The organism is Streptomyces sp. KM273126 (genome assembly GCF_004337435.2).
Lineage (GTDB): Bacteria > Actinomycetota > Actinomycetes > Streptomycetales > Streptomycetaceae > Streptomyces > Streptomyces acidicola.
In genome coordinates this window covers 1,721,220-1,778,150 of the sequence record NZ_SJXB02000002.1, presented here as the reverse complement: position 1 = coordinate 1,778,150, position 56,931 = coordinate 1,721,220, and the positions used below count along the sequence as shown (strand labels likewise).

Here is a 56,931-nt window from a genome sequence, read left to right as displayed (position 1 = left end):
TCGCCCACCGGACCTACACCGTCGGGGCGTTCGTCCGCGACGCGGCAACGCCTTTCTACGGCAACCTTCTCACCGCGATGCAGGAGCGCGCGGCGTTCCACGGCTATCGGGTGGTCACCGCGACGGGCTCCGGCGGGTTCGAAGTGAGTGACGAGTACCGGGCGTTGGAGACCCTCGCGATGCTGCGGGTCGAGGCGTTGCTCGTGTGCAGCGGGCTGCTGCCGAGCGAGCAGATCCTGCCGTTCGCCGCGCGGTTGCCCACCGTGGTGGCGGGGCGACCGGAAACGCATCCGAGCATCACCAGCGTCTACTGCGACGAGGACGAGGGAGGCACCGCGCTGGCGGGCCACCTCCTCGATCTGGGGCATCGTGAGGTCGCGGTGGTCACCGTGCCGTTCAGCGGCTCCGTGACGCTGGGGCCACGGACGGCGGCCATGACCCGCTGCCTGCGGGAGCGTGGAGCGCGCGTGCTCGAAATTCCGGGGCCGCATCGGGAGACGGCCGGCGCGTGGGCGACCGAAGTGCTGCGACATCCCGGGATCACCGCCGTGATGGCCCCCAGCGACCGTCACGCGGTCGCCCTGCTGGAACAGCTCCGCCTGCGGGATGTGGCCGTACCCGAACGGCTGTCGGTGACCGGCTACGACGGTATCGGGGACCTGACGACGTCCCTGATCGGGCTGACGCACTGGCGCCAGCCGATCGACCTGATCGGCAGCCGGGCCGTGGACGCTCTCGTGCGGTTGCTCGACGGCGAGCAGCCGCCCGACCACCACCAGGTGCTGAACGGCACGCTGGTGGTGGGCCGCACGACGGCCCCTCCGACCGGCTGACCCGTTTTTTTCTGACTGTTCACCCGATGGCTACTGCGCTTGCCGGACCCCGAGTGGGAACGTTCCACACATGATTGGGAACGTTCCACTCCACCGCGGCGCAGCACGCCGCCGGGTCTGGCTCCCGCGCGGCTTCACAGGTCCGCTCATGGTCCTGCCGTGCGTCGGCCTGCTGCTCGTCTTCGCGTACTGGCCGGTCGTCCGCGGTGTCGTCCTCAGCCTGTACGGCAACGATCTGCTGGGCGACCCGACGCGGTTCGTCGGACTCGACCAGTACACCGAGTTGTTCACCGATCCGGAGCTGCGCCGGGCGCTGCTCACCACGGTGGTGATAGCCGGGCTCAGCGTGCTGCTCTCCGTGGGCGGCGCGCTCGCCGCGGTGCTCCCGCTGCGCCGGGCCGCGCGCAGGCCGCGGGCCGTGGTGTCGGTGCTGCTGTCCATGCCGTTCGCGTACTCGGCGGCGGCGTCGGCGGCCGTGTTCGCGGGCCTGTTCGCCCCGGCGGTCGGAACCCTCAACCAGGTGCTGGCCCACCTCGGCGTCACCGGACCGGAGTGGCTGCGCTCTCCGGAATGGGCCATTCTCTCCGTGTCGATCGCCACTGCCTGGTACGAGTTCGGGTTCGCCTTCCTCGTCCTGCTGGCCGCGATGACCCAGCTCGACCAGCACGTCATCGAGGCCGCGGCACTGGACGGCGCGTCGGGGCTGCGGCTGGCCCGGTCGGTGATCATCCCCATGCTCCGGCCGAGCCTGATATTCCTCCTGGTCACCCAGACCGTCAGCGGGCTGCAGGTGTTCACTCAGGTCCAGGTCCTCACCCGGGGCGGCCCGGCCGACGCCACGTCGACGCTGGTCTTCGAGCTGTACCAGCGTGCCTTCGGCGAGGCGCTCCCCCATGTGGGATCGGCCTCGGCCCTGGCCGTGGTCCTGCTGCTCCTCGTCCTGCTGATCACCGCGATCCAGTTCCGGGTGCTGAGGAGGTGGGCATGACACGCCGTCAGGCAGCCTCGCTGCTGCGCTGGCTGTGGCTGGGCACCGTGGTCGTGGTCGTCGCGTTCCCCGTCTACGCCACCGTCGTCACCGCTCTGCTGCCCCCGGCCGACGTGGCCGCCGGCCGGCTCGTCCCCAGGCCGGACCGGCTCACCCTGGACAACGTGCGCACCGTCCTGGGCACCGCGCCCCTCGCCCAGCAGTACCTGGTCAGCGTGGCCGTCACCGCCCTGCAGGCCGCCGCCCAGCTGACCACGGCCGCCCTGGCCGCGTACGCGCTCGTCTTCCCCCGCTGGCGCGGCCGCGGCATGGCCTTCGCCCTGGTGCTGGCCACCCTGGCCTTCCCCGGGGAGAGCCTGGTCATCCCCAACTTCCAGCTCGTCAGCGGGCTCGGGCTGCGCGACACCGTGCTCGGTATCGTCATCCCGTACCTGGCCGCCGGCTACGCGGTCTTCCTGCTCCGCCAGGCGTTCCTCGCGCTGCCGCGGGAGGTCTGGGAGGCCGCCCGCATGGACGGCTGCGGTGACGTGCGCGCGCTGGTGCTCGTCGTCCTGCCCATGGCGCGGCCGCAGTTGGTCACGGCGGCGATGTGGTGCGCCCTGTCGGCGTGGAACGGTTACTTCTGGCCGCTGCTCATCACCGACTCCCCCCAGCGCCGGACCATCCAGGTCGGTCTCGCCCAACTCGTCGTGGACCAGGTCACCGCACCGGCCGTCATCTACGCCGGCACCCTCCTGGTCCTGTTGCCGACCCTGCTGCTCGTCCTGTTCGGCCAGCGCTTCCTGGTCCGGGGCCTGGCGGCACGGGTCACCACGTAGACGCCCCCCACAGCCTCACCCGTACACAACCGAGCAAGAAAGACGATTCGCCATGCCCCCGTCTCCTTCGTCCCTCCCTCCCCGAGCCAGACTGCGAGCACGCGTCGCGGCCGGCTGCCTGACGACCGCCCTCGCCCTGACGCTGACCGCCTGCGGCGGCTCCGACGGCGGCTCCGACGACGGGAAGGCCGCCGACGCGGCGCCCGGACCGTCGGCGCTGGCCGACGCGAAGAACGCGGTGACCGTGACGCTGTGGCACGGCCTCGGCGGCCCGGCCGGTCAGGCGCTGCAGAACGAGATCGACGCGTTCAACAAGGCCAACGCCGGAAAGATCGTGGTGAAGGCGTCGTTCCAGGGCAACTATGCCGACGCCATCGCCAAGTACACCTCCGCGACCCGCAGTGGCGGCACACCGAGCGTCATGATCTCCAACGACATCACCAGCGGTTATCTGCGCGACGCCGGACAGACCGTCTCCGCCCAGGACATGGCCGCCGCCAACCCGAAGGACCTCGACCTCGACAAGCTCCGCCCGGCGGCGCGCAACTACTACACGGCCGACGGCAAGCTCCTGGCCGTACCGCTGAACACGTCCATGCCCCTGCTGTACGTCAACGACAAGCTGCTGGACCGGGCGAAGGTCGACCGCTCGGCCCTCGGCACCCTCGCGGGCGTGGCGGAGGCCGCGCGGAAGGTCCACGCCGCGCTGCCCGACGTGAAGGGCATCGACCAGCCCTTGGACGGCTGGTGGTTCGAGCAGCTCACCGCCGCGGCCGGGGTCCCCTACTGCACCCCGGACAACGGCCGGAAGTCCGGCGGAGCCACGGCGCTGTCCCTCACCAGCGGGCCGCAGCGCTCCGCGTTCGGCACCATGGCCAAGCTCTACACCGACGGCGTCGGCCTCGACACCGGCGACGACGGCAACGCCGCCCTGTCGGCTTTCGCCGCGGGCAAGACCGCCATGATGTTCAACTCCAGCGGCGCGATCGGCGGCCTCACCGAGGCGGGCATGAAGGGCTACAGCGCGCTGCCCTACCCCTTGTCCGGCTCGCCGTCCACGGCGGGCGCCGCGATCGGTGGCGCCGCGATGTGGGTGGACCGGGCCGGACACGGCGCGGCCGAGCAGGTGGCCGGCTGGAAGCTGGTCAGCTACCTCGCCTCCCCCGAAGCGCAGGAACGATTCGCCAAGGCATCGGGATACGCCCCCATCAACACCGACGTCGACAACTCGTCCACGTGGAAGGCGTTCCTCGCCCAGCACGAGCCCTACGCCGTGCTCGGCAAGCAGTTCGCCGACACCCCGGCCACGACGGCCACCTCCGGCTGCCTCAGCGGCGCCATGCCGGGTGTGCGTGAAGCGGTCGTGCCGGAGATGCAGCAGGCGTTCAGCGGCAAGAAGTCGATCGACAGCGCCCTGAAGGCAGCGCAGGACGCGGCGACGGCGAAGATCAAGGACTACCGGGAACAGGCGGGGCAGTGACCGACACGACCAACACGACGACCATCACGACCACGGACTCGAACGAGCGCTTCGCACAGGCTCCCGGAGACCCGTACCGCTACGGCGTCTACCTGCGCCCCGACCCCGTCACCTGCGCCGCGGTCACCGCCGTGACCAGCCAACTGCGGGCGCAGTACGGACTCGTCTCGGCGGGCGCGTTCCCGCCGCACGCGACCCTGGTCGGCAGCCGGCACCTCCCTGGCCCCGTCGAGGAGACCATCGACGCCGTGACCCGGGCAGTGGCCGACGTCCCCGCCTTCACCGTCCACAACGCGGGCGTCCGCCGCCTCGGGGTGGGGCTGGTCTACGACGTCCACCACCTCGCCGACGGCATCACCCCGAACACGGCGTTCGTGGACCTCGCCGCCCGGATCGACGCGGCCGTCGCCCCCCTGGAGACACCGGCACCCAACCCGGCGGGAAACCCCTTCGACGCCGACACGTTCCAGGCCCACCTGTCGCTGCTCTCGCACGACATGTACGAACGCCCGGACCTGTTCGCCGAGGTCGAGGAGTACGTCTCCGGACTCCCCGTGCCCTTCTCGGACAGCTTCCCGGGTGACACCGTCACCCTCTACCGCACCCGCAGCGACGACTGGACGGGCCGCTGGTGGCAGACGCTCACCTGGGAGCACGTTTACACCTGGCGCCTGCGCCACCACTGAGCAGCTCCGGGGACGGACCGCCCTGTCTCCCTCATGAGCTGCACTCCAACCACCGGCAACCCCCCTCTCGCCGACGACGGGTGAGAGGGGCCCCGGGCGGCACCGGGCAGGAAGAGAGCGGACCCGAGCGCGCCCTCCCACGAACCACACCCCAACAGAACCACTCGTGGCGGACGCAGTCGTCCGGCTCGGATCGTCCGGCACGTTCCTGCCGGTGAAGGGGGCCTACGACCCATGGCCACTGTCTCGTTCGACAAGGCGACCCGGATCTACCCGGGCACCGAGAAGCCCGCCGTAGACGCGCTCGACATCCACATCGAGGACGGAGAGTTCCTCGTCCTGGTCGGCCCGTCCGGCTGCGGCAAGTCCACCTCGCTCCGCATGCTCGCCGGGCTCGAGGACGTCAACGGCGGCGCCATCCGCATCGGCGACCGCGACGTCACCCACCTGCCGCCCAAGGACCGGGACATCGCCATGGTGTTCCAGAACTACGCGCTCTACCCCCACATGACCGTCGCCGACAACATGGGCTTCGCCCTCAAGATCGCCGGCGTGCCGAAGGACGAGATCCGCCAGAAGGTCGAGGACGCCGCGAAGATCCTCGACCTCACCGAATACCTCGCCCGCAAGCCCAAGGCGCTCTCCGGCGGTCAGCGCCAGCGTGTCGCCATGGGCCGCGCCATCGTGCGTGAACCGCAGGTGTTCCTCATGGACGAGCCGCTGTCCAACCTCGACGCCAAGCTCCGCGTCTCCACCCGTACCCAGATCGCCTCGCTGCAGCGCCGCCTCGGCATCACCACCGTCTACGTCACCCACGACCAGGTCGAGGCCATGACGATGGGCGACCGCGTGGCCGTCCTCAAGGACGGACTGCTCCAGCAGGTCGACACCCCGCGCAACATGTACGACCGCCCGGCCAACCTCTTCGTCGCCGGCTTCATCGGCTCCCCCGCCATGAACCTGGTCGAGGTCCCGATCACCGACGGCGGCGTGAAGTTCGGCAACAGCGTCGTCCCGGTCCAGCGCGACGCGATCTCCGCCACCACCGACAAGACCGTCACCGTCGGCGTCCGCCCCGAGCACTTCGACGTCGCCGGCTCCGACTCCGACCAGGGCCTCGCCGTCACCGTCAACGTCGTCGAGGAACTGGGCGCCGACGCCTACGTCTACGGCACCGCCAAGGTCGGCGAGGACTCCAAGGACCTCGTCGTCCGCGTCAGCGGCCGCGACGTCCCCGAGAAGGGCAGCACCCTCCACATCGTCCCCCGCTCCGGCGAGACCCACGTGTTCTCGACCTCCACGGGCGAGCGCCTCTCCGACTGGCCTCGGCCGAGGAGCGCCGCCTTCGATAGCGCGGGCCGGGAAACCATGGTGATTTCCCGGCCCGCCGGGTGAGGCCGTGATGCCGGGTCAGGCGCCGGTTGCTGTCGTGTAGCGGGCGGCTACGTCCTCCCAGTTGACCAGGTCCCCAGAGCTTGGTGACGTAGTCGGGGCGGACGTTCTTGTACTGCAAGTAGTAGGCGTGATGCCCGTTGCACAGCTTTCCCAGCCGTGATCTGCGCGTCCGAACGACGCCATGTCCCACGCCCCCCACCGGCTACCGGCTGCGCAACGGCGACCTGGTGAGCATCGACTGCGGCGCCCAACTCGACGGCTGACGGAATCGGCCTCCGCATGGGCGGCAACACCGGGTCAGCGCGGACTTGACGTGATCCCCGCAGAACTCCCTGCCCCAGTGACTGGACGACCGATCCTCGGGTGGGCCGCCGAGCTCAGGCTCCCAGCCTCAATGCCTTCCTGAGAGCGGCAGTCAGAGCAAGTCGCCCGTCTCGTGGTGCTTCGCACAGTGCCGTCTCAGGCATGCGGAACCCGTCGTCCTCGAAGCGGGGGACGACATGAACGTGCACATGATGAAGCACTTGACCGGGGATGTGGTTGTTCTGCGTGACCGTGCTTCCGATGGCCCCATAGGCGTCCTTCACCGCACAGGTCACTTTGGCTGTGACCTCGAAGATCTCATGCAGGAGATCAGTTGGAACCTCATGCAGGTCGGTCACGTGGGACACCGGCAGGACAAGGGCGTGACCAGGGTTGTTCTGCCGCTGCTTGAGCGCAGGGACGACGAAGACGTTTTCTGAGCGGTAGGCGACCAAGTCCTCATCGATCTCGCCTTGCCCGATCCTGCAGAAGGCGCACTCACTCACCCTGGAGACCTCCGAAGTCACGTCATTCTGGCTCTGTCCAGCTGGATCGACGAGTCTGGCAGGTCGTCACCCAGAGGGACGGCTCATGCACCACATGGGCGTTCTCGCCGCTATACCGACATCACCCCGCAGATGGACGTCTTCATCCAGAGCGCCAGGAACGGCTGGGGGCGAACTGGAATCCGCCGTCTTCGGCCAGCCAGTCCGAACAGGGCACGCTGAGGGCCAAGGCAGTCTTCCTGTACAGCGAGAACCTGGACCAGCTCGACGCGGTGCCGTCTACGCCGTTTGCCGGGTCAGTGAAGAGCCAGTTTGGAGAGGCTACGGTCATGGATAGTGCTGCGGTAGCTGGGGCTTGGTCCCAAGTGTTGCGAAGCTGCGGAGGGTGACCATGCGTTCCTTGACCTTCGTCATCGGCACGGGGCGTAGCGGCTCGACTGCGCTGTCACGCATCCTCAATGCCCACCCGGACGTACTGAGCCTCAACGAGTTCATGGCCTCCGTGGGCGACGTCGCCTTTCCCGCAGGGAAGGTGACCGGTGAGGGGTTCTGGCAGTTGCTCTTCCGGCCCGCTCCGCACTTCGAGCGGATGATCCGTAGCGGGCTGCCGCTGCCGGAGTTCCTCTACACGCGCCGCCCTGGGAGGTACGCGGCGCAGACCACCGGTATTCCTGCACTCTCCCTGATGGTGTTGCCTCACCTCACCGACGACCCGGACGCGCTCCTCGACGAGCTCTGCGCAGCGGTGGTCCGGTGGCCCGAGCGCACCGCTGCCGAGCACCACCGAGCACTGTTCGGCCTGCTCTGTGCACGGTTCGGACGGACCGCAGCCGTGGAGCGCTCCGGTTACTCGACAGGCTGGGCACCAAAGCTACGGGCCGCGTTCCCGCACGCGAGGTTCGTGCACATGTTCCGACAGGGGCCGGACTGCGCCCTGTCCATGAGCCGTCATCCCGGGTACCGCACAATCTTGCTGCTGCGCGAGATCAAGGCACGTGCCGGCGTCGACAGCCTCGCCGACCTGACCGACGCGCACGTGCGCTCGCTGCCTGCGGACTTGTCACCGCTGCTCGACGAGCATTTCGATGCCGCCCTCGTGCGCGACCGGAACCTCCCCCTGCGGACGTTCGGCACCCTGTGGTCCGAACTCGTCACCGAAGGCACGGAGTTCCTCAGCCAACTGCCCGCGGACCAGCGCACCACGCTTGCCTACGAGGACGTCCTCGACCACCCCGCCGGGGAGCTGACCCGCCTCGCCGAGTTCATCGGCGTCGCCCCCCTCCCGCAGTGGCTGGACACCGCATCCGCACTACTCGACAGCAGTCGACGCGGCTCCGCCCGGCGACTGCCGGCCAAGGCACTCGACGAGCTGAGGGAGAGCTGCGCCCCGGGCACCTACGTTCTGGAGAGGCGACCGATGCGGTGACAACGCCGAGCGCCAGGCGCCGCGCGCCGAGCAGGTCGCCCGGCCGGCGCCGCCGGGCGCAGTACTCGGCGGTGCCGACGACGTCCCGGGCCATCACCTCCTCCAACGGCTTGTCGAGATCGGAAGGTCCATCGTGCTCCCTCCCCAAGGACGGATCAGTCGTGCGGAACCACGGCGACCGGGGCCTCGACATGGTGCAGGACGGCATGCGCGACGTGGCCGATGTGGGTGCCGAGGCGGCGGGTGCGGATGCGCCGGCCGACGACGACCAGGCAGGCCTCGCGGGAGGCCTCGACGAGAATCTGCGCGGCGCTGCCGCACCGGCTCACCTCGGTCACCTCCATGTCCGGGAACTTCCGCCGCCAGGAGCGCAGCACCTCGGTCAGGACCGTGGCCTGCTTGCGTGCGAGCATGTCGTAGAGCTCGGCGTCACCTTGGAAGCGGTAGAACGAGGTGGGCGGCTCTGGCCAGGCGTGTACGACTCTCAGGGAAGCGTCCCGGCGCGCGGCGGCATCAAAGGCGAACTCAAGAAGTGTCTCGTCGGGGCGGCCGGTGTCGAGGCCGAGGACGACGGGCTGGAAGGCGGTCGCGGCGGACGGCACGCCCGCCGGGTCCATCCTGTGCTCGTCGGCGGCCTGCTCGCCGGCCCGGACCAGTACCACGGGACGTTCGGCATGGGCGATGACGGCCAAGCTGACCGAGCCGACCATGAAGCCCACGATCCCGCTGAAGCCGCATGAGCCCAGCACCATCAGTTCGGCGGAGTCCGCCGCCCCGATCAGGGCCTCCGCCGGGTCCCCGGTGAGGTGAACGGTGATCACCTCCACGCCGGGATGGCGCAGCCGCAGCCCCTCGGCGGCCTCACGGGGAACCCGCTCGGTCCACTGCTGCTGGGTCTCGGCGCCGGGCAGCGCGGCCTGGAGCACGAGCTCCGGCACCGGCTCCCAGACGTCAACGATCTTCAGCGGCAGACCGCGCAGCCGTGCTTCGCGCGCCGCCCATTCGGCAGCAGCCCGGCTCTCGGACGATCCGTCGAAGCCCACCGTGACGGTTCGGGACATCGTCTCCACCTCCTGGGACCAGGCTCAGCTTCCAGCGTGGTGACGGCGCGCTCACGGGGACAGGGGCCGCACGTCCCCATACGGGACCGACCGGCCCCCCGCCGACCGGGCTCCTTGACATGAGCCACTCCAGGCCTGCCCGAGCGCCCACCCGGAACGGAACCACATGCGCCCCGGGGAGATCTGGGGTGCTCCTCGAATGAGTCCGCCGTGGCCCCCGCTGGCGCCGGAATGCGCGGCGTCTCCGGCCGGGCCCGCGGCGCGAGACCGCCGGCGCCGGCTGGAGAGATCCTGGTGGCCCCGCGCTCACGTGACCTGGTAGTTCCGCATCATCTCGTTGTCCTCGTGTTCGAGGATGTGGCAGTGCCAGACGTAGAGCCCGCGCTTGTCGAACAGCGCCTTGATCCGGGTGACCTGGCCGGGTGCCATCTGCACGGTGTCCTTCGGGCCCTGTTCGGTGGGGCCCGGTGGCTGGGCCTGGCCGACCTGGATGTTCGTAAGCGCACCGGTCTGCGGGTCCTGGTCCGCGGTGAAGGGCGCCCGGTCCAGCACCTGGAACCGCACCAGGTGCAGGTGGATCGGGTGGGTGTCAGGGGTGGTGTTGAAGACTTCCCAGATCTCCGCCGTGTTCAGTGCGGGGTCCTCCGTGGTCGGGTCCGACCATGCCAGCGCGCCCCGCTCCACGGTGCCCAACAACGGACGGGGCCGTCCGAAGCCGTCAGTCTCTTCGATCAGCAGCAGCCGGCGGGTGCGCGTCGACGGCTTGTCGACCAGGAACGGCGCCTTGCGCAACGTGCTCGGCAATCGCGGCTCGGGCACCTTCTGGTCAAGGGGCCGGCTGACGCGCAGCTGAAGGATCTTGTCAGCGGGCGGGGTCACCGGGGTTCCGTCGGGGAAGGGTGTCGGGGCGTCGTTGGTGAGCGTGAACTGTGATCCCCGCAGGCCCCGGAAGTCGGCTACCAGGTCCACCCGCTCTCCCGGAGCGATCACCAGAGGTGTGTGCAGGGGGAGCGGCTGGTACAGGAAACCGCCTTCGGTGGCGATCTGGGTGACGGGGAAGGGCCATGACCCGTCGATGGAGAGACGGTAGAAGCGTGAGTTCGAACCGTTGAGCAGGCGCAGGCGGTACTGGCGGGGCTCCACGTCCAGATAGGGCCATGCCTTTCCGTTGACGAGGATGACCTGGCCGAAGAACTCGGGCTGGACGGAGGGCCCGCCCGGCCAGTCGGGGGAATCGGCGGGGGCGTCCGGGTACGCCAGACGCCCGTCCGGGTGGAACATCCGGTCCTGGATCACCAGCTCGATCTCGTACGGCCCGCTGGGCAGCTTGTGGTGCTCGATGAGCGAGAGCTCATGACGATCGCGCAGGAAGTAGAAGCCGGCGAGACCCGCGTAGACGTTGAGCCGGGTGATGCCCAGTGTGTGGTCGTGGTACCACAATGTGGCGGCTTCCTGGGTGTTCCCGTAGGAGAACCGCGTTCCCGCGAAGCGTGGACCGCGGGTGCCGGTGACGGTGTACCAGGCGTCGGGGTGGCCGTCGCTCTGGGGTTCGGTGTGCCCGCCGTGCAGGTGCACCACGGACGGCACACCGTTCTCCGCGATGGTGTGGTCGGTGTGCTTGAAGGCCCAGTGGATCGTGGTGTCCACCGGCAGCAGGTGGCGGAAGGGCAGGTCGTTGACCCAGTGCACGTGGACCGGACGGTCCTTGAGAGCCACGAAGGTCGGTCCGGGGTAGCTGACGGATGCCCCGGAGTCACGTTGTCGCCCTTTCTGCCCGAAACCCCAGACGGGGGTGGTGAGCCCCAGTCCGCCGCCGAGCACGTCCTGGATGATCGGCCTCGCCCGCAGGGTCCGTGTACCGCCCGCCGTCACGTCGATGCGCGAAGGCCGCGGCAGCGCGTTCGCGAAGCGCGGGATGGCCTGGGGATCGGCGATCGGGTTGAGATACAGCGGGTCCTTGACCGGCGGGAGTGTCTGCCGCGGGGCCGCCTGAGCCGCCGTGGCCACGTCCAGGCCCCGAAGGAGCATGGCGCTCCCCAGGGCCGAACCGGCTTGGATGAAACCTCTTCTGTCCACTGCTCCCCTTTGTTCGAGGTTCCGGATCATTGGACAGATACCACAAGAAATGGCGCGAAGCGGATATTGAGCTGGAGCCATCGGGCTGCCCACGTGAACGCGTAGCGGACATCCGGCGCGGAAGCAGCCGCGGACGGTGTGGAGTTGGCGCTGTCGGCGGCGGAGGAAGCGGCGGGTCCTTCGGTGGCCGCAGCAGTTGCCCTGCCTGGTCCACGAGCGCAGTCAGGCGTCCCGGCCCCTCGCCGTCTTTCCACCCGCGGCCACGTCTCCTTGATCCACGCGGCCACCGCGTCCTCGTCGCGTTTGGCGGCCCGCCACCCTGGCATCGTCCAGCCCACTGGCGCAGGCTGCGCCAGCTCCGTGCGATCGCGCTCATGAACCGGCGGACGACTGCTCTGCGACAGGCGTCGGCGAACGCCTGGCTCTAGTACTGGGCCGCCGTGGCCGGTGCGATGACCGCCAACTTTGCAGTCCCCACGCCCCCAGCCAGGTCACTGCAGATCAGACACAGATACACCGGCACGCACGAACTCTTCTTGCCGGTTCTACCCGCGCACCGGCGATCAGGTGGAGTCAGTTCACCTTGAGAGAGGCATCAAAAGATCGGGCGGAGATCAGGAGCCCGCAAGAAACGAAAGTCGCACCTTTCGCTCCAAATTATCCCTGTTGGTGTCGACGAGGCACACCGACTGCCACGTACCCAACTCCAGCCGACCGTCGATGACCGGCAGCGTGGCGTGCGGGGCCACGATCGCGGGGAGGACGTGGTCGCGGCCGTGGCCGGGGCTGCCGTGGCGGTGTTGCCAGCGATCGTCCGCGGGGAGGAGGGAGTGCAGCGCGGCGAGGAGGTCGTCGTCGCTGCCGGCGCCGGTCTCGATCAGGGCCACTCCGGCGGTCGCGTGCGGGACGAAGACGTTGAGGAGGCCGCTGCGTCCGGCAGCCGCCTCCCGCAGGAACGCCTCGCACTCGTGGGTGAGATCGGCGACCGTCTCCCGGGAGCCGGAGGCGACGTTCAGGACTCGGGTGGTGAAGGCATCGGACATGGCTCCATCCTCGCTCACCCGCCGGGCCGGGCGCGGCAGCGACTGCCCGTTGGGCGATACCGGGGGTCCATTCCGCGAGACACCATTGACCCTGTAGGGGCCACCTCGTTACGTTCAGCGGCATGTTGCGTCCCGTCATGCTCACTTCGCGCGGTCACATCGACCTGCTGCGGGTGGCCTCCGCCGCGTGTCCTCGCGGCTGCTGACGCCTTTCTCACCACTCTCTCCTTCTCTTCGCGCTTCTCTTTGCGCCCGCGCCTCGTCCCACCGGCACGTCTGATCGTGTTCGGCTGCGGCTGATCCATGTCCGGCGCGGCGCCGCCGGAGTGCGTTCCCTCACCGGTCGTCCCTCCCCGTGGAGAATCCATGAGCATCAGTCATGCCCCGCCCGGGTCTCCCGAATCCGATATTTCGGGTACAGGTGAAGCGAATGCCGGGCCCGCCGGGGCCACGGCCGCCGACGCCGCCGGGCAAGGTCCTCTCGGCCTCGAACCCATCGTCCCCAGCTCCGCCCGACGCACCCGTGTACCCCGCTGGCTGCGTCGCACCACGGGCCCCGCCCTTCTCCTCGCCCTGTGGCAACTGCTCAGTGCCAGCGACGTGTTGACGTCGGACGTACTCGCGTCACCCGGGCGGATCACGCAGGTCGCGGGGGACCTGATCGCCGACGGTTCGCTGCCCGCGGCCATGGGCACGTCCGTGCAGCGGGTCGCGGCCGGGCTGCTGTTCGGAGCCGTCGCCGGTACCGGCCTCGCCCTCCTCTCGGGTCTGTTCCGGATCGGCGAGGACCTCGTGGACGCCCCCGTCCAGATGCTGCGGACCGTGCCCTTCGTGGGGCTCATCCCGCTGTTCATCATCTGGTTCGGCATCGGCGAGGCGCCGAAGGTCGCGATCATCACCCTCGGTGTGTCCTTCCCGCTGTATCTGAACGTGTACGCCGGGATCCGCGGCGTCGACTCCCAGTTGATCGAGGCCGGGGAGTCACTCGGACTGTCCAAGTGGGGGCTCGTACGGCATGTCGTTCTCCCGGGCGCGCTTCCGGGTGCCATGACCGGCCTGCGGTACTCGCTCGGCATCGCCTGGCTCGCGCTCGTGTTCGCCGAGCAGATCAACGCGGACGCCGGGATCGGCTTCCTCATGGTGCAGGCACGGGACTTCCTGCGGACCGACGTCATCGTGGTCTGCCTGATCGTCTACGCCTTCCTCGGCCTGCTCGCCGACTTCGTCGTCCGCTCCTTCGAAAGGCTGCTGCTGCAATGGCGACCGACGTTCACGGGCCGGTGAGCCCTCAGGCGCCCGGGGCGCCCCGCGCGACACAAGCCGTTCACGTCGAGGGCCTGACCCGGTCCTTCGACGGCCGTGCGGTCATCGACCGGCTCCAACTCGATGTACGGCCGGGCGAGTTCGTGGCCCTTCTCGGTCGAAGTGGCTGCGGCAAGTCCACGCTCCTACGCATCCTCGCCGGACTCGACCGCGACATCGAGGGCACCGTCCTCGTGCCGCGCCGCAAGGCCGTCGCCTTCCAGGCCCCGCGGCTGATGCCGTGGAAGAAGGTGTGGCGCAACGTACTGCTCGGTCTGCCGGGCAGGCCCGAACGCGCCGTCGCCGAACAGGCGCTGGAGGAGGTCGGCCTGAGCCACCGCTCGGGCGCCTGGCCGAAGACCCTCTCCGGCGGTGAGGCCCAACGCGCCTCACTGGCTCGGGCATTGGTCCGCGAGCCCGACCTTCTGCTGCTCGACGAGCCGTTCGGCGCGCTGGACGCCCTCACCCGCATCAAGGCCCAGCGCCTGGTGGGCGAGCTGTGGCAGCGGCGCGGCTGCGCGGTGCTGCTCGTTACGCACGACGTCGAGGAGGCCGTCCTGCTCGCGGACCGCGTCCTGGTGATGGACGAGGGGGTCATCGCGTACGAGACAGCGGTCGAGCTGGAGCGTCCCCGCGACGTCACCGATCCCCGTTTCGCCGAGCTGCGCGGCCGGTTGCTCGAACGCCTCGGCGTCGACAACGCGGCCGACGCCGCCTGAACTCCCCCCACACACAGATACACCACGCACCAGCTGTTCACCCCCGGCTCCCGGTCGCCGGTCGCCGGCCCCCGCCAAAACCCTCACCCTGTACCTACCGAACGGAACCCCCATGCGACGACGTCTCCTCCCCGCCGTCCTGCTCGTCCCCCTGGCCTTCCTGCTCTCCGCCTGCGGCGGCACCTCGGCAGCCGAGACCTCGGCCGGTAACGGGACCGACGGCAAGGGCTCCGTCACCCTCAACGTCGGTGACCAGAAGGGTGGTTCCGAGGCCATCCTGCGGGCCGCCGGAGAACTCAAGAACCTCGACTACAAGATCAAGTGGTCCACCTTCACCTCCGGCCCGCCGCTGCTGGAGGCAGTCAACGCCAAGGCCGTCGACATCGGCGGCGTCGGCAACACCCCGCCGGTCTTCGCGGCCGGGGCCAATTCAAGGATCAAGGTCGTGGCCGCCTGGCACGGCACCTCCAAGGGCGACGCCATCCTCGTACCCGAAGGGTCGAAGCTTACGAAGCCCGCTGAGCTCAGGGGCAGGTCCATCGCGGTGGCCCAGGGTTCGTCCGCGCACTACCAACTCGTCGCCTCCCTCAAGAAGGCCGGACTGACGTTCAGCGACGTCCAGGTCAAGTATCTCCAGCCGGCCGACGCGCTCGCCGCGTTCACCTCCGGCAAGGTCGACGCGTGGGCGGTGTGGGACCCGTACACCTCACAGGTGCTCCAGGCCGAGCAGGGGCGCATCCTGACGACCGGCGAGGGCATCACCAACGGCCTCTCTTTCCAGGTGGCGGCGCCGACAGCACTCAACGACAGGAGGAAGTCCGCCGCCATCGAGGACTACCTGGAGCGGCTGCGCCGTGCCTACGCCTGGGTCTACGACCACCCGGAGGAGTGGGCGACGGAGTGGGCCAAGGACACGGGCCTGCCGTACGAGGTGGCGCTGGCCTCGGTGAAACGCACCAACGCCTCTCGTGTCGCAGTCGCGGTCGACGAGCCGCTGATCGCCTCCGAGCAGAGAATCGCGGACGCGTTCACCCGCCTGAAGCTGATCCCGCGCAAGGTGGACTTCGGGACGTTCGTCGACACCCGCTACAACGGCGACCTGCCGCCGTCCACCGCCAAGCCCCGTGTCTTCAAGGAATCCTGATGTCCCTTCACCTCCACTGGTTTCTGCCGACGGGCGGTGACGGCCGCACTCTCGTCGACCGGCACGCGTACGCGCCGAACAACGTCGACGCCGCCCTCCGGGTTCGCGGGGTGCGTGCCCCGGACATCGAGTACCTCGCCCAGATAGCCAAGGCCGCCGAGCAGTTGGGTTTCGAGGCGGTGCTGACGCCGACGGGCACCTGGTGCGAGGACGCCTGGCTGACGACGGTCGCGCTCGCCCAGCACACCGAGCGGCTGAAGTTCCTGGTCGCGTTCAGGCCGGGAGTGATCTCACCGACGCTGGCCGCGCAGATGGCGGCGACGTATCAGCGCGTCACGCGCGGCCGGTTGCTGCTCAATGTCGTCACCGGGGGCGACTCGTCCGAGCAGCGTCGCTTCGGTGACCATCTGGACCACGACCAGCGGTACGCCCGTACGGACGAGTTCCTCTCGGTCGTACGAGGCGTGTGGCGCGGGCAGCCGTTCGACTTCGACGGCGCGCACTACCGGGTCGAGGGCGGGCTGACCGCGCTGCCGCCGGACCCGGTGCCGCAGATCTTCTTCGGTGGCTCGTCGCCGGCCGCGGGGCCGGTCGCGGCCCGGCACGCGGACGTCTATCTGACCTGGGGGGAGCCTCCGGCCCAGGTCAAGGAGAAGATCGACTGGATCCGCGCGCTCGCCGAGGAACAGGGGCGCACGGTCCGGTTCGGCATCCGGCTGCACACCATCTCTCGCGACTCGTCGGCCGAGGCGTGGGCGACGGCGAACCGCCTGCTCGACGACCTCGACGCGGACACGATCACGGCGGCGCAGTCGGCGCTCGGGCGCAGCGAGTCGGTGGGCCAGCAGCGCATGCTGGCCCTGCATGGTGGTTCGCGGGACGAATTGGAGATCTCGCCGAACCTGTGGGCGGGCGTGGGGCTGGTCCGCGGCGGCGCGGGCACCGCGCTCGTGGGCAGCCATGCAGAGGTCGCCGACCGGATCGAGGAGTACCACGCCCTGGGCATCGAGCACTTCGTGCTCTCCGGTTATCCGCACCTGGAGGAGGCGTACTGGTTCGGGGAGGGGGTGATCCCGGATCTGGCGGCTCGGGGGCTGCTCTCCGGCACGAGCACGACGGCCGGGGGTGGCGCGCCGTTGCTGGTCGCAAGCGGTCGCTGACCGGCCTCGGTCGATGACTGGCCTCGGTCGATGACGTGACCGGCCTCGGTGCCTGGCCTCGGTCGATGACCGGCCTTGGTCGCTCCGGGAGGCGCGGGATCGCGACCGGGAAGATCCATGGCCCCGGCGCGGTTGGTAGAAGCGTGAACAACACCGGGGTACGAGACGTCGACGCCGTGGTGATAGGCGCCGGACAGGCAGGACTGGCCGGCGCCTATCACCTGCGGCACACCGGTTTCGAGCCGGAGCGGGACTTCGTGGTGCTGGACCACGCGCCGCGTCCGGGCGGCGCCTGGCAGTTCCGCTGGCCGTCGCTGACGTACGGCAAGGTGCACGGGATGCACGCGCTGCCCGGCATGGAACTGACGGGCGCGGACCCGGCGCGCCCGTCGTCCGAGGTCGTCTCGGAGTACTTCGACACATACGAGCGAACCTTCGACCTGCGGGTACGCCGACCGGTCGACGTGCGCGCGGTACGGGAGGGCGAGGGAAGGCGGCTGCTCGTCGAGACCTCGGCGGAGACCTGGTCGACTCGGGCGCTGATCAACGCGACCGGCACCTGGGACCGGCCGTTCTGGCCGCGCTATCCCGGTCAGGAGACGTTCCGGGGGCGGCAGTTGCACACGGCGCAGTACCCGGGGCCGGAGGAGTTCGCCGGACAGCGGGTGGTGGTCGTCGGCGGGGGTGCGTCCGGTACGCAGCATCTGTTGGAGATCGCCCCGTACGCCGCCGCGACCACGTGGGTGACCAGGCGTCCGCCGGTCTTCCGTGAGGGCCTCTTCGACCAGGAGGCCGGGCGGGCGGCCGTCGCACTGGTCGATGAGCGGGTACGGCAGGGGCTGCCGCCGAGGAGTGTGGTGTCGGTGACCGGGCTGCCTATCACCAGGCTCTGACAACACATCACTGTGACCAGGACAGATGACTGTCCGTACATCTGGACATGAGTAGACCCCCTGGTCATCCGCTCACCAGGGGGTCTACCTGACGGGGTGTCAGCCGTCACTGTCCTCCAGGGAAGCCAGCCGCTCCCCACGACACTCGGCCACATCGGTAGCAGCCATCGACGAGTGACAGACGTACGAGAGAGCAAGTACTAGTTGGTGCTTACTCACCTTCTCCTCTCTCGTTAGCGCCATGGCACGCTCCACATCAGCCTTGGCCACTCGGAGGATCTCCTCTTCCCTGTTCTCGGCCAGAGCCTCCAGCACTCCCCCTGGCTGGCAGTAAGCCGTCTTCCCTGAACCGTCACCCGGCATCCGTCGAAGCGCTGCACGCCCCTCTGAGTGTTCCGACTGACCCTCTGGAATGATGCTCATTGGGTCCGAACCACCTTTCGGATCAAGGCCCCGGTGTCAGAGCTAGTCCCTCTGTCCGGGGCCGTCCCGTATCTCCAGTAGCTACCGAAGGAAGGTCAGCTTACTCGTATCCTCGAATACTCGTAAGGTCGCATGCTCGGATGCGGGAACCCCCGAACAGTCGCACGCTTAGCCCATGATCGATCGGACGCAGCCTGTCTACCCGCAGCTTGAGCGCATCCTGAGGGCAAGGATCACCGATGGCACCTACGCCCCAGGGTCACGCATGCCAGCTGTCCTTACAGTGGCGAGTGAGTTCGACGTAGCTGCGCCCACAGTCCAACGGGCATTCGCGGCCCTCAGGGAGGACGGACTGATCATCACTTGGTCTGGCCGCGGTTCGTTCGTGGCAGACCAGAGGATCTAGCCAGGAACGCTTACACTCTGACGTTTACCATTATCCCGACAGGCATTTGAATGCCATTACTGGGCTTCAACCTGACACCACGTCAGATATGACTGACGTCTCGTCAGATCTACTGGCTTATTGGTGTGCCTGTAGCCCCCTGGGGTAATGCTTGTATTTCATGCAAGAGAACCCGCCGGGAGCACCTCTTTCCGCTCGCGTACGGGTTATGAACTTTCCATGATCGAGAACACCCCCGTCTAGTGTCCTTGCATCTCGTCATGTACGGATTTTGAAATTCTCGCCAGAGCAGATGCCAAACACAAAAGCCGGGGACCCTGACAGCCAAAAGGCGCCAGAATCCCCGGATATGTGCCAGCTCAGTGTTCCCAGTTGTTGCCGTATCCCTCCGGCTTAGCAATGAACATCTTAGGCTTGTAAGTACGCCAGAATTCGGCATCCGCCTCGGCCTGCTCATCCCTTACCGGCTCGGGCATAACAACAAGTCCGCCCACAAGCCCAATACCCTCGAAACCAAGCTCAATTGCCGCTTCAGTAGTCAGCCGGCCATCCTCGGCAATCTGCCATGCCTCGGCCCGGTTACCCTCACTGGCACCTTCAAGGGGAAGGGTTTCCATCTGCCCGGCAGTGGCGCACCAAACGAAAAGCGCGCCGTGCCTCTCAAGGTTCTCCCGTGCAGCCAAGGCAGCCTTGTAAGCCTTCTCCCAGTCATCCCTAGCCTTCTGTGCAGCCTTACTCTCCCGGAGCCCCATGGACACCAGGTCTTCCCTGAGAGCCTGGGAGAACTCATTACGGGCCCTGGTCACCAGAGCCTCAAGGGCCGGAACCATGCGCTTGTATTCGTCCACCTTGGCCTCAATGGGGCGCAGCACGGTGTCTCGGTCCGGAAGTGGCTTACCGGCCGCAGCAGCCGCTATCTCCTTTTCTTGGAGTTCCGTCTCCGCCTCACGGATAGCCGAGACGTGGTAGACGTACTGATCCAAGGCATTGAGAGTCTTCCGCGGAGCATACTGGGCATTGTTGCGCTTGTATTCGTCAAGCTTTGCCACGGCGTCGTCATACGTCTTACGGAGGCTCTTTACCTTGCTAGAAAGGGGAAGGTCACGGGGTGGTTCAATGTAGTCAGTCATGCATACTCCAAAAGGTTCGGTAGTCGTGTCGTTCCTTTATGTTCAGCACCCCAATAGCCAGAGTGCAGATAAGGCATGTCAGGTAACCAGCAATAGACAGAAGCTCCACTACTCCTCACTCCTGAACATTCCCGCTCTCCAAGCTTCCTGGACTTCCCAGTAAGTCATGTCATTGAGTTCTTGCCGTTCCATGTCATCCATGACGTATCTCCTAGGCAGTAGTGAGAGCAGACAGATAGCGAGCACCGGTGCGCTCCGAGACCTTGAATGCAGCAGCAAGAGCCTTAGCCGTAACCTTCTGCCCAGTGGCATCAAGGTTCTGAGCGGCATCCCGGATAGCCTGAAGCGAGGGACGAGAACGGCCCCGTACGCCCTTCTTACGGGGCGCAGCAGGAGTAGGCACCCCTGCCTCTCCCTCGGCTGTCTCAGAGCGGTTTTCAGGCTCTTCCTCGTTCTCGTGTCCGGAATTCTGTCCGTTGACACAGACAGTGGACTTTGGCAGTGCAGCCAAATGCAGCATGTGAGCGGCTGCAAGAGCAGGCACAGAGGAGACAGCAGCCACAAGCCAAGGGCCAGAGGTCACGTAGCCACTGGAAATAAGGTGACCAACAACCTGAGCAGAGAGCGCCATTCCCAGAGCTACGCCAGAGCCAGCAATGGCAGACTTACGGCCCTTTGTGCCACGGGGCCGAGTAGTGGCAATGACAGCAGATGCCGCGGAGTACAGAGACAACACCAGGAGCATGAGGTATTCAAAGCCCTGCGTGAAGCCAGAGGCACGGGCTAGCTGAATCTCAGCCGGCATTGAGATGACGAGAGCAGAGATGAGAACCAGTGGCCGAGAGATGACAGCGGTAAGTCTGGCGTAGGTCGGTGTCGTGTTCAATGTCGTGTGTCCTAACGTCTAGTCGTTGTAAGCGGCTCGGATGACAGCTCGAATGACGGGGTCCTTAATGTCTGACAGGATGGACTTAAGCGGGAGCCCAAGAACCTTGGCCAGGGCTATCTGATACCGAAGCTTGGGGTTGCGCTCCCCGTTGAACCATTTCTCAACTGAGCCGTAATACACGTCTAGCTCCTGGCCTATCTGCCGATAGGTGAGTCCCTTCACCTGCCTAATCGCGCCCCATGTGCGCCTATCCCATACAGATATCTTTGCCATTCCAGATCACTCCTCATGCCGTGTGGGTAGTTGTGGGTTTAGTGGGCAAAGGAAAAGGCCCCGGTCTCTACGCCACACGACGAAACGCAGAGACCAGGGCCAAGGTGTCCAGGTAACCCACGGCCAGAACCTAGACAAGAGGGGGAGGAACATGCATGACCACAAATCAGAGAGGTGAGAACAAGAGCAAGGTTGCCCAGACTTTTTCTCTTCTGCTCTCACTAAAGACGTCGGTGTCATTCGGTGGGGTGTTGAGACACAAAGTGAGGGAACTGAGAGCTAGATCACAGGTGTCCGAGGCTCCGAGACCAGGGCCACGGTCAACACAGTGGCCAGGGAGGAACCTTGACGCTCTGTACGCCCTTCTGAGGGCCGCACAGAGGCCCAGATGACCAGAGGACCAGGAAGATACTCAGAGGCCGCTACAGAGGCTCTGAGCCGGGGGCGGGACAATCTCTAGCCTCAGTAACTGAGCCTGACTCGACTAAGTCTCGTGTTTCGCTGCCAGACCCCTAAAGGTCTGGCTAGCTCAACTCTCCCTCACTCCGTTCGGTCGTCGCCTTGGCTGTCTGAGATCCTGCAAGATCGAAGGCAGACACCTCTACTGAAGTGGTCTTGAAAGTCCCTTGGCCTCAGGAGCCAAGGAACCTTCTTACTACTAGTATTACTAGCTCCATATCCCGTAAGGGATATGGAGTAGAAGTTAGGTTTAGAAGTTAGGGTCTCGTTTCTGAGACTAGGGGGGTCTCGTTTTTGAGACCCCCTCTCAGGGCTAGTCTTCCTCGGGCATGGCCCCCAGGTCGTAGACCACTGGTCCATCGTAGGACCGGTGGCGCTCCCTGATTAGATCTGCCTCCCTGAGATCCTTGATGCCCGCGGACACTACGGCGCGGCTCTTGGATGTCTTCTCCATGAGAGTCTTATAGGTAGGGAACACGCCCTGGGTATTCCCGTTACCGCCGTAGCCGGCCAAGGCAACCGCTACGCGCAGTGCTCCATTAGAGGCATTACGACAGAGTACTATCTGAAGCCATTCGTTAGGGCGAGTGGTCATGTTGACCCATGCAGCCTTACGGCGCTCTTCCTCTCTGGCAGCCTCGGCCGCTTTCTCTGCGGCCTCCCGCTTCTCCCTGTCAATCTCCCACGGACTCTGCAAACCCCAAGGATCTGCCACAACCTCTGCGACGTCATTCATCTGTTCAGTTGTCATTCTTGTCCCCAATCCTGGTCAGTCCCTTATCCACTTCCTCTGTCATGACTTCCGCCATTGCGTCATGAACCATGTCTCGCGCTACGCGCCAATCGACCTTGAAAAGGCCACCGACAAACCAAATAGCCGCGGACACGTCCATTCCTCCATGCCAGACCATTGATCCGACACTCTGAATGGCCAGTGCCTTTTCTGCCTTTGTCACTGCCTCTGTCCTCTCCAGACATGGAAAAGGGCCCTGCCGATTGACAGGGCCCTCACGGGGTGGTGCTTATTCGGTTGTCTGCTACCCGCCGTACCGCATCCGGTCCAACATGTGGTCAACCCATATGCCAGTCAGGAACTCTGCCGACGCGTCTTCTGTGAGTTCAGCAGTCTGTGCGTAGACCTTGACCGCTGCTGCCAGGGTCAAGACTCCTGCGTTCCAGTAGTCCCCAAGAGCGTTGACCAACTCGGTCAACGTCTCCAACTGCCCTTCCTCCCAGTCGGACAGCTCTTCCCCGTTCTCGTCTACGTACAGACCCATGTAGACTGGCCCTTCTCCTGATGGAGACAGAGGGGCGTTCTTGTTTGGCGACAGGCGCCCCTCTGCCATGCTCAACAACGGTTGTGTTGCTGGTTATTCCCCGCTGGTCTGAGCCGTGTCCGGCCGCACCCAACGGTTGTCTTGGAGGACGTAGCCCAAGCCTTCCAGCCTGGCTTTCTTCTCCTGCCAAGGCTCAGGCTCCGGGGTGATCTTGAACGTCCCCTTACGGATCAGGATCCTGTAACCGGATTTGATCAGTTGCTTCCTCTGGCCCTCCAAGTCGAGAGTGGGCCAGAGTTCCCCGTAGGTCATCCCCATGTCTTTCTCGGACCAGTGACCCTCTACGACAGGTTCGGCCGCAAGTTCATCCCTGCGTGTCCGCAAGGCATGCAACCGGCTCTTGTAGCCTTCCTGGTCATCGTCGTACGCTCCCGCTTCATAATTGTCCCTGAGACGGATGATGCGCTTACGTACGTCCTCAAGCTCTCTGGTGTTGTCCGTGCCAGGGACCCAAACCCGTTCGGTCACAGGCTCAAGTCCGTACCTCTGGTAGAACTCAAGCTCCATGAACTCTTCTACTTGCTCGGCACGAACGGAACCCTTACAGCGATCCTCCTTGGGAAAGCTCCCACAGACGTAATACCGGTACGTGAGGTCACCACGGGTGAACGACTTCTGTACTGCCTTGGAACCGCACTCGGAACAAAACGTCACGCCGTATAGAGGGTTGGTCTTGTTTACCCTCCGAGTCTTGGTCATCGTCCGCCGCTCGATGGCTGCTTGCAGAGACTCCCACTCTTCATCAGTGAAGACAGGCTCTGCCAACCTGACAGGCTCCCCGTCCGGTCCGTAGAGCACTTCACCCTTGTACCTCTTGAGCCCCTGGGTGGACTCCTCTGTGAGGACGTTCTTAACCGTGGTCTCTGCCCACTTCTCTTGGATGCCCTCACCCTTACGGCTCTTGACAGGCTTCCCCTTGCGGAGCCTGGCCCTGTCCCGAGCGGTCAACACGCCCTTGGCGTTGAGGTACTTGGCTACGCCCAAGAACGACTGTCCCTCGATGACCTGTCGACGCATCTCATGCAAGACCTCAACCATCTTCGGATCTTGCTCCAAGTAGGTGGCAGTCTTGCCGTTTTCGAAACGGCTGACGGGGCGGTATCCAAAGGGAGGGAAACCACCGTGCCACCGTGCGGTGAAACGGCGCCGTTCGTGGCTCTCGGTCACCCTGGCCTTGATGCGTGCAAGTTCCTTCGCCGGCCCGAGAGCCTTGGCGTGAAGGATGAGCAACCCCTCAGGGGTGTGCATCTGCTCATTGAATTGAGGGTCATCTAGGACGGTTACCTTCTTCTGCCACTCAATGACCTTGAGCACGAAGGCAAGAAAGTGCTTGTCGTCGCGAGAGAGGCGGTCCTGAGTGGACACCCAAATCTCGTCCCACTTCTGGAGACCCTCGGGGGTGAGCCACTGTCCGAGACTTGGCCTGTCGAACATGTCAACGTCACCAGAGATAGACAAGTCAACGGCAGTGCCAACGATGTGCACGCCCTCTTGGTCTGCCCTGGCACGCAACTTCTCATCCTGCGCTTCAATGCTCTCTGAACGCTCACCCTTGGCATCAGAGATGCGCTCTGCCAGCAACACACGGCGCACGCCGTTCCCCTCCCCTACTGCGTGGCCCCCTGCCACGCTCCCTTGCTACTCCCAACTGTCGCAGGGGCCTGCATAGTTGTCAATCACTCTTGAGAGGGCTGCCGCTGAACGACGCGATCCGCGAGGGCATCGCGGACGGGGTGCTCGACCGGCTCCCGATGTTCGACCGCATCACGCCCGACGGTGTGGAGTGGGACGACGGACGGCGCGTGGATGCCGACGTCATCCTCTGGGCTACCGGGTTCCGTGCCGCCCTCGACCATCTGGCGCCGCTGCGGCTGCGCGAGCCGGGTGGCGGCATTCGTGTCGAGGGCACCCGCGTGGTCGCCGACCCGAGGATCCACCTGGTGGGGTACGGGCCGTCGGCCAGCACGATCGGTGCCAACCGGGCGGGACGCGCGGCGGTTCGGGACATCAGGCGACTGCTGGCCGAGGAGCCGCTCGCCGCGTGACGGCCCGGCGCGGGATCACTTGGTCGCCTGCGCGCTCTTCCGGTTCCGGTTGAACTCCGCGACGTTCCGCTGATGTTCCTCGAAGCTGGCCGTGAAACGGGTGTCGCCCGGCTTGACCGTGACGAAGTAGAGCCAGTCACCGGGCACCGGGTTGATCGCGGCGCGCACCGCCTCCTCTCCGGGGTTCGCGATAGGCGTGGGTGGCAGACCCATGCGCTGGTACGAGTTGTAGGGGCTGTTGAGCTTCGTCTCCTTCTCGGTGGTGTCCACCGAGAAGCGGTTCAGCGCGTAGTTGATGGTGGAGTCCATCTGCAACGGCATACCGCGCTCCAGGCGGTTGAAGATGACCCGGGCCACCTTGCCCATGTCGGCCTTGGTGGCGGCCTCGGCCTGGACGATGCTTGCAATGGTGACCGTCTGGTAGAAGTTCAGGGCGTTGCGCTGCGCACCGGCAGTGACCTGACCTCCGTTCAGTCGCTGGTTCGCAGTGTCGACCATCGACGACAGCAAGGACTCGGGGGTCGTCTTCTTGCCGAGGGAGTACGACGCCGGGAAGAGGTAGCCTTCCGGGTTGCCCTGAGCCTCCGCGGGGAGCTTGAGTCCGGCCTTGCCCAGGGACTTCTTGGTGGTGCCTGCGGGCAGGGCGAGGGCCTTGTCGACGGCTTGGTAGACCTGAGTCGCCCGCCAGCCCTCCGGGATCACCAGGGACGTGGGGCGCGACTGCCCGGCGCCGGCGCTGATGCTCAGCAGCGGCACCGCCACGGCGGTAGCCGCCACAACGGCTCCGGTCGCGATGAGGGCGACCCGGCCCCGGTGCGTCAGTCGAATCTTCCTCCGTGGCGGAGTGTTGATCTGCATGCGGGCACGGTAACCCGCAAAAGCCCACAAACCCGGCATATCTTCATTTTGTCGGCTTCAATCGGCGTCGCGATGACTCAGCGTCACGGCGGCGCGGAGTCTCGGCGTTTCAGCGTCTCGACATCTCGGGTGTCTCGGCTCCCCGGGCCTCACGATCTTGTCGGCTTCCGCGGGTCCGGAGGTATCACGATGCCGTCCACCTCAGGCGGGGCAGAGGGCATCACGATCGCGTCGGTTCCAGTTGGGCATCCCGGTGCACGAGGGCCGCGTAGCGCCCGCCCTGCTCCAACAGTTCCTCATGTGTGCCCCGTTCGACAGCGCGGCCGGAGTCCAGGACCACGATCTGGTCGGCGCCACGGATGGTGGACAGCCGATGGGCGATGGTCAGTGTGGTCCGGTTGGCCGAGAGCGCGTCGATGGCCTCCTGTACGGCACGCTCCGTACGGGTGTCCAGGGCGCTGGTCGCCTCGTCCAGGATGAGCACGGGCGGGTCGCGCAGGATGGTGCGCGCGATGGCGAGGCGCTGCTTCTCACCGCCGGAGAACCGGTGGCCGCGTTCGCCGACGACCGTGTCGTACCCGTCGGGCAGGGACGCGATGTGGTCGTGGATCTGGGCCGCCGTCGCCGCCGCGCGCAGTTCCTCGTCGGTGGCGTCCGGCTTGGCGAAGCGCAGGTTGTCGGCGACGGAGGCGTGGAAGAGGTACGTCTCCTGGGAGACGACGCCGATCGCGCGCGCCAGCGTGTCGAAGTCGAGGTCGCGCACGTCGATCCCGTCGAGCGTGACGCGGCCGCCCGTGACGTCGTACAGCCGTGGCACCAGGTGGCTGAACGTGGACTTGCCGGCGCCGGTCGGGCCGACGACGGCGAGGCTGCCGCCTGCGGGGACCGTGATGTCGATGCCGTCGAGTATGGGGCCACTCTTGTCGTCGTACTGGAACGCGACGTTCTCGAACCGGACCTCGCCCTTGACCTGGTCGAGGTGGATCGGACGCTTCGGTTCGGTGATGTCGATGGGCAGGTCGAGGTACTCGAAGATGCGCTGGAAGAGGGCGAGTGAGGTCTGGATCTGAACGCCCGTGGAGAGCAGGCTGACGGTCGGGCGGAACAGACCCTGCTGAAGAGAGACGAACGCGACCAGCGTCCCTATCGAGACGGCCGGGCCGCCGAACTGGAGAGCCAGTCCCGCCGTCCAGTAGATGAAGGCCGGCATCGCGGCCATGACGATCGAGATGACGGCCATGCGCCATCGACCGGCCATGTTCGACCGCACTTCGAGATCGACGAGGCCCTCGGACTCCTCGGCGAAGGATTTTGTCAGCGAGTCGGCGCGCCCCATCGTGCGGCCGAGCACGATACCGCTGACGGACAGCGACTCGGTCACGGTCGCGGCCATGGCGGCCATCTGCTTCTGGCGCTGGGTTGTGATCTTCTTACGCTCCTCGCCGACGCGACGGCTGATCCACACGAACAGCGGCAGCAGCAGCAGGGAGACGACGGTCAGCCGCCAGTCCAGGGCGACCATCGCGACGATCGTGGCGACGACGCTGGTGAGGTTGGAGACCAGCGAGGTGGCGGTGGAGGTGACGGTCGCCTGCATGCCGCCGATGTCGTTGGCGATGCGCGACTGGACCTCTCCGGTGCGGGTCCGGGTGAAGAACGCGAGCGACATGCGCTGCAGCCGGCCGTAGACGGCGGTGCGCAGGTCGTGCATGACGCGCTGGCCGACCGTCGTGGAGATCAGGGTCTGCAGCACGCCGAAGACGCTGGTGAGAACGGCGCTCAGGATCATGCCGAGCGCGAGCAGGGACAGAAGGCCCGTCCGGCCCTCGGGGATCGCCGTGTCGAGGATTTCCTTGAGCAGGAAAGGCGTGACGACCGAGACCAGTGACGCGGCACCGACGAGCAGGCCGACGACGGCGAGGCGGCCGCGGTACGGACGGAAGAGCTTCAGGATGCGGCGCACCTGCCGCGGCTGCCCCGGCTCGGTGCGGGGTGGTGTCCAGGGGGCGGGTTCGTCGGGACGCATGGGCTCCTACGGGATGTGTGGGCGACCCCCGCGACCAGGAAGGCCGGTCCCGCGGAAACGGGCCGGCCCCACGCACAGGGATCAGGCGGTCTGACGGAGCATAGCTCATTGTTACCTATGTTCACAATGAACATCGTCCTGATATTGTTCCCTCATGAGCACACCCGACGCCGACGGCCTGCTCGCCGAGCAATTGCTGCGGCTCACCCGCCGCGTGCACCGCATCCAGAAGCGCCATCTGGGGCAATCCGGACTGGACATCACCCCGGCACAGTCCCGACTGCTGCGCACCCTCACCCACTACGGTTCACCCCCACGCATGGCCGACCTGGCCGAACGCCTGGAGGTGGTGCCCCGGGCCGTGACGACGCTGGTCGACGGACTGGAGGCGAGCGGGCGGGTGCGCCGCGTGCCCGATCCCTCCAACCGGCGAGTGATACGGATCGAGCTGACGGATGAGGGGCGCACGGCCCTGCGGGAGCTGCGGGGCGCCCGCAGGGCGGCGGCGGAGGAGATCCTCGCCCCACTGACGGACGAGCAACGCGACGTACTGGGCGGCCTGTTGAACACCCTCGTCGACGGGGTGGACACGACCACCGGAGCCGGGCGCGGCTGACCGGCGAAGCCGCACACACTTTGGGCCGCCGCAGAGCCGGATCGACCGTCCCGTGCCGGATCAACCCCTCACGCCGAACGACAAACGGAGACCCCTGGGCCGGTTTCACCACACTGATCGAGTGGGTCTGCACCACGATGGCGGCCGACCGATGCTTCAGCGATCTTCTCAGCATCCGGCTCACCCACTCGGACACGGCCGCACGATGCCGCGAGGCCGGTGAGCAGGCCATGGCCGACCTCGTCCGCCGGGCCCAGGAAGCCGGTGAGCTACGCTCCGACTTCGTGACGGAGGACCATCTCCTGTTCCTGATCGCCAACGCGGCGGTGACGCACCTGACCAAGGAGCCGGCGCCGCACGCCTGGCGCCGCCTGCTCGCCTTTCTCCTGGCGGGTTGCGGCGCGACCGGACCGGCCCCTGCCGGCCGCGTCGGCACCACTCCAGGTGGAACGCGCCCTGCTCTGCAACGCGTACATGAAGGGCATCGGGTCTGCACCGGCAAGGGGCTGACGGCGTGTGCGAGGCCCGGCGCCAAGTGCCGGCGGCGGGCCCCTCGACCGCTCTCGGGTCAGGTGTTCGCGGGAGTCTTCGAAGCGTGATCGGGAGAGTCGGCCGCGCTGCCCGATGACTCGGACGTGCCCTCGGCAGCGTCCCCCTCAGTGGCGTCCTCTTCCTCCACGAACGCGATCTCCCCGTCGAGCATCTTCTTGGCCCGCACCGTGTCGAGCGCCCCCTCCCACTTCGACACCACGAACACGGCGACACAGTTGCCCAGCAGGTTCGTGGCGACGCGCATCGCGTCCATGATGCGGTCGACGCCGAGGAGGAGCGCGACGGCGCCGGCGGGGATGGCACCGAGCGCGGAAGCGGTGGCCGAGAGGGCGAGGAAGGCCGAACCAGGGATGCCCGCCATGCCCTTGCTGGTCAGCATGAGGACCAGGATCACGGTGATCTGCTGGCTCAGGCTGAGGTCCACGCCCACGGACTGCGCGATGAACAGCGTGCCGATGGAGAGGTAGATCGAGGCGCCGTCGAGGTTGAAGGAGTAGCCGGTGGGCAGCACCAGGCCCACGGCGTCGTCGCGGGCGCCCGCCTGGCGCAGCTTCTGCATCATGCGCGGCATGACGGTCTCACTTGAGGCCGTGCCCAGCGCGAGCAGCATCTCCTCACGCGTATAGCGCACGAACTTCCACAGGTTGAGCCCGGTGACCAGCTTCAGCGCGACGGCGAGCAGGGCGAGGAAGACCGCGGCGACCGCGTAGCAGAGGATGATGAGCTTGCCGTATGTCTCCATCACCCCGAGGCCGTACTCGCCGACCAGGTGGACCATCGCGCCGAACACGGCGAGCGGCGCCAGCTTCATCACGAAGCCGACGATCGCGAAGATGATCTCCTGAGCCTGCTCGATGGCCGGCAGGATCGCGGGGACCTTGGTGTGACCGAGGTGGAGCAGGGCGGCACCGACGAGGCAGGCCAGTACGAGCACTTGGAGCAGCGAGTTCTCGGCGAACGCACCGATCGCGCTCTGCGGCAACGCGTTCAGGACGAACTCGGTGGTCGACGGCAGCGCACCCCCGGCGGTCTTGTCGTCGACCGCCGAGGCGTCGAGCTTCGACGGATCGACGTTCATGCCGGAGCCGGGGGCGAAGACGTTGGCGGCGATCAGGCCGATGAGCAGCGCGGCCGTGGAGGCGACCTCGAACCAGATCAGGGCCTTGAGGCCGATCCGCCCGAAGGCCTTCAGATTTCCGGCCTTGGCGATACCGACGACGACCACGCAGAACACGAGTGGCGAGATCACTGTCTTGATGAGGCGCACAAAACCGTCGCCGAGCGGCTGGAAGGTCGTGGCCGTGTCCGGCCACAACCTCCCGACGACGATGCCGAGCACCAGGGCGACGGCGACCTGGGCGAACAGAGAGGTACGCAGTATGCGTGCGACGCGTCGCGGCAGGGACGGTAGGGACTGCGGCACGAGTACTCCTCCGGTGTGACTTTCTGGCATGCGGAAAAGTGCTTCCGCGGCGATCACTATCGAGGAGGTGCCACTCGCGGAGAAGACCCCCGCGTTTCCGCCGTGTAAATCATCGAACAGGCGTCACATCACTCGCATTTCATCTCAGCAGCCGTAACTTTCCTCCGTCAGAACGCCCTGCACGGTGGCCAGAGAACGGTCGTAGCAGCCACCGGACCCCGACAGCCGGTAGCGCTCGCTGGTCGTGCCGACCGCATGACGCTGGTCGCGCGGCACGTTCGCCGTATACGTGGCGTCGCCCGTGTAGGTGTCGTCGAGCCGGGACCAGGTGGTGCGCCGCCCGCCCCCCGTCTCGGTCGTCGCCGCCCGGTCGCCGAGGGTCAGGACGGTCCGCAGCCGGTCGCCCGCACCAAGGGTCGTCGTGCCGTCCATCGTGTATGTCCGGTGCGTCCGCGTCGTTCGTGCCGGTCCGTGCCCCTCCACCGTGACCGTCTCGTTGTCGGTCCAGGTCGCTTTCAGCGCGTCGGGGTTCTCCCCGTCCGCCCAGGTGTGCACGGAGGTGTTCGTCAACTCGCGACTCACGGTGGTCGCCACCCGCCCGCGCGAGGTGTTCACGTACCCGGCGACCGTCAGCCGGTGGCCGCCCTCGGTGTCGAGGCGGTGCTCGGAACCGGGTGTATAGGTCGAGGAGTTGGCGAGGTCACCCGCCCTGACCTTGGTGAGCGCACCACTGACGTACTTGCTCTTGGCGTCCTGCCAGACGAGGACGTTGACCGGGGTGCTCCACCCCGTCTGTCCCTCGGGGACACCGACGACCGAGACCTCCACCCGGTGCGGGCGGCCGTCGTTGAGGAGCCCCGCGAACGGGGTGAGGTCGTACTCGACGGGTTTGATGTCGAAGGCGCGGGGACCCGGAACCACGTACCAGAGGAACGGGTTGGACCAGCCGCCGGTCCACACGGTGGGAAACGGCGAGGCGATGCCCGCCAGTTGACCGTCCACCGTGATCTGCACTTCGCGGTACGGCCCGTCGTCCGCCTTGCAGGAGTACGGCGCCGGATCGGGCACCGTCAGGTACCAGTACTCCTCGCAGCCTCCGCCGGAGCCGGTGGCGTACACCTCGGCGACGACGCGTTCGCTGTTGCGGGGCGTGGCGAGGGTGCCGTCCTGGAGAGTGAGGACCCGGTCGGGGGTCTTCGTCGCGTCCGGCCCGCCCGCGTAGAAGGTCAGGGTGACCTTGACGTCGATGATGCCGGTGTACGTGTCGTCGACAACGTTGCCGATGAGCATTTCCACGGGCTGCGCGGTGCGCAGGGTGTCGCTGTAGCGCGTGATGTCCTTCTCGACGGACCACTCGATGCCGTCGGGCGAGGGCTGCGGCGTCGACGTACGGAAGACCTCGACGCCGCCTATGTGCAGGTAGCCGAGGCGGTCGTACTGGCGGCCCTTGACCTTGCCGTCGAGGCGGAGGACGACTTTGCTCCAGCGGTCGCCGCAGGCGCGCGGGGGCGCGTACTCCCCCTTGTACGGCGTGAAGTCCTTGAACTGCGCCTCGGCGACGGTGACTTCGCAGGACGTGCCGCCGGGCTTCGTGACCGGCGGTGCGGCGGTGACCGGGTCGTGCCAGTCGGTGCCGAACTCGGCGGGGATGTCGGCGGAGGAGGCCGACTGCGCGGGGCTCGCTCCGAGGAGGGTGCTCGCCAGGAGGGTCGCTCCGGCGAGCATGGACATGATGATCCGGCTTCTCATGGCCGTGTTCTACGGGGAGTTGGCGCGGACCGCAATGAGACCTCAGGTCACATGAGCACCCGATGCCCCTTCGGGTCTCTCATGCCTTCAGCTCCGCCTTGTCCCCCATCACGATCACGGGGTGCTGGGCCGGGTCGAGGGTCCGCAGCAGGTACTCCATGCCCGGCTTGGACAGGCTCACGCAGGCGGACGTTCCGCTGCCGTGATCCATGTGCAGCCAGATACTGCCGCCCTTCGACTGGCCCTGAGGGCGGGTGGGGTCGTTCGGCGAGGTGCCCTTGACGCGGTTGTAGTCGATGGCGATGACGTAGTCGAAGTCATGCCAGTACGACTTGGCCCAGTAGCGCGGTGCCTGAAAGGACGCGGACCGGGTGTACGGGAGCTTGGAGCCGGGGTCGGCGAGGACTCCGCCCGCGTCGCTGAGCGAGAACACGCCGACGGGGCTGCGTTTGTCACCCTCCCGGTGGTTCGCGGTCCAGCCCTTCTTACCGTTGTGACCCTGCCAGCTGCGGGTCTTGTCCCAGGTGGAGCCGCTCTTCGTGTAGAGCACGATCGTGGCGTCGGCGTCGTCCTTGCCTTCGCCGTAGACGGCCACCACCTGGCGGGAGTTGGCCGGTATCTGCTTCTGCAGGCGGTCGCTGACGTCCGGGATGCTCTTGAGGTCGGTGGTGCGCGCCTTGGTCTGCGCGGCCTTGCCTCTCGGGCCCGTGTCCGCCTTGGCTCCGCCGTCCCCGCCCGAACCGCCGCATGCCGCCAGGGACATCACCATCACGCCGCAGACCACTGCCGCGACCTGCGTGCGCACCGCGCCGCTCGCACCGCCTGTTCCCATGCCGTCCATGGTCGCACCACCCAGCGGACGTCTGCCCGTACCCCCCCGGCCCTCCCACCCATGTGCGGGCGGGCCGGGCCGGAACTTTGCCTCGCGGAGGAAAATCGTTTGCCTCCGACCACGCAATGACGCGAGCCTTTCACGGTTTGTTGTCGGCCCGCGCTGCCGGCGGCCACCGCTCGTCATGGTCGGTGGCCCGGGTCCGCGCGGGCGCCTCCCCCTCACTCCCACCCCCACCTGACTAGAGCCACTGGACGTCATGCAGATTCAAGACCTTCCGTATCCCGACCCGGGTGTGCCCGACGCGCGCTCGGGACCCCGATTCCTGCGGTGGCTCTTCCGGAACCAGCTCGATGGGCAGTTCAAGGCCCTCGCCTGGGGGCTCCTGCACTTCCTGGCCGTGAGCGGGCTGCCGTTCTGCGTCGGCCTCGCCGTGCAGGCCGTGGTCGACGGCTCCGGTACCCGGCTGGCGCAGACCGGCGGGCTGATGGTTCTCTGCGCTGCGGGAATCGCCCTGGGTGACACGTTCCTGCACCGGTCCGCCGTCACCAACTGGATCACCGCCGCCGCTCGCGTACAGCAGCTGCTGGCCCGCAAGACGGCCCTGCTGGGCTCGGCACTGACACGACGGGTGGCCGCGGGTGAGGTCGTCGCGGTCTCCACGGGGGACGTCGAGAAGATCGGCTGGTTCGTGGAGGCCGTGTCACGGTTCACCGCGGCCGCGCTCACCGTGGTGCTGGTCTGCGTCGGCCTGATCGTCTACCAGCCGGCGCTCGGCATCGTCGTCGCCGTGGGCGTCCCGGCCCTCGCGCTCACCGTGCTGCCGCTGCTGCCCAGGGCGACCCGGCGCGCCGACCACCAGCGCGAGAAGGCGGGCCGCGCCACCGAACTGGCCTCGGACACGGTCGCGGGTCTACGGGTACTGCGCGGCATCGGCGGCGAAGAGCTGTTCCTGGAACGCTACCGCCGGGCCTCCCAGGAGGTCCGCCACGCGGCCGTGCGCAGCGCCCGCATGTGGGCCCTCATCGCCGCGATTCAGGTGCTGATGCCCGGTCTGCTGATGATCGCGGTCGTCTGGTACGGCGTGCACCTGGCTCGCGAGGGCCGGATCACCGTAGGTGAACTCGTCACCGTGTACAGCTCGGTCATGCTGCTGACGTATCCGCTGCGGCATTTCGAGGAGATCGCGATGGCGTACTCCTTCTCACGGCCGTCCGCCAAACGGGCCGCCCGGGTGCTGTCGCTCAAGCGCGCCACGGACACCGACGGGTCGCGGGAGGCCCTCGTACCGTCCGGCGACCTGTACGACCCCGAGACCGGGCTCCTCGCCCCAGCCGGCCGGCTCACCGCGGTGGTGTGCGGTGACCCGGACGCGGCAGGGCTGCTGGCGGAGCGGCTGGGCGGGCATCCGGCCGAGGAGAGCACGCCAGTCCTGCTGGGCGGCGTACCGCTCGACGAACTGCCGCTCTCGGACGCCCGTACGGCCGTCCTGGTCCAGGACAAGGACCCCGTGCTGCTGTCCGGTTCGCTGCGCGAGCTGCTCGACGTGCCCGCCTCGGGCGAGGTGAGCGCCGACAAGGCGCTGGCCGCAGCGCAGTGCGGAGACGTCCTGGACGCGCTCGCCCAGGGGTCGGTGGATGCCGAGGACCCCCTGGACACGCGGATCACCGAGCGTGGCCGGTCCCTGTCCGGCGGCCAGCGGCAGCGGCTCGCGCTGGCACGGTCGCTGATCACGGACCCGGAGGTGCTCGTCCTGGACGAGCCGACGTCCGCCGTCGACTCGCACACCGAGGCCCGGATCGCCGAGGGCGTCCGGTCGCTGCGCGCGGGCCGTACGACGGTCGTGCTCACGTCCTCTCCGCTGCTTCTGGACCGTGCCGACCGGGTTGTGCTGGTGCACGACGGAGAGGTCGTGGCCGTCGGCGTGCACCGCGAGCTGGTGCGCAGCGACTCCCGGTACCGGGCTGTCGTGACCCGCGAGACCGATGACGAGGCCGCGCTGCGCGAGGCAGTGGACAAGGAGCGGGCGGCGGAAGCCGTCCCGCACGGCGAGGAAACCGCCGCCGTACACGGCCCTGCTGCACACGGCGTACTGGAAGAGATCGAGGAGTCAGCATGATCGGCGTGGCGCCACCGGCGTACGACCCGGCCGCCCCGACCACGGCGAGCACCCTGCCCGTGGGCGCGCCCGCGACCGTACGCGCCTATGTGACCGAGCTGTTCCGTCGGCACCGGCGTGCCTTCGTCCTGCTCGTCACCGTGAACACGGTCGCCGTGGTGGCCTCGATGGCGGGGCCGTGGCTGCTCGGCGGGCTCGTCGAGCGGGTCTCCGCCGACGCCCGTGAGCTGCACCTGGAACTCACGGCCGGGCTGTTCCTCGCCGCCCTCGTCGTCCAGGCCGTGTTCGTGCAGCAGGTGCGGCTGCGCGGCGCCATGCTCGGCGAGCGGATGCTGGCCGATCTGCGTGAGGACTTCCTCGTACGGTCGGTGGGGCTGCCGCCGGGCGTGCTGGAGCGGGCAGGGACGGGTGATCTGCTGTCCCGCATCACCACGGACATCGACCGGCTCGCCAACGCGATGCGCGAGGCCGTGCCCCAGCTCGCGATCGGTGTGGTGTGGGCGGGACTGCTGCTCGGTGGGCTCGCCGTGACCGCGCCGCCGCTCGCGCCCGCCGTGCTGGTGGCCCTGCCGCTGCTGGTGGTGGGCTGTCGCTGGTACTTCAAGCGGGCGCCCTCCGCCTACCGGTCGGAGGCCGCCGGGTACGCCGCCGTCGCCGCCGTCCTCGCGGAGACCGTGGACGCCGGCCGCACCGTCGAGGCGCACCGGCTCGGCGAGCGCCGCATCGCGCTGTCGGAGCGCCGCATCCAGGAGTGGACGGCGTGGGAGCGCTACACGCTCTGGTTGCGTTCGGTGCTCTTCCCCGTCATCAACATCACGCATGTCACGGTCCTCGGCTCGGTCCTGATGATCGGCGGTGTGTTCGTACTGCAGGGTTGGATCGGGATCGGCCAGCTCACGACGGGCGCGCTCATCGCACAGATGCTTGTCGACCCGGTGGGCCTGATCCTTCGCTGGTACGACGAGCTGCAGGTCGCGCAGGTGTCGCTGGCCCGGCTGGTGGGCGTGCGCGACATCGAGCCGGACGCCGGTGACGCTTCCGTCACCCCCGACGGGCGCCACGTGCACGCCGACAAGGTCCACTTCGGTTACCGCGCGGACGTCGACGTCCTGCGCAAGGTCTCCCTGGAGGTCGCCCCGGGCACCCGGCTCGCCCTGGTCGGCCCGTCCGGCGCGGGCAAGTCCACCCTGGGCAGGCTGCTCGCCGGGATCTACGCGCCCCGGAACGGCCGCATCACCCTCGGCGGCGCCGAACTGTCCCGCATGCCGGCCGAGGACGTCCGCTCCCATGTGGCCCTCGTCAACCAGGAGCACCACGTCTTCGTGGGCTCCCTGCGCGACAACCTCCTGCTGGCCCGCACGGGCGCGCAGGACGCCGAGCTGTGGTCAGCCCTCGGCGCGGTCGACGCGGACGGCTGGGCGCGTGCCCTGGACGAGGGCCTCGACACCGAGGTCGGCTCGGGCGCGCTCGCGCTGACCCCGGCGCAGGCCCAGCAGATCGCGCTGGCCCGCCTGGTCCTGGCCGACCCGCACACGCTGGTCCTGGACGAGGCCACCTCGCTCCTCGACCCGCGCGCGGCCCGCCACCTCGAACGCTCCCTCGCCCGCGTCCTCGACGGCCGCACTGTCGTCGCCATCGCCCACCGCCTGCACACCGCGCACGACGCCGACGTCATCGCCGTCGTCGAGAACGGCCGCATCACCGAGCTGGGCAGCCATGACCAGCTGGTCGCGGCGAGCGGCGCGTACGCGGCGCTGTGGAGGTCCTGGCACGGGTGACGGGACCGGGGCACGGCATCGGAGTCGGTGCCGTGCCCGGCGGGCGGGCAGGCGAGCCGGAGCGGGACGCACGCGGTCCGTGCGGGTCGGCGGGCGGGCGCGTGCCGGGCAGGTGGGCGGGCCGCCGGTCCTGCCGGGCCGGTGGCGCCCGTCCACCTGCCCGGCACCACCGAAAAGCCGTGGTCGCTGCCGTTGCACGGTGCCGAAGCCGAGTGGAACGCTGGAGAGGTGGCACCGGGCTCCGCCCCACCGACTGGAGGAAGCCGTGGACAACACCGAGGGATGGGGGGACGACGTCTACCAGCCCGACGCATCCGACATTCAGGAAGACTCCGGACTGCTGGACTCCGAGGACACCCTGGAGTCGGACGGGGTCGCGGATCCGCTCGATCGGGGCTGGTCACCGCCGGAGCGGCCGTGGGCGGTGGAACGTATCGGTGTGACCGCCGCCGAACGTCAGCAAGGCGAGACCCTGGAGCAGCGGCTCTCGGAAGAACAGCCGGACATCCGAACCCCCGACGGGGACGACATCGGCGACTGTCAGGGCACCGACGGCGAACCCCTGGACAACGAGGTGGGTGACGCCCGCTCCGGCCGTCTCGTCGCCCCCGACGAGGGCGCGCACGAGGACGAGGAGAGCGGGCTGGTCGCCACAGACGTGGGCATCGACGGTGCGGCGGCGTCGGCCGAGGAGGCCGCGATGCACATCGTCGACGAGGAAAACCCGTCCGGCTGACGCCGCCCTCCCACGAAGGAGCACCATGCAGCAGGACAAGCACCCCGACTACCGCCCCGTGGTCTTCCGCGACCGCGCCGCCGGATACGCCTTCCTCACCCGGTCGACCGCCACCAGCGATCAGACCATCGAGTGGGACGACGGCGAGACGTACCCGGTCGTGGACGTCGAGATCTCCTCGGAGAGCCACCCCTTCTACACGGGCAAGGCACGGACCGTGGACTCGGAGGGCCGGGTCGCCCGGTTCGAGCGGCGTTACGGGGGTGGCACGGCCTGAGACGGCCCGGGGCCCGGGCTGGGGCCCAGGCCTTCGGGTGCCCGGTGGTCACGCTGGAGCCGGCGGGCCCGAGAGTGAGTCCGGGGCGCCCCGGCCGTGACGCGTCCCGCCGGTCCGTACCGCCCGGTCGTGCCCCTCACTCAGATGATTTTCAGCGCTCAGATGAAGTTCAGCGCCGCCGCGCAGCCCACTCCCCCGAGAAGCATGAACACCGGCATCAGCACCTTCAGCTCGACCCAGCTTCCGGCACGGAACCGCATGGCCTTCGGCGGGCCCACGGGGTACCAGCGCTTGCGGCCCACGGGTATGGGCCACAGGATCGGGCAGCCGGAGATCGTCAGCGCGTCCCCGAGATCGTGCACCAGGGCGCCGAGGAGGATGGGCAGCCCGAGCCACAGATACTCCTGACCCGGCTCGGTGAACAGCCAGTCCGCCCCGCTGCCCGGCTGGTCGAGTATGTCCGCGAGGATCCAGGCGCTGGTGGCGGCCAGCAGCCACACCAGGACGTCGCTGCTGGGCCGGGCCGCACGCCACAGCAGCCCTTCGATGGCGAGCACCATGTGCACGAAGAGGATGGCCAGCACCGCCCACCGGCCTCCGGCCATCGCGGCGACGGCGAAGCCCGCACCGATCAGCACCGCCCACAGCCAGGTGTGCGTCAGCGTCCGGTGCCCGCCGGTGCGACGCGGGTCGCCCGGCTTCCTCGTCGCCTTGTAGACGGCGTACGAGAGCTTGTCGACGACCTCGCACAGCCAGCGCGAGAGCGGACCGAAGGACCGCGAGATGGTGGCCGCCTTGTGATCCAGGTCCGGGGCGAGCGCGGCGCCGGCACAGACCAGCGAACCGACCAGGAGAACCGGCCAGGGCATCGTGTGCCCTGCCGCTGCGGCGGCAGCCCCGACTCCGAGCCAGGCCGCGGCCCCCGACAGTGAGTGTGCTGGTCCCATCATGGCCGCATCCCGCCCCATTCCTGTTGTGCCGCTGCCCAGTTGTCAGTGTGCTCTGACGATTCGTCGGCGCCACAGCGTAGCGTTGATGATCTTTGCACTCGCAGCCGATTCCCCCATCGGGCGGGACGGCAGGCAAGATGGGTGCGTGACCCTCATCGATCAGCTGCCGCAGACCGCCGACCCCGACGCCCTGTTCGACGCCTTCGAGTCGTGGGCCCAGGAGCGCGGTCTCACCCTCTATCCGCACCAGGAGGAGGCGCTGATCGAGGTGGTCTCCGGGGCCAACGTGATCGTGTCGACCCCCACCGGTTCCGGCAAGAGCATGATCGCCGCGGGTGCCCACTTCGCGGCGCTCGCCCGGGACGAGGTCACCTTCTACACGGCGCCGATCAAGGCTCTGGTCTCGGAGAAGTTCTTCGAGCTGTGCAAGCTCTTCGGCACCGAGAACGTCGGCATGCTGACCGGCGACGCCTCCGTGAACGCGGACGCGCCCGTCATCTGCTGCACCGCCGAGGTGCTCGCGTCGATCGCGCTGCGCGACGGCAGGGGTGCCGACGTCGGCCAGGTCGTGATGGACGAGTTCCACTTCTACGCGGAAGGCGACCGCGGCTGGGCCTGGCAGATCCCGATCCTTGAGCTGCCCCAGGCGCAGTTCATCCTGATGTCGGCGACGCTCGGCGACGTCTCGATGTTCGAGAAGGACCTCACCCGCCGCACCGGCCGCCCCACCTCGGTGGTCCGCTCGGCGACCCGGCCCGTACCTCTCTCCTACGAGTACCAGCTCACCCCGCTCACGGAGACGCTCACGGAGCTGCTGGAGACCAAACAGGCCCCCGTCTACATCGTGCACTTCACCCAGGCGCAGGCCGTGGAGCGGGCGCAGGCGCTGATGAGCATCAACATGTGTTCGCGGGAGGAGAAGGACGAGATCGCCGAACTGATCGGCAACTTCCGCTTCACCACCAAGTTCGGCCGCAACCTGTCCCGATACGTAAGGCACGGCATCGGTGTGCACCACGCCGGCATGCTGCCCAAGTACCGGCGCCTGGTGGAGAAACTGGCCCAGGCCGGTCTGCTGAAGGTCATCTGCGGCACGGACACCCTCGGCGTCGGCGTCAACGTACCCATCCGTACAGTGCTGTTCACCGCCCTGACCAAGTACGACGGCAACCGGGTACGAACCCTCCGTGCCCGGGAGTTCCACCAGATCGCGGGGCGGGCCGGGCGCGCCGGCTTCGACACGGCGGGCTTCGTGGTGGCCCAGGCGCCCGAGCACGTCATCGAGAACGAGAAGGCGCTCGCCAAGGCCGGCGACGACCCCAAGAAGCGCCGCAAGGTGGTCCGCAAGAAGGCGCCCGAGGGCTTCGTCGGCTGGACGGAGAACACCTTCGAGAAGCTCATCGCCTCCGAGCCGGAACCCCTCACGTCCCGCTTCCGGGTCACGCACACGATGCTGCTGTCGGTCATCGCGCGTCCCGGCAACGCCTTCGAAGCGATGCGGCGGCTTCTGGAGGACAACCACGAGCCGCGCAAGCAGCAGCTGCGGCACATCCGGCGTGCCATCGCCATCTACCGCTCCCTCCTCGACGGCGGAATCGTGGAGAAGCTCGACGAGCCGGACGCCACCGGCCGAATCGTCCGCCTGACGGTCGACCTTCAGCAGGACTTCGCGCTCAATCAGCCGCTGTCGACGTTCGCCCTCGCCGCTTTCGAGCTGCTGGACCCGGAGTCCCCTTCGTACGCCCTCGACATGGTGTCCGTCGTCGAGTCCACGCTGGACGATCCCCGGCAGATCCTCGCCGCCCAGCAGAACAAGGCGCGCGGCGAGGCCGTGGCCGCGATGAAGGCGGACGGCGTCGAGTACGAGGAGCGCATGGAGCGGCTCCAGGACGTGTCGTACCCCAAGCCGCTGGAGGAGATCCTCTTCCATGCGTACAACACGTACCGCAAGAGCCACCCCTGGGTGGGCGACCATCCGCTGTCGCCGAAGTCCATCATCCGCGACATGTACGAACGGGCGCTGTCCTTCACCGAGTTCGTGTCCTTCTACGAGCTCGCCCGCACCGAGGGCATCGTGCTGCGCTACCTGGCCAGTGCCTACAAGACCCTCGACCACACCGTCCCCGACGACCTCAAGTCGGACGACCTGGAGGACCTGATCGCCTGGCTCGGTGAGATGGTGCGCCAGGTCGACTCCAGCCTCCTCGACGAGTGGGAGCAGCTCGCCAACCCGGAGGAGATGACCGCCGAGGAGGCCCAGGAGAAGGCCGACCAGGTCAAGCCGGTCACCTCCAACGCGCGCGCCTTCCGAGTCCTCGTCCGCAACGCCATGTTCCGCCGCGTGGAACTCGCCGCCCTCGACCAGATCGACGCACTCGGCGAGATGGACGCGGAGGCCGGCTGGGACGCCGAGCGGTGGGGCGAGGCGATGGACAAGTACTGGGACGAGTACGAGGAGCTGGGCACCGGCCCGGACGCACGTGGTCCCCGGCTGCTGATGATCGAGGAGGAGCCGCAGAACGGGCTGTGGCGGGTCCGCCAGACCTTCGCCGACCCGGGCGGCGATCATGACTGGGGCATCAGCGCGGAGGTCGACCTCACGGCCTCCGACGCCGAGGGACGCGCAGTCGTCAAGGTCACCGACGTCGGTCAGCTGTGAGCACGGGAGAGTCCAGGACATGACGACCAACCCCGCCGAGAGCCTCGTCGACCTGCTCGACCTGGAGCAGATCGAGGTCAACATATTCCGCGGGCGCAGCCCGCTGGAGTCCCTGCAGCGGGTCTTCGGCGGCCAGGTGGCCGGCCAGGCCCTCGTCGCCGCCGGGCGCACCACGGAGGGCGACCGGCCGGTGCACTCGCTGCACGCGTACTTCCTGCGTCCCGGCCGCCCGGGGGTGCCCATCGTGTACCAGGTCGAGCGGGTCCGGGACGGGCGGTCGTTCACCACCCGGCGGGTCACCGCCGTGCAGCAGGGCCGCACGATCTTCAATCTGACCGCCTCCTTCCACAAGCCTGAAGAGGGGAGCTTCGAGCACCAGCTGCCGCCGGCCCGTGAGGTGCCGGACCCCGAGTCGCTGCCGACACTCGCTGAGGAAATCAAGCAGCATCTGGGCGCGCTGCCCGAGCAGTTGGAGCGCATGGCACGGCGTCAGCCCTTCGACATCCGTTATGTGGACCGGCTGCGCTGGACCCAGGACGAGATCGAGAACGCCGAGCCGCGCAGTGCGGTGTGGATGCGGGCGGTCGGGCCGCTGGGCGACGACCCACTGGTGCACACCTGCGCCCTGACGTACGCGAGCGACATGACCCTCCTGGACGCGGTCCGCATCCCGGTGGAACCCCTGTGGGGTCCACGCGGTTTCGACATGGCATCGCTGGACCACGCCATGTGGTTCCACCGGCCCTTCCGCGCGGACGAGTGGTTCCTCTACGACCAGGAGTCCCCGATCGCGGTGGGCGGCCGTGGCCTGGCCAGGGGCCGCATCTACAACCCCGAAGGGCAACTGATCGTGTCCGTGGTACAGGAGGGGCTGTTCCGCAAGCTGGGTTGACCTGGGGTTTTACCGACAGTCGACCGGCCCCGCGTCACGTCGTGCGACGCTCCGCGGGCCCGTCGTTACGACGTTCTTGCCGAGAACGAAGCAGGGGTCGGGGCCCGAGGCGCACCCCGACGTGTCTCATCCGTGTCTCATCGCGTTTCGTTGCACCACACAGCGATTCTGCCAACAGTGTGCCAGGGAAGACGTGTGGTCTAGTCCACTTCGCCTGACGCCCCACCTTCCCGATCTTCGCCGAGGGCATCGATGATGCGCTGCGCCTTGTGCCAGACATCGAGGTATCGCGTGGAGTCCAACCGGCCTCCGCTCGGGCTCGGAAGAGCCGACCGTCCTCCGCCGTCCCGAACTCGTCGACGTACGCCCGCAGTATCTGCACCAGCTGAGGGGAGACTGGTACCAGACGTTTGGTACGGCGGTGGAAGGCGAACAGGCCCAGGAGTGCGGCGCCGGCGAACCACAGGATCTGGACGGCCAGATCGCCGGGCAGGGCTGTGTGGGTGAAGCCTGCCGCGGTGGCGGCCTGCATGGTGCCGTAGGTGGGCAGGAATTCCACGGCCGCGCTCTTGGTGCCGCCGCTGGCCAGCGGGCTTTGCAAGCCGACATCGACGAGGCTGGTCATGACCAGGGCGAACATGCCCTCCACCTCCCGGCGCAGCAGGGAGCCGAAGACGACGCCGAGCGCCCCGTAGGTCATCGCCCCGAAGAACAGGGCCGCGGCGAGTTGCATGGGCTGACGCGGGATCCAGGCAGTGCAGATCACCGCGGTGGCGTAGGCGGCGATGGTGCCGGAGGCCAGGGTCAAAGAGGTGGTCTTGGCCAGGACGAGATGGATGCGGGGGTAGCCGGCCATGGCCAGACGGCGGTCGAAGCGTCCGCCGTTGAACGTGATGGCGAACATCATGAACCCGGTGATCAGTGTGACGGCGTTGATGGCACCGGTGATCTGCGTGATCTGGTTGCCTGCGGGTTCCAGGAGCCGACCGGTCGCGCGCAGCCTGAAGGTCACGGTCCTGCTGGGGATGACGGCGTAAGCCAGGCTGATCCAGGAGGGGATGAACAGGGCGACCAGGACCATGGCGAGCCTGTTGCGGGCGTGCTCGACCAGGTCGAAGCGGGCTGCCGTGACGAACAGACGCAGGTGTCGCCTCACGCCGGCACCACCGTTGCGGGGTGCAGGACGCCGCCCTTAAGCCGCCACAACTCGTCCAGGCGCTCGGCGTCATAGGCCAGGTGTGAGACGACAAGGACGGTGCGGCCCGCATCACGAAGCCGTGCCGCCAAGTCCCAGAAGCGCTGGTAGGTGTCCCAGTCGAACCCTGGTAGGGCTCGTCCAGCAGCAGGACCTGCGGGTCGTGCATCAACGCCAGGGTCAGGTTCAGCTTCTGACGGGTTCCGCCACTGAGCAGGCCGGCCCGCTCATCGGCGTACTCCGTCAACCGCAGCGCCTCCATGACCTCCCCCGCGTGTCGCAGATCCGGCAACCCTCGCGCGACGCGGAAAAACTCCAGATGCTGCCGCACGCTGAGGGCATCGTTGACCACCACGTCCTGTGGGCAGTAGCCGAAACGGCCTCCATGACGGACCGTGCCACGCTGCGGGCGCAGCTCACCCGACAAGATCTTCAACAGCGTGGACTTGCCCGCACCGTTCTCCCCGACGATCCCGGCCAGCACACCACGCCGCAGATCAAGCTCTAAGCCCCGCAGAACCTCACGACGACCGTACGCGTGACGCACGTCCCTGACCTCCACCACACCCCCCGGGCCCGTAGACCGTGCCACGCGCTCGCCGCTGACCACTCGCCGTCACGGCAAGGCTAGTCATTACATATGGTCAAAACTGCGGCCGAAGCCGCTGATTAGCCCGCACGAGTGAAGGCCGCGCCGTAAACGCGGCCGAGAACTGAGCCCTGAACCAGAGGCAGCGCTCCAGCGCAGCTTCGTGACTGGCATTCGGAACGCCGATGGCTGGCTGTTGAAAAATGCTTCGGCCTCACGGGCCTTCGGGGTTCGGCGCATCACTGTGTGGGGCGGGGGAACCGCAGCACATCGTCCTGGACGGGTGCAGGCTTTCGCTCTCCGGGATGTCCTGGTGCGCGGCGGTATCGGTCAGGGCGGCGGGGAGGGTGAGGTGGAGGCGGGTGTCGGCCGGAATGTTCCACACGGTCCGCGCGAGTGGCACGGGTGAGGCCAGGGAGGAGGCGAACACCGCTACCAGGTCGTGCAGGTGGACGGCGGCCCAGTCGGCGGCGGTCCCCTCGCCCAGCAGTGTTGCTGTTGCGAGCGCGACCAGCAGCCTCAGCCGGGGCTGCGGCAGACCCGGGCCCTGGTCCAAGTCCGGTGTCACGCGGTGGTGGTCGGGCTCGAGTCCGGGGCTGGCGAGGGTGCGGGTAAGCCGCGTCGTGGCGCCTGCTGCTGTGGCGGCGGTGGCTGCGACGCCAGTGAACAGGACGGTGTGCGAGGTGTGGGCGGTGGCTGCGGCCGGCGCGACGCCAGTGAGGGCGCCGAGGCTGATGTAGGGTCTCGCCGCTCGTGACATGTCGATCTTGCGTGACCTGGGCGTTCTTGGCTGTCTCACGGCCTTGTCACCCATGATCAGTCTCAAATCCGGGGCATTTCCTCGCGAGGGCGAGGTCGAGCTCAGGCGGCTTGTCCGAGTCGGCCGAGTACACCACGCTGAGCCCCGAGCACGAGGGCTACCGGCGAGCCCAGATCGCGCACCGATGAGTTTCCCGCGCCGCGCTGGTCTATACGCCGGACACCCACGAACGGAAGGCCGAGCCATGCGGAAACTGATCTACGGCATGAACCTGACCCTGGACGGCTACATCGCCGCGGCCGGCGACGACCTCGGCTGGAGCGGACCGCCGAGCGACGAGCTGTTCCAGTGGTGGCTCGACCACGAGCAGGCGAGTGGCCTGTCGCTGTATGGGCGCAAGCTGTGGGAGACGATGAGCTCCTACTGGCCGACCGGCGACCAGCAGCCGGGCGCCACCCCGGCGGAGATCGAGTTCGCGCGGAACTGGCGGGACACTCCGAAGGTGGTGTTCTCCTCGACGATCGACAAGGTCGACTGGAACACCCGCCTGGTCACCGGCGACGCGATCGCCGAGATCACCCGGCTCAAGGCCGAGGACGACGGCCCAATGAACATCGGCGGCGCAACGCTCGCCGGGGCGGCCATGCGCGCCGGGCTGATCGACGAGTACGCGATCGCCGCCCATCCGGTCCTGGTGGGCAGCGGCACGCCGTTCTTCACCGCGCTGGACAGCTGGGTGAACCTGAACCTGGTGGAGACGCGGACGTTTCCGGGCGGCGTGGTCCTGACCAGGTACGAGACGAGGCGCTGAGCAGCCACGCACCCCAAACCCCACAGGCGACCGCTGTGGGGCCAAGGTGCCAGGCACCCGCCCTGGGTGACCCGGACTACCGCCTGAGCCACCCAAACGAGTGAAGCCCCTGAACTGCGAGTCTCATGGCAGTGGCAATTTCTGCCATCCATCCGCCAACTGCCAACTGCCAACTGCCGTGAGATTCTGCCAAGGCTTTTGAGGCCCTACAGCTGAAACCCGCGTGCAGCCCGGCCCATGATCGGACGGCCGTGGGCGTGCTGGCAGCGGACCGCAGCGGCATTGACGGCGACGTCGAGGACGCCGTGCGCGGCGCCGAAGACGAGCGCCGCCACGAGGAGCGTGTGCAGGCCGCGGCAGGCCCCGAGGGCGGCGAGGCAGGCGGCGAGTGCGATGGCGAGCGCGCGAGGGCGCCGCCGGTCAGCAGCGTGGGGAGGCGGGCCGGGTGGGCGAGGCGTCCGCCCGTCTGGAGCCCGGCGATCATGCCGAGGGCGGCGGCCAGCAGCACCAGGGCGAGCCCGGCGGTGCTCACCTCGGCGGTGTGCTGGACGGCGGGCATGCGCGCGCCCCACACAGCCATCACCGCGCCCAGGCCGGCGAAGTACCCGGTCAACAGTCGGCGGCTGCGCGCCAGTTCGGGCGCCGCGCGCTGGTTCACGCGGCTCACTCCCCCGTGGCCGGGGCCGTGTGCGCGACTGCAGCCACCTGGACGTCGAGGTTGCGGTACACCTGCTGCGCACGGGCCTGGCCGGCCGGGGCGGCCGACCCGGCGGTGATCAGGTACATGTCACCATCCGGCGGCAGCAGGAGGCTGTCGCCGACGTCGCGCTGGAAGCAGAGGCGTTCGAGCCAACTGGTCCGTCGCCGGACTTGGCCCGGGCCCGTGCCCGCCCGCTCAGCACCGCCCGGGCCGGGTTCTGGGCATCGAGCGGGTCCGATTTGCCGCGCTGAGGGCGGTCGGTCCGGTCGGGCCGGATTCCGTCGAGCACTTCGACGCCATGGGTCAGCAGGTAGCGGCAGAGGGCTGCTTCGAAGGAGCCGGTGCCCTCCACCCCTGCCCGCCATACCGTGCCCAAGCCGCTGGCCCACTGAAGCAGTTCGCGGCATCCGGCCGCGGTGGCCGGGAACCCTTCGGTACCGATCACCGCCCCCGCCGGAGAGAGCACGGCAGCCACATGAACGTCCCGCTGCGTGTCCAGCCATGGTCTGGGCTACTGCGTCGGCGTGGGGCATCAGGGTCAGCTGTCCGATGTGGGTTTCGATGGCTCTCGCTTCGATCAGGAACGGCCGGTCGAACTGCCAGAAGATCTCCGTCACATCGCATGCCTGGGTCTCGAACAGGCACGCGGTCCGCAGGGCGAGCCTGGGTACTGCGCTCACGCGCGTGCGGCCGTCGAGGGCCGCTGCGGCGGCGTACTGTCGGCCGGTCAGGGGCTTGGGAGAGGGCAGGTTCCACGCCCGTCCCCTTGACGCCTCGCCGTCGGCCAGGATCACGAGTGCCCGCGCGAGATCCGGCAGGTAGTGCAGGGCGTGCGGTTGGTCGAGCTTGCCCGGCCAGAACATGCGCCACCCGGCGACCGCCCGCGCGAACAGGGTGTTCCCGGGGACCGAGATCAGCCCCTGGGGGCCGGGGCCGTAGTAGTCGGCACCCCGGCCGCCGCAGCGGAGTCTTGCCGCCCGGCAAAGACTCCTTCGCTGCTTGGTGCTGCCCACCATGAACACCCCGTCCGACCGGCCCGAAGACGGCCGGATACAGTGCGCGCGACGGCAGCCCGGTTACTTAAGGAGGGGAAGCGTGACCGACACCAGCGAAACGCGAACCGCCGGCAGTGCAGCGCACGAGACCCAGCGGAGCCGACTGCACCGCCTGATGCGCTACCTCCCCCTGATCGCCCCCGTCCTGCTGTGGACCGTGCCCTGCTGGCTGCTGCTGCACGCCGGCCAGCACTGGCCGCTCCCTGTCACTCTGGCCGGCACCGCCCTGTTCACCCTCGGCCTGATCGGCATGCCGCTCGCGATGGTGCGCGGCCACGGCCGACGGCAGCAGGACTGGGCGGCGATCGTCGGCGACACCCTGCTGGGCACCATCTGGGTCCTGTTCACCTGGTCCGTTCTGCTCGGCGTCCTGCTGCGGCTCGCCCTGACCGTGAGTGGCGTCGGCGACGGCCAGGACCGGGCCCGGATCGTCACCTGGGCGGTCCTCGGCGCATCCGCCGTGCTGCTCGCCTGGGGGTACGCCGAGGCTCGCCGGGTACCACGGGTACGCCGCCTCGACGTGCAACTTCCGCGTCTGGGGACCGGGTTGGACGGCACGCGCGTCGTCCTCATCACCGACACCCACTACGGCCCGCTCGACCGCGCGCGCTGGTCGGCGCGGGTCTGCGAGACGGTGAACACTCTGCAGGCCGACCTGGTCTGCCACACCGGAGACATCGCGGACGGCACGGCCGAACGCCGCCGTGCCCAGGCCGCCCCACTCGGCACCGTGCAGGCCACCCGGGCCCGGGTCTACGTCACCGGCAACCACGAGTACTACAGCGAGGCCCAGGGCTGGGTCGACCTCATGGACGAGCTGGGCTGGGAGCCGCTGCGCAACCGCCATCTGCTGCTCGAACGCGGTGGCGACACCCTCGTGGTCGCCGGCGTGGACGACGTCACCGCCGAGTCCTCCGGCCTCGCCGGCCACCGCGCCCACCTCGCCGGAGCCCTGCACGGCGCCGACCCCGACCACCCCGTCCTGCTCCTGGCCCACCAGCCCAAGTTCGTCGACCGGGCGGCAGCCGACGGCGTCGACCTCCAACTCTCCGGCCACACCCACGGCGGCCAGATCTGGCCCTTCCACCACCTGGTCCGCATCGACCAGCCCGCCCTCGCCGGCCTCAGCCGCCACGGCACCCGCACCCTCCTCTACACCAGCCGCGGCACCGGCTTCTGGGGCCCGCCGTTCCGCGTCTTCGCCCCCAGCGAGATCACCCTGCTCGTACTCCGCTCCCCGCAGCGGCCCCCCTCGCCGTAGCGCTGGGCGGGCCGGCGATTCCGCCTGGAGATGCTGCAGTGCGCCGGTACCCGAAGAAGGGCTGCGCATCCTGCAACGCCCTGCGTGTCACCAGCGGCACCACCGCCTTCCAGGAAGATCGGGCGGCGAAGAAGGGCATCGCACCCCAGACCGTCCGGCCGAACGCCGCCGCGGACTCCCCCACCGGCTACGGCCCCAGCGACCTGCAGTCGGCCTACGGCCTGACCTCCGCCGCCTTCGCCAGCGGCTCCGGCAGGACCATCGCCATCGTCGACGCCTACGACGACCCGAACGCAGAACCGGACCTGGCCAACACTCACGACAGTCAGGCTCTGATGCCCTTATCCGGAGCCTCCCACCGATCCGCTCCACCGCGGGCCGCACCGACGCCGGTCGGCCAAGCTCCACGGGGCAAGGGCTGTGACTACTTCCACTTGCGCTGATGGCTGCACTGGCAAGCCATCACCCCCTACAGCGCTGACGGTGGACTGTGGCCACTTCGTCTCGCAGATCAAGGTTGTGTGAACTACGTATTTACGCGGCCGACCTCGATCGTGTGGAGCGAGCCGAGGTCTACGCGATTTCGATGGCCCTGGGAGTGCCGGAGGCGAGGGAGTCGCCGGGAGAGGCCGCTGGCGCAGGCGATCCCCCCGCCAGGGCAGGGACGACGGCACACACGGAGGGCGCGGCGTCCAGCGGCTCCTGCATGCCAGCCACCATGCGGGCGAAGCCGGTGCCCTGCGAACCGGCACACCGCGTCATTCCGAAGGAATGCGAAACTCGAATTTGGGACGGTCCCACGGCACGGCCGGCGGGTTCGCGAGCGCGGTCCCGGTCCGCACTGCACCGACGCGGTGGTAGAAGTCCTCGGCGGGAAGATGCGACACGACCTTGACACGGTCGAGCCCGGCGGCACGGGCCTCGGACTGCATGTGCGCAACGAGCAGCCGTCCAATACCACGTCCTTGCGCTTCGTTGGCGACGAACAGCAGGTCGAGCTCCGGTGGAGCGAGGACGAGCGAGTAGAACCCGATGACCGGGCCTCCACGCTCGTCGGCGCCGACGGCTACGAAGGCGCGGTGGGCTTCGATGTAATCAGGACCGACCCGGTAGCCCGCCACTGCGGCTGCGTACTTACCCTCGTAGGCGCCTGAACCACGCACGAGCCGCGTGAGCCGTTTGGCATCCCGCGCGACTGCCCTCCGTATCGTGATCGGCTGGCTGATCGGAGAAGTGCGTGAACTCATCGGGAGAGTATTTCGCACCGGGGAGTGCCTTCCTGCGGCGGGTCGGCTGCTCGGGCAGGCGTTCCTGCACCGCTCCCGGGAACCACTCGTGCGAGCGCAACCGATCTCACGCCGAAGCCGCACCGGAGCGCTCCGGTGCGGCTTCGGCGTCTCACAGCTCCGCGCGGAGGTCCCCGTCGGAACGGTTTCGGGCCTCACCCCGTATCACCCACTATCAAACGCGCTCTCACACAGCTCTCACCAACTGTGCCGACTCCCTCGGACTGGGATGCCCTGAGCCGGCATTACGCCCCTGTCCTGGATTGGCTGGACGCGGCTGGACGGTCTCTACAACCTGTGCCATGTGGGACGACCGTCACAGCTCAAGGACAGTGGCACCACTGCACGTGGCCGATCTCGTTGCCAGCGGCCGGTTGCAGATGTCGTCGGAAGCACGAGCCCCTCCAGGACGGCATGGGTGTCCGTCACGGCGGGCTGCGCATCAGCGGTTCTCCGCGCCGGGGCAGAAGCCCCGACCTGCAGGCGACTCGTCTACCCGCTGGAGTGGCCCATGCCGGACGGCGCCGCAGCCGCCACGCTCGACTACTACACCGCGCGCACCGATCCGGACGGCCCGGCCATGACCGACTCGGTGCACGCGATCGACGCGGCCGCGATCGGAGAGCCGGGCTGTGCCGCGTACACCTTCCTGCGGCGCGCCTACCAGCCCTTCGCGCGGGGCCCGTTCGCGCTCTTCTCGGAGTCTCGCGGTGAGAAGGCGGGAGCCGCCGACCCGCTCGCGGGCTCCCCCGCCCAGGACTTCCTCACCGGCAAGGGCGGCTTCCTGCAGGTCTTCACCCACGGCCTGACCGGTCTGCGGCTGCGCGCCGACGCCCTGCACCTCGATCCGACGCTGCCGCCCCAGCTCACAGACGGCGTTCGCCTGTCAGGGCTGCGGTGGCGCGGACGGGCGTACGACGTCGAGATCGGGCCGGAGACCACCACGGTCCGGCTGCGCTCGGGTGACCCGATCCCCCTGGACACCCCCGAGGGCCGGTTCACGCTCTCCGGCACGGTCGCCCTCAAGACCCGCCGCCCCGACCTCACCCCCACCCCCGACGTGGCCCGCTGCCGGCCGGCCACGGCGACCTCGGCCGAGCCGGGGCTGTACCCGGAGGCGGCCGTGGACGGCAGCCCCGCCACCGTCTGGTCCCCCGCCGCCGAACGCGCCGCCCTCACCGTCGACCTGGGACGGGAGGTGAACGTCGGCACGGTCCGGCCGACCTGGCAGAAGCGGCCGGCGTCGTCCACCGTCGAGGTCTCGACGGACGGGCGGGCCTGGCACCGGGCGGACGGGAGCGCGGTCCGATACGTGCGGGTGCGCGTGCGCGGGGACGCGGTGGCGCTGGCCGATCTGGATGTGCGGACCTGACGGCCGGAACCGACCCCGGCTCGACAACTCGGATCAATGTGGCGCTGGTTGCCATATCGTGGTCATATGGCGCTGCATCTCCACAGTGACAGTCCGTGGCGTGTGAGGGTGGACGACGAGGAAGGCACGCCCTGTGGCGCCGGAGTGCTGCTCGACGACCAGCATGTACTCACCTGCGCACATGTGGTCCGGAATGCCGGAGCGGCACCCGGGGGCGCCACGTCTCACGTGCGGATCAGCAGTGTGGCGTGCCGCCCGGAGTGGACCCGCACCGCGCACGTGGCCCCGGGCACATGGGTGCACCAGCACGGCACGCAGCGCGGCGACGTGGCGCTGCTCGAACTCGACGAGCCGGCCGGCTGCGGCACCCGGACCACGCTGTGGAAGGCCCCCATCTCCGGCGGCACGGTCCGGGTGTACGGCTTTCCCCGTGCCGAACCGTTCGGCATGGGGGCGGACGCGCGGCTGGCGGGATCCGGCCACCGGCAGGGCGAGTGGGGCTTGTTGAAGCGGCTGCGCGAGGGCGACCCGTGGATCGAGCGGGGGTACTCGGGCGCCGGGGCAATGGCGATGGGCGGCGAGTTCGACAAACGCGTCATCGGCATCGTGGTGGCCGATTACGTCGACGGCGACGCGAGGGCGGCATGGATGTTGCCGACCGAGACGATGCTGAAGTACCTGCCCCGTATCGAGGAGTTCACCGGCGGGGACCCCAATGACGCATTGGGGCACGCGCGCGGCGAGTTGCCCGACGACGTGCTGGGCGACCCGCTACGGCTCGCGCTGACGCAGGAGCTCACCCGGCTGCTCGACAGCGGCTGGTCCGGCACCGTCGTCGTCGGCACCGGCGGCACGACCGCCGTGGGCGACTCCTGGCTCGTCCGTCTGGTGCGGACGGCCGATCCGGCGGCCCGGGCCACCGTCACCGACGCCGAGCTCAGCGGAGCCCCCCGGGACACGGTCCTCGGGCTCGGCGCCATCGACGCGGCTTACGACGCGCGCGGTAAGTCGGTCGCCGACGTCAGCGGCTACCTCACGGGCCGGTTCGCGCTCGCCGGCGGGGACGCCCGCGAGGTGCGGCAACAACTGCTCCGCCGCCGGCCGCCCGCCTGCCTGGTGGTGGGCGGCGTCGACCGGGCCAAGGACCCGGAAGCCCTCGTACGGCAGCTGCTGGGGCAGTTGGCCGCCCGCGCCCGGTCGCGCGGCGTCCGCCTCGTCCTCGGCTTCGAGGGCACGCCACCGGCCGACCTCGCCTATGACGTCTCCCTGGACCCCGAACCGCTCCGCGGGGACGCCGCCCGGGGCGTGACCGCCGACGAGGTCCAGACGGTCGTGGGACAGCTCGCCGCCGATGAGGACGCCGCGTCCGCGCTGCAACAGGAGTGGGGCGTACGGTTCTTCGCCGCGCCCCGGCTGCCGCCGCGTGCCGCGCCCCGGCTCCGGGTCCGGCTGTCCGTGGCCCGGGCGACGGAGCCAAACCCCGAACTCACCGCGGTCCACGACCGGGCCGTCGACGCCCGCGCAGCCCTGGCCCGGTTCGACCGCGACCTGCGCCGGCTGATCGCGACCCACAAGGACCTCACCGCCGGTCTGGAACTGCACCGCGTCCGGGCCGCGCGGTACTTCGGCGCCGAGGACCGACCGCTCGCCGAGCGGCACGCCCCCGCCGCCCGCGCGCTGGGGACCGAGCCGATCGACCTCGTGGCCGCGCGCAAGCTGGTCAGGGGCTACACCGACGAGGTCAACCGACGGATCGAGGAAGGGGTGACGCGTGCGGATGGGCCGTGAGATGTGCAATCTCCCCGACTGCGGGCGCGGCGAGATCGACGAACAGGGCTTCTGCGACGTGTGCGACCGAGAGCCGCTGCGGCAGGAAGACACCGTGCCGGCGGACCGCGCCCCGGAACCGGAACCGCCGACGCGGGGCGGCACGAGCGTCGGCGTGGCGCACGTACGCCCGGACCCCTGGTACGGCCTCGGCCTGGTCGGCTCCGATCAGGCCCCGGAGGCTCCGGAGGTGCTGCTGCGCTTGTCGGCCCCGGTCGCCGAGGAGCACCGCTTCTGCGCCAACCCCTCCTGCGGGCGGCCGGTCGGACGCGGCCACGACGGCCGGCCGGGCCGGACCACCGGCTTCTGCGAGCACTGCTGCACCCCTTTCGACTTCGCCCAGCCGAGCGGCCTCACCATCGCCGGTCGCTACGACGTCGCACGCGTCCTCGGCTCGGGGGCTTATGGCGCCGCCTACCTCGCCCACGACCGCAACCTCGCGACCCACGTCGTCCTCAAGTCCCTGCACAAGTCGGTCGCCAAGACCGCCCTGCACGAACGGGACGTCCTGGTCGAGCTCCGGCACGACAGCATCGTCCGCATCCTGGGCTACGAGCACGAAGGTCCGCACCTCGTCCTCGAATACGTGCCGGGCGTACCGCTCTCGGCCCGCGACGGCGACCGCCTCGAAACCCTCCTCGCGCACGGCGTCCGCATCCTCCAGGCGCTCGACTACCTGCACGAGCGGGGCCTGCTGCACTGCGACGTCAAACCCCTGAACATCATCCGCTTCCGGGAGGAGGGCCCGGCCGGCGCGCTCGACCGGGTGCGGCTCATCGACTTCGGCGCGGTGCGCAGCCAGACGAAGGACACCGGGCCGGTCGTGGCGTACACGAGGGCGTACGCACCGCCGGAGACCGATCCGGAACATCTGCGCCCCACCCCCGGCTTCGACCTCTACGCACTGGGCATGACCCTGCGCGAGGTCTGCCGCTCCCGCTGGACCGACCGCTCCGCACCGGGCGTCGACTCGCTCCATCTGCTGCTGGACCGTGCCACGGACCCCCGCAGGCCATGGCGGTTCGTGTCGGCACGGCAGTTCGCGGAGCAGCTCAGCGGTGTCATCCGGCAGGTCGTGGCGGCCCCGCCGACGCGTCTTCAGGTGGCCCGGCCCTCAGCCCTGTTCGGCTCGATGCCCGAACCGCTGCACGGCGGGCTGGGCGCGGCCCGCCCCCTCGCCCACTGGGTCGAGGCGCAGCCGGACGAGGAGGCGCTGCTGACGATGCCCGCGCCGTTCTCCTCACCGGAGCCCGGAGACGTCGCGGCCGCCCTCCCGGCCCCGCTGTCCGATCCCGACGACCCGGGCATCACGGGCCCGGCCGGCGGCGCGCTGGCCGAGAGCCGACTCGCCCTCCGCAGAAAGGACGCCGCATCAGCGGCGGGGCGGCTCGCGGCGGCAGGCCTGCCAGACTGGCACTGGCTGTCGGACTGGTACTGCGGCCTGATCGCGCTGGCCGACGGGTGGCCGAAGCGGGCCTCCGTCGTGTTCCCCCAGGTGCGCAGGGCACTTCCCGGCGAGCTGATACCGCAACTCGCCCTCGGCCTGTGCGCCGAGCTCCGCAGGGACCGCCTGGTCGCGCAGTCGCACTACAGCACGGCCTTCGACACCACCCCCGCACTCGGCGCGGCCGGCTTCGGCCTGGCCCGCGTCCTTCTGCTGGGCGGCGAGCGCGCGAAGGCGGTGGACGTCGCCGAACAACTGGCCAAGGAGTTCCGCTACGAGCGCGAGGCGCGCGTGGCGGCCGTACGCCTGCGCGTCATGGTCCTCTCCGAGCCGGACCACCCGGCGCCGACCGAGGAGGACGTGGCCCAGGCCAAGGCGGCCCTGCCCGGCCTCGACGTGGACGAGGCTGCGGCCGCAGCACTGCGCGCCGAGATCCAGTACGCGGAGTTCCTGCGCACCCACGACCGGCTGAAACTGTCCGAGGCGATCCGCGCCCTCGGCCCGCACGCGCCCACCGAGCGCGAGTACGTCGCACTGGTGGACCTGGCGAACCGGCTGCGTCCGGCGCTGAGATGGATGCGGTCGGGAAAGCGTGGCAGAACCGGTCATTCCCGTTTCGGAGCAACACCCGGGGAGCTAAGCTCCTAATACGCTCCGTCGAAGACGTGGGCACGCTCCGTAGGGGAACACGCAGCGACGCGATCGGGTGGTGCCGGTGGGGGACAGGTCGCCCTTGGGGCTCAGCTTTGCCCTGGAAGTGGACACACCCGCGGATCTGCCCTACGACGAGCAACGCGCGGACACCCTGATCACCGTCACGGCGCACTCCACCGCGGGCTCGGCCCCGCAGACTCCGGGTGCCGAAATCCTCATCATGGACCGTTCGTTGTCCATGTCCGGCCGCAAGCTGGACGAGGCGAAACGCGCGATGTGCGCGGCCATCGACACCCTGCGCGACGGCACCCGCCTGGGGATCGTGGCGGGCAACCACAAGGCCGATGTGATCTTCCCGACGACGGGCGGCCTGGCCCGCGTCGACGCCCGCACGCGGGAGGACGCCAAGCTCCGGGTCATCGGCCAGCTCCCCGAGGGCGGCACGGCGATCGGCCAGTGGCTGGCCCGCGCCCGCCAGCTCTTCGCGTCGGTGGACTCCCCGGGCACGGTGCGCCACGCGGTGCTCTATACGGACGGCAAGGACGAGCACGAGACACCCGAGCAACTCGGCGACATCCTCACGTCGTGCACCGACCAGTTCATCTGCGACGCAAGGGGCTTGGGCGACGACTGGCACTACACCGAACTCCTCCGTATCACCGAGGCCCTGCACGGCACCGCCGAGGCCGTCGTCACCATCTCCGACCTCACGGAGGACTTCACTCGCCTGATGCGCGAGGCGCAGCGGATCGTCGTACCCCGGGTGTATCTGGGCCTGCGCCTCAACCACCGTTTCCAGCTGGAGTTCGTACGGCAGACACGCCCCATCGAGGCCGAACTGACGGCACGTCGGCAGCGTGACGGCGAGACCCACATCCCGCTGGGCTCCTGGCCCCCGGAGACTCGCCAGTACCAGGTCTCCCTCCGCTTCGACCCCAACAGCCTGACCGTCGACGAGACCCTGCGCGCCGCCCGCATCACCCTGCACGCCGAGCTCCCCGACGGAACCCGCCGGCCCTGCTCCGCGCCCGCGGCCATGGTCGTACGCCGCCGCTCGACACCCGGCTTCGGCGTCGCCCGCTCCCCCGACCTCACCCGCGTCGAGAACGAACGCGAACTCGGCATGGCCATGCGCGCCTGCGCCGACGCCCACCTGAGCGGAGACCTCGACCGCGCGGACCACGAACTGCGCCTCGCGATCGGCCACGCGGAATCCCTCCGGGACACCACGCGTCTGCGACTGCTGCGCGCGGTGGCGACCAGCGGCCCCGACGGCCGACTGCGCGTGCGGCGGGACGTCTCCCGAGGACAGATGCAGGCAATCGGCGTCGACTCGACCAAGACCGCGACACGACCGGTTGACCCGCATGAACTCCCGGTCCACGACGCCAAGTTGCCCCGTGCGTGTCCGCGGTGCGGTACGACGTCGATGTCGCCCACGGCCAGGTTCTGCGAGAAGTGCGGGCATCGGTTCGGGGATGCGGGTGCGGCCGATGAGCCGGTGGATGCGTTGTGACCGGCGTGCGGCTGCGCGTACCCCATCCGGTCGTGGTGCTGCGGTGGCTCAGGGCGGGCGTGCTGGGCATGGTGGCGGTGACGGCGCTGCTGTACCTGGTGGTGGCCAATCAGGCCGGAGAGCAGATCGCCGCCGCTGAGCGCACAAACACAGCCATCCGACACATCCGCGACGCGCACGACCAGGCCAGGAAGGCGGA

The 56,931-nt window shown here is 68.6% G+C and carries 48 protein-coding genes and 8 pseudogenes (2 of these 56 running past the window's edge); 32 read left to right on the top strand and 24 right to left on the bottom strand.

What is annotated here, in order from left to right; translation table 11 throughout:
- From E0500_RS38565 to E0500_RS38540, 6 genes and pseudogenes are all read left to right on the top strand, one after another.
- Positions 1-833: the 3' portion of a LacI family DNA-binding transcriptional regulator gene (locus E0500_RS38565; protein ID WP_131562025.1), read on the top strand. It extends 181 nt beyond the left edge of the window; the window shows 833 of its 1,014 coding nt (coding positions 182-1,014); its start codon lies beyond the left edge, outside the window; its stop codon occupies positions 831-833.
- Positions 834-981: 148 nt separating this feature from the next.
- A complete protein-coding gene (locus E0500_RS38560) occupies positions 982-1,821 on the top strand; it encodes a carbohydrate ABC transporter permease (RefSeq protein WP_165934942.1) in 840 nt (279 codons plus the stop codon).
- Entirely contained in the window at positions 1,818-2,639 is an 822-nt protein-coding gene (locus E0500_RS38555) for a carbohydrate ABC transporter permease (protein WP_131562028.1), read from the top strand. The genes E0500_RS38560 and E0500_RS38555 overlap by 4 nt, the downstream gene beginning before the upstream one ends.
- A gap of 52 nt (positions 2,640-2,691) precedes the next feature.
- Complete coding sequence (locus tag E0500_RS38550) at positions 2,692-4,119, top strand: extracellular solute-binding protein (RefSeq protein WP_131562030.1); 1,428 nt, start codon at positions 2,692-2,694, stop codon at positions 4,117-4,119.
- Positions 4,116-4,805, top strand: a complete 690-nt coding sequence (locus tag E0500_RS38545; protein WP_220141489.1) for a 2'-5' RNA ligase family protein — start codon at positions 4,116-4,118, stop codon at positions 4,803-4,805. Before E0500_RS38550 ends, E0500_RS38545 begins: the two co-directional genes overlap by 4 nt.
- Positions 4,806-5,039: 234 nt before the next feature.
- Positions 5,040-6,125 (top strand): annotated as a pseudogene (locus E0500_RS38540) (ABC transporter ATP-binding protein); the annotation flags it as partial.
- A 90-nt stretch (positions 6,126-6,215) separates the two neighbouring features.
- On the opposite strand, the pseudogene E0500_RS38535 reads toward E0500_RS38540, so the two are convergent.
- Positions 6,216-6,330 (bottom strand): annotated as a pseudogene (locus E0500_RS38535) (Fe-Mn family superoxide dismutase); the annotation flags it as partial.
- A gap of 11 nt (positions 6,331-6,341) precedes the next feature.
- On the opposite strand from E0500_RS38535, the pseudogene E0500_RS45640 reads away from it, so the two are divergent.
- Positions 6,342-6,460 (top strand): annotated as a pseudogene (locus E0500_RS45640) (M24 family metallopeptidase); the annotation flags it as partial.
- A 117-nt stretch (positions 6,461-6,577) separates the two neighbouring features.
- On the opposite strand, the gene E0500_RS38530 reads toward E0500_RS45640, so the two are convergent.
- Complete coding sequence (locus E0500_RS38530) at positions 6,578-7,030, bottom strand: HIT family protein (RefSeq protein WP_131572272.1); 453 nt, start codon at positions 7,028-7,030, stop codon at positions 6,578-6,580.
- Between the two features lie 370 nt (positions 7,031-7,400).
- Here E0500_RS38530 and E0500_RS38525 point away from each other — a divergent pair, with 370 nt between their 5' ends.
- Positions 7,401-8,435: a sulfotransferase gene (locus E0500_RS38525; RefSeq protein WP_131572271.1), complete on the top strand. Its 1,035-nt coding sequence runs from the start codon at positions 7,401-7,403 to the stop codon at positions 8,433-8,435.
- Between the two features lie 155 nt (positions 8,436-8,590).
- Here the strand turns inward: E0500_RS38525 and E0500_RS38520 are convergent, their stop codons facing one another.
- The 3 genes from E0500_RS38520 to E0500_RS38510 all read right to left on the bottom strand — a co-directional run bounded on the left by E0500_RS38520 (position 8,591) and on the right by E0500_RS38510 (position 12,615).
- Entirely contained in the window at positions 8,591-9,496 is a 906-nt protein-coding gene (locus tag E0500_RS38520) for a universal stress protein (protein WP_181587365.1), read from the bottom strand.
- A 306-nt stretch (positions 9,497-9,802) separates the two neighbouring features.
- Positions 9,803-11,524, bottom strand: coding sequence for a multicopper oxidase family protein (locus E0500_RS38515; RefSeq protein WP_131562894.1), 1,722 nt, complete (start codon positions 11,522-11,524; stop codon positions 9,803-9,805).
- A gap of 662 nt (positions 11,525-12,186) precedes the next feature.
- Positions 12,187-12,615, bottom strand: coding sequence for a secondary thiamine-phosphate synthase enzyme YjbQ (locus tag E0500_RS38510; RefSeq protein ID WP_131562896.1), 429 nt, complete (start codon positions 12,613-12,615; stop codon positions 12,187-12,189).
- 122 nt (positions 12,616-12,737) lie between these two features.
- Here E0500_RS38510 and E0500_RS45635 point away from each other — a divergent pair, with 122 nt between their 5' ends.
- The 6 genes and pseudogenes from E0500_RS45635 to E0500_RS38485 form a co-directional block, all read left to right on the top strand.
- Positions 12,738-12,821, top strand: coding sequence for a putative leader peptide (locus E0500_RS45635; RefSeq protein WP_350955903.1), 84 nt, complete (start codon positions 12,738-12,740; stop codon positions 12,819-12,821).
- A gap of 160 nt (positions 12,822-12,981) precedes the next feature.
- Entirely contained in the window at positions 12,982-13,899 is a 918-nt protein-coding gene (locus tag E0500_RS38505; RefSeq protein WP_131562898.1) for an ABC transporter permease, read from the top strand.
- Positions 13,872-14,636 carry an ABC transporter ATP-binding protein gene (locus tag E0500_RS38500; RefSeq protein WP_131562900.1) on the top strand — a complete coding sequence of 255 codons (765 nt, stop codon included), beginning with the start codon at positions 13,872-13,874 and terminating at the stop codon, positions 14,634-14,636. Before E0500_RS38505 ends, E0500_RS38500 begins: the two co-directional genes overlap by 28 nt.
- A 112-nt stretch (positions 14,637-14,748) precedes the next feature.
- On the top strand, positions 14,749-15,780 hold the full coding sequence (locus tag E0500_RS38495; protein WP_131562902.1) for an ABC transporter substrate-binding protein: 1,032 nt from the start codon (positions 14,749-14,751) through the stop codon (positions 15,778-15,780).
- Positions 15,780-16,940, top strand: a complete 1,161-nt coding sequence (locus E0500_RS38490) for an LLM class flavin-dependent oxidoreductase (protein ID WP_131562904.1) — start codon at positions 15,780-15,782, stop codon at positions 16,938-16,940. The genes E0500_RS38495 and E0500_RS38490 overlap by 1 nt, the downstream gene beginning before the upstream one ends.
- Positions 16,941-17,083: 143 nt before the next feature.
- A pseudogene (locus E0500_RS38485) lies at positions 17,084-17,821 on the top strand (NAD(P)-binding domain-containing protein); the annotation flags it as partial.
- Between the two features lie 111 nt (positions 17,822-17,932).
- Here E0500_RS38485 and E0500_RS38480 read toward each other — a convergent pair.
- Entirely contained in the window at positions 17,933-18,256 is a 324-nt protein-coding gene (locus E0500_RS38480) for a hypothetical protein (protein WP_131562906.1), read from the bottom strand.
- 175 nt (positions 18,257-18,431) lie between these two features.
- Here E0500_RS38480 and E0500_RS38475 point away from each other — a divergent pair, with 175 nt between their 5' ends.
- On the top strand, positions 18,432-18,662 hold the full coding sequence (locus tag E0500_RS38475) for a GntR family transcriptional regulator (RefSeq protein WP_131562908.1): 231 nt from the start codon (positions 18,432-18,434) through the stop codon (positions 18,660-18,662).
- Positions 18,663-19,021: 359 nt separating this feature from the next.
- Here the strand turns inward: E0500_RS38475 and E0500_RS38470 are convergent, their stop codons facing one another.
- From E0500_RS38470 to E0500_RS38445, 6 genes are all read right to left on the bottom strand, one after another.
- Positions 19,022-19,792, bottom strand: a complete 771-nt coding sequence (locus E0500_RS38470) for a hypothetical protein (RefSeq protein ID WP_131562910.1) — start codon at positions 19,790-19,792, stop codon at positions 19,022-19,024.
- A 904-nt stretch (positions 19,793-20,696) separates the two neighbouring features.
- Positions 20,697-20,954, bottom strand: a complete 258-nt coding sequence (locus tag E0500_RS38465) for a helix-turn-helix domain-containing protein (protein WP_131562912.1) — start codon at positions 20,952-20,954, stop codon at positions 20,697-20,699.
- Positions 20,955-21,726: 772 nt separating this feature from the next.
- Positions 21,727-22,149 carry a helix-turn-helix domain-containing protein gene (locus E0500_RS38460; RefSeq protein WP_131562914.1) on the bottom strand — a complete coding sequence of 141 codons (423 nt, stop codon included), beginning with the start codon at positions 22,147-22,149 and terminating at the stop codon, positions 21,727-21,729.
- Positions 22,150-22,153: 4 nt separating this feature from the next.
- A complete protein-coding gene (locus E0500_RS38455) occupies positions 22,154-22,369 on the bottom strand; it encodes a hypothetical protein (protein WP_131562916.1) in 216 nt (71 codons plus the stop codon).
- An 81-nt stretch (positions 22,370-22,450) separates the two neighbouring features.
- On the bottom strand, positions 22,451-22,759 hold the full coding sequence (locus E0500_RS38450; RefSeq protein WP_165934970.1) for a hypothetical protein: 309 nt from the start codon (positions 22,757-22,759) through the stop codon (positions 22,451-22,453).
- A gap of 24 nt (positions 22,760-22,783) precedes the next feature.
- On the bottom strand, positions 22,784-24,379 hold the full coding sequence (locus E0500_RS38445) for a recombinase family protein (protein ID WP_131562920.1): 1,596 nt from the start codon (positions 24,377-24,379) through the stop codon (positions 22,784-22,786).
- A 56-nt stretch (positions 24,380-24,435) separates the two neighbouring features.
- Here E0500_RS38445 and E0500_RS38440 point away from each other — a divergent pair.
- Positions 24,436-24,795: pseudogene (locus tag E0500_RS38440) on the top strand (pyridine nucleotide-disulfide oxidoreductase); the annotation flags it as partial.
- Between the two features lie 15 nt (positions 24,796-24,810).
- Here E0500_RS38440 and mltG read toward each other — a convergent pair.
- The gene (mltG, locus tag E0500_RS38435) at positions 24,811-25,653 is read right to left on the bottom strand and encodes an endolytic transglycosylase MltG (protein ID WP_131562922.1); all 843 of its coding nucleotides are present in this window, start codon (positions 25,651-25,653) and stop codon (positions 24,811-24,813) included.
- 220 nt (positions 25,654-25,873) lie between these two features.
- Positions 25,874-27,679, bottom strand: a complete 1,806-nt coding sequence (locus E0500_RS38430; protein ID WP_131562924.1) for an ABC transporter ATP-binding protein — start codon at positions 27,677-27,679, stop codon at positions 25,874-25,876.
- A 154-nt stretch (positions 27,680-27,833) separates the two neighbouring features.
- Here E0500_RS38430 and E0500_RS38425 point away from each other — a divergent pair, with 154 nt between their 5' ends.
- Positions 27,834-28,295, top strand: a complete 462-nt coding sequence (locus E0500_RS38425) for a MarR family winged helix-turn-helix transcriptional regulator (RefSeq protein ID WP_131562926.1) — start codon at positions 27,834-27,836, stop codon at positions 28,293-28,295.
- 20 nt (positions 28,296-28,315) lie between these two features.
- Complete coding sequence (locus E0500_RS38420; protein ID WP_399120737.1) at positions 28,316-28,894, top strand: hypothetical protein; 579 nt, start codon at positions 28,316-28,318, stop codon at positions 28,892-28,894.
- Here E0500_RS38420 and E0500_RS38415 read toward each other — a convergent pair.
- The 3 genes from E0500_RS38415 to E0500_RS38405 all read right to left on the bottom strand — a co-directional run bounded on the left by E0500_RS38415 (position 28,864) and on the right by E0500_RS38405 (position 32,851).
- Positions 28,864-30,270, bottom strand: coding sequence for a cation:dicarboxylate symporter family transporter (locus tag E0500_RS38415; protein WP_131562930.1), 1,407 nt, complete (start codon positions 30,268-30,270; stop codon positions 28,864-28,866). The genes E0500_RS38420 and E0500_RS38415 overlap by 31 nt on opposite strands.
- 144 nt (positions 30,271-30,414) lie before the next feature.
- The gene (locus E0500_RS38410) at positions 30,415-32,019 is read right to left on the bottom strand and encodes a peptide-N4-asparagine amidase (RefSeq protein WP_131562932.1); all 1,605 of its coding nucleotides are present in this window, start codon (positions 32,017-32,019) and stop codon (positions 30,415-30,417) included.
- Between the two features lie 79 nt (positions 32,020-32,098).
- Positions 32,099-32,851 (bottom strand): hypothetical protein, encoded by a 753-nt coding sequence (locus E0500_RS38405; protein WP_181587364.1) that lies wholly within the window; start codon positions 32,849-32,851, stop codon positions 32,099-32,101.
- 259 nt (positions 32,852-33,110) lie between these two features.
- On the opposite strand from E0500_RS38405, the gene E0500_RS38400 reads away from it, so the two are divergent.
- The 4 genes from E0500_RS38400 to E0500_RS38385 all read left to right on the top strand — a co-directional run bounded on the left by E0500_RS38400 (position 33,111) and on the right by E0500_RS38385 (position 37,761).
- Positions 33,111-34,970, top strand: coding sequence for an ABC transporter ATP-binding protein (locus E0500_RS38400; protein WP_131562934.1), 1,860 nt, complete (start codon positions 33,111-33,113; stop codon positions 34,968-34,970).
- Positions 34,967-36,748, top strand: coding sequence for an ABC transporter ATP-binding protein (locus E0500_RS38395; protein ID WP_131562936.1), 1,782 nt, complete (start codon positions 34,967-34,969; stop codon positions 36,746-36,748). The genes E0500_RS38400 and E0500_RS38395 overlap by 4 nt, the downstream gene beginning before the upstream one ends.
- Positions 36,749-37,013: 265 nt before the next feature.
- Entirely contained in the window at positions 37,014-37,484 is a 471-nt protein-coding gene (locus E0500_RS38390) for a DUF5709 domain-containing protein (RefSeq protein WP_131562938.1), read from the top strand.
- A gap of 25 nt (positions 37,485-37,509) precedes the next feature.
- Positions 37,510-37,761: a type B 50S ribosomal protein L31 gene (locus tag E0500_RS38385; RefSeq protein ID WP_131562940.1), complete on the top strand. Its 252-nt coding sequence runs from the start codon at positions 37,510-37,512 to the stop codon at positions 37,759-37,761.
- A gap of 158 nt (positions 37,762-37,919) precedes the next feature.
- Here E0500_RS38385 and E0500_RS38380 read toward each other — a convergent pair whose 3' ends face one another.
- Positions 37,920-38,711 carry a metal-dependent hydrolase gene (locus E0500_RS38380; RefSeq protein WP_131562942.1) on the bottom strand — a complete coding sequence of 264 codons (792 nt, stop codon included), beginning with the start codon at positions 38,709-38,711 and terminating at the stop codon, positions 37,920-37,922.
- Between the two features lie 145 nt (positions 38,712-38,856).
- Between E0500_RS38380 and E0500_RS38375 the strand changes: the two genes are divergently transcribed.
- Entirely contained in the window at positions 38,857-41,370 is a 2,514-nt protein-coding gene (locus E0500_RS38375; protein ID WP_131562944.1) for a DEAD/DEAH box helicase, read from the top strand.
- Between the two features lie 19 nt (positions 41,371-41,389).
- Positions 41,390-42,262: an acyl-CoA thioesterase II gene (locus E0500_RS38370; protein ID WP_131562946.1), complete on the top strand. Its 873-nt coding sequence runs from the start codon at positions 41,390-41,392 to the stop codon at positions 42,260-42,262.
- Between the two features lie 388 nt (positions 42,263-42,650).
- On the opposite strand, the pseudogene E0500_RS38365 reads toward E0500_RS38370, so the two are convergent.
- From E0500_RS38365 to E0500_RS38355, 3 genes and pseudogenes are all read right to left on the bottom strand, one after another.
- Positions 42,651-43,418 (bottom strand): annotated as a pseudogene (locus tag E0500_RS38365) (ABC transporter permease); the annotation flags it as partial.
- Positions 43,415-44,019, bottom strand: a pseudogene (locus tag E0500_RS38360) (ABC transporter ATP-binding protein). The pseudogenes E0500_RS38360 and E0500_RS38365, both read right to left, overlap by 4 nt.
- 241 nt (positions 44,020-44,260) lie before the next feature.
- Positions 44,261-44,806, bottom strand: a complete 546-nt coding sequence (locus E0500_RS38355; RefSeq protein ID WP_131562948.1) for a hypothetical protein — start codon at positions 44,804-44,806, stop codon at positions 44,261-44,263.
- Between the two features lie 244 nt (positions 44,807-45,050).
- On the opposite strand from E0500_RS38355, the gene E0500_RS38350 reads away from it, so the two are divergent.
- Positions 45,051-45,617 (top strand): dihydrofolate reductase family protein, encoded by a 567-nt coding sequence (locus tag E0500_RS38350; RefSeq protein WP_131562950.1) that lies wholly within the window; start codon positions 45,051-45,053, stop codon positions 45,615-45,617.
- Between the two features lie 663 nt (positions 45,618-46,280).
- On the opposite strand, the gene E0500_RS44595 is transcribed toward E0500_RS38350, so the two are convergent.
- Together E0500_RS44595 and E0500_RS38345 are read right to left on the bottom strand one after the other, a co-directional pair.
- Positions 46,281-46,403 (bottom strand): hypothetical protein, encoded by a 123-nt coding sequence (locus E0500_RS44595; RefSeq protein WP_258573762.1) that lies wholly within the window; start codon positions 46,401-46,403, stop codon positions 46,281-46,283.
- Complete coding sequence (locus tag E0500_RS38345; protein ID WP_258573930.1) at positions 46,394-46,816, bottom strand: transposase; 423 nt, start codon at positions 46,814-46,816, stop codon at positions 46,394-46,396. Before E0500_RS38345 ends, E0500_RS44595 begins: the two co-directional genes overlap by 10 nt.
- 596 nt (positions 46,817-47,412) lie before the next feature.
- On the opposite strand from E0500_RS38345, the gene E0500_RS38340 reads away from it, so the two are divergent.
- Together E0500_RS38340 and E0500_RS45630 are read left to right on the top strand one after the other, a co-directional pair.
- Positions 47,413-48,633, top strand: a complete 1,221-nt coding sequence (locus E0500_RS38340; RefSeq protein WP_131562952.1) for a metallophosphoesterase — start codon at positions 47,413-47,415, stop codon at positions 48,631-48,633.
- Between the two features lie 38 nt (positions 48,634-48,671).
- On the top strand, positions 48,672-49,076 hold the full coding sequence (locus E0500_RS45630; RefSeq protein WP_399120731.1) for a hypothetical protein: 405 nt from the start codon (positions 48,672-48,674) through the stop codon (positions 49,074-49,076).
- 315 nt (positions 49,077-49,391) lie between these two features.
- Here the strand turns inward: E0500_RS45630 and E0500_RS38330 are convergent, their stop codons facing one another.
- Positions 49,392-49,880, bottom strand: a complete 489-nt coding sequence (locus tag E0500_RS38330) for a GNAT family N-acetyltransferase (RefSeq protein WP_165934972.1) — start codon at positions 49,878-49,880, stop codon at positions 49,392-49,394.
- Positions 49,881-50,406: 526 nt separating this feature from the next.
- Here E0500_RS38330 and E0500_RS38325 point away from each other — a divergent pair.
- The 5 genes and pseudogenes from E0500_RS38325 to E0500_RS38305 all read left to right on the top strand — a co-directional run.
- A pseudogene (locus tag E0500_RS38325) lies at positions 50,407-51,291 on the top strand (glycosyl hydrolase family 65 protein); the annotation flags it as partial.
- A 66-nt stretch (positions 51,292-51,357) separates the two neighbouring features.
- Positions 51,358-53,079, top strand: a complete 1,722-nt coding sequence (locus E0500_RS38320; protein WP_165935033.1) for a trypsin-like peptidase domain-containing protein — start codon at positions 51,358-51,360, stop codon at positions 53,077-53,079.
- Positions 53,069-55,210, top strand: coding sequence for a protein kinase domain-containing protein (locus E0500_RS38315; RefSeq protein ID WP_258573929.1), 2,142 nt, complete (start codon positions 53,069-53,071; stop codon positions 55,208-55,210). Before E0500_RS38320 ends, E0500_RS38315 begins: the two co-directional genes overlap by 11 nt.
- A gap of 109 nt (positions 55,211-55,319) precedes the next feature.
- Positions 55,320-56,732 carry a VWA domain-containing protein gene (locus E0500_RS38310; RefSeq protein ID WP_181587363.1) on the top strand — a complete coding sequence of 471 codons (1,413 nt, stop codon included), beginning with the start codon at positions 55,320-55,322 and terminating at the stop codon, positions 56,730-56,732.
- A protein-coding gene (locus tag E0500_RS38305; RefSeq protein ID WP_131564409.1) for a hypothetical protein crosses the window boundary here: on the top strand, positions 56,729-56,931 show its 5' end (the start). The gene runs 628 nt beyond the window's last position; only the first 203 of its 831 coding nucleotides appear in the window; its start codon is at positions 56,729-56,731; its stop codon lies beyond the right edge, outside the window. Before E0500_RS38310 ends, E0500_RS38305 begins: the two co-directional genes overlap by 4 nt.

What these genes read in the sequence shown, in the direction of transcription:
- E0500_RS38560 (WP_165934942.1), top strand. Translation starts at nt 982, where the DNA reads ATGGTCCTGCCGTGCGTCGGCCTGCTGCTCGTCTTCGCGTACTGGCCG.
- E0500_RS38555 (WP_131562028.1), top strand. Translation starts at nt 1,818, where the DNA reads ATGACACGCCGTCAGGCAGCCTCGCTGCTGCGCTGGCTGTGGCTGGGC.
- E0500_RS38550 (WP_131562030.1), top strand. Translation starts at nt 2,692, where the DNA reads ATGCCCCCGTCTCCTTCGTCCCTCCCTCCCCGAGCCAGACTGCGAGCA.
- E0500_RS38525 (WP_131572271.1), top strand. Translation starts at nt 7,401, where the DNA reads ATGCGTTCCTTGACCTTCGTCATCGGCACGGGGCGTAGCGGCTCGACT.
- E0500_RS38520 (WP_181587365.1), bottom strand. Translation starts at nt 9,496, where the DNA reads ATGTCCCGAACCGTCACGGTGGGCTTCGACGGATCGTCCGAGAGCCGG.
- E0500_RS38515 (WP_131562894.1), bottom strand. Translation starts at nt 11,524, where the DNA reads ATGCTCCTTCGGGGCCTGGACGTGGCCACGGCGGCTCAGGCGGCCCCG.
- E0500_RS38510 (WP_131562896.1), bottom strand. Translation starts at nt 12,615, where the DNA reads ATGTCCGATGCCTTCACCACCCGAGTCCTGAACGTCGCCTCCGGCTCC.
- E0500_RS45635 (WP_350955903.1), top strand. Translation starts at nt 12,738, where the DNA reads ATGTTGCGTCCCGTCATGCTCACTTCGCGCGGTCACATCGACCTGCTG.
- E0500_RS38505 (WP_131562898.1), top strand. Translation starts at nt 12,982, where the DNA reads ATGAGCATCAGTCATGCCCCGCCCGGGTCTCCCGAATCCGATATTTCG.
- E0500_RS38500 (WP_131562900.1), top strand. Translation starts at nt 13,872, where the DNA reads ATGGCGACCGACGTTCACGGGCCGGTGAGCCCTCAGGCGCCCGGGGCG.
- E0500_RS38495 (WP_131562902.1), top strand. Translation starts at nt 14,749, where the DNA reads ATGCGACGACGTCTCCTCCCCGCCGTCCTGCTCGTCCCCCTGGCCTTC.
- E0500_RS38490 (WP_131562904.1), top strand. Translation starts at nt 15,780, where the DNA reads ATGTCCCTTCACCTCCACTGGTTTCTGCCGACGGGCGGTGACGGCCGC.
- E0500_RS38480 (WP_131562906.1), bottom strand. Translation starts at nt 18,256, where the DNA reads ATGAGCATCATTCCAGAGGGTCAGTCGGAACACTCAGAGGGGCGTGCA.
- E0500_RS38475 (WP_131562908.1), top strand. Translation starts at nt 18,432, where the DNA reads ATGATCGATCGGACGCAGCCTGTCTACCCGCAGCTTGAGCGCATCCTG.
- E0500_RS38470 (WP_131562910.1), bottom strand. Translation starts at nt 19,792, where the DNA reads ATGACTGACTACATTGAACCACCCCGTGACCTTCCCCTTTCTAGCAAG.
- E0500_RS38465 (WP_131562912.1), bottom strand. Translation starts at nt 20,954, where the DNA reads ATGGCAAAGATATCTGTATGGGATAGGCGCACATGGGGCGCGATTAGG.
- E0500_RS38460 (WP_131562914.1), bottom strand. Translation starts at nt 22,149, where the DNA reads ATGAATGACGTCGCAGAGGTTGTGGCAGATCCTTGGGGTTTGCAGAGT.
- E0500_RS38450 (WP_165934970.1), bottom strand. Translation starts at nt 22,759, where the DNA reads ATGGCAGAGGGGCGCCTGTCGCCAAACAAGAACGCCCCTCTGTCTCCA.
- mltG (WP_131562922.1), bottom strand. Translation starts at nt 25,653, where the DNA reads ATGCAGATCAACACTCCGCCACGGAGGAAGATTCGACTGACGCACCGG.
- E0500_RS38430 (WP_131562924.1), bottom strand. Translation starts at nt 27,679, where the DNA reads ATGCGTCCCGACGAACCCGCCCCCTGGACACCACCCCGCACCGAGCCG.
- E0500_RS38425 (WP_131562926.1), top strand. Translation starts at nt 27,834, where the DNA reads ATGAGCACACCCGACGCCGACGGCCTGCTCGCCGAGCAATTGCTGCGG.
- E0500_RS38410 (WP_131562932.1), bottom strand. Translation starts at nt 32,019, where the DNA reads ATGAGAAGCCGGATCATCATGTCCATGCTCGCCGGAGCGACCCTCCTG.
- E0500_RS38405 (WP_181587364.1), bottom strand. Translation starts at nt 32,851, where the DNA reads ATGGGAACAGGCGGTGCGAGCGGCGCGGTGCGCACGCAGGTCGCGGCA.
- E0500_RS38400 (WP_131562934.1), top strand. Translation starts at nt 33,111, where the DNA reads ATGCAGATTCAAGACCTTCCGTATCCCGACCCGGGTGTGCCCGACGCG.
- E0500_RS38395 (WP_131562936.1), top strand. Translation starts at nt 34,967, where the DNA reads ATGATCGGCGTGGCGCCACCGGCGTACGACCCGGCCGCCCCGACCACG.
- E0500_RS38385 (WP_131562940.1), top strand. Translation starts at nt 37,510, where the DNA reads ATGCAGCAGGACAAGCACCCCGACTACCGCCCCGTGGTCTTCCGCGAC.
- E0500_RS38380 (WP_131562942.1), bottom strand. Translation starts at nt 38,711, where the DNA reads ATGATGGGACCAGCACACTCACTGTCGGGGGCCGCGGCCTGGCTCGGA.
- E0500_RS38370 (WP_131562946.1), top strand. Translation starts at nt 41,390, where the DNA reads ATGACGACCAACCCCGCCGAGAGCCTCGTCGACCTGCTCGACCTGGAG.
- E0500_RS38355 (WP_131562948.1), bottom strand. Translation starts at nt 44,806, where the DNA reads ATGTCACGAGCGGCGAGACCCTACATCAGCCTCGGCGCCCTCACTGGC.
- E0500_RS38350 (WP_131562950.1), top strand. Translation starts at nt 45,051, where the DNA reads ATGCGGAAACTGATCTACGGCATGAACCTGACCCTGGACGGCTACATC.
- E0500_RS44595 (WP_258573762.1), bottom strand. Translation starts at nt 46,403, where the DNA reads ATGTACCTGATCACCGCCGGGTCGGCCGCCCCGGCCGGCCAGGCCCGT.
- E0500_RS38330 (WP_165934972.1), bottom strand. Translation starts at nt 49,880, where the DNA reads ATGAGTTCACGCACTTCTCCGATCAGCCAGCCGATCACGATACGGAGG.
- E0500_RS38320 (WP_165935033.1), top strand. Translation starts at nt 51,358, where the DNA reads ATGGCGCTGCATCTCCACAGTGACAGTCCGTGGCGTGTGAGGGTGGAC.
- E0500_RS38315 (WP_258573929.1), top strand. Translation starts at nt 53,069, where the DNA reads ATGGGCCGTGAGATGTGCAATCTCCCCGACTGCGGGCGCGGCGAGATC.